Below are 57671 nucleotides of genomic sequence, written 5' to 3' on the forward strand. Positions count from 1 at the left end.
ATAACGGCAATATCCGCCAGGAACTCAACGAACTGGTGGGCAAACTTTCGCCTTCGCTCAATGATTCCCTCCGTTCCTCCGGTAAAGTGGAAGTAGGCGAAAAGCTAAGCGGAATGGGCGTTCACGACCTGAAAAGCGCCATCGGCATCAACGATAAATTCCAGTTTATCCAGGAGCTCTTCCGTGGCGATAAAACCATGTACGAACGCTCCATTAAAACCATCAACGAAAGCACCTCCCTGCAGGAAGCCGAGTACTGGATCGAACGTGAACTGAAAATCAAGCTGGGCTGGAACGAAAACGACCAGCTGGTGAAACACTTCTATTCACTGGTGAGGAAAAGGTTTTCCTGAAAATGCGCTTCTTTAATTTAACCGGGTTGAACGGGCTTATTTGCTCCTAGGAGATTTGTCTGCTGAAACCAATTAAACGGGTTTATCCCGCGGGAAGAACCTGTCTGCCAAAACCAACTGCACCGGTCTGTCTCACTGAGAGCCCCGTCTGCCAGAACCAATTGCACCGATTTACCCCCAGAGGGCAACCAGTCTGCCGGGGCAAATTGCACCGGTTTGCCTCTGAAGGAGCCCCAGTCTAACCGGGCCAATTGAACAGGCCTATCTGAGGTGAGGCAGAAAAAACTAGCCTTTAAACCAGCTCTTCTGCCGGAAACGTCTCAACCGGCTTCACTTGCCGGAAAGAAACCCGTTCTCCCGGATATACCGCAAAATCTTCTCCGTAGCCCCCTGGTGCTCTTCCACAAACCGCCCGGTAATCTCCGTTATCTGCTGGTAATAGTACATGTCATTCAGCGCTGTGATATTCCGGTCGAGCGACGCCACATCGTTCACCACAATAGCAGCACGCAGCTGCACCAGCATCACCGCCTCGTTAAACTGCTGATACACAGGCCCGATGATCACTGGTTTGCCGTAGGTGGCGGGTTCCAGGATATTGTGAATCCCTTCTTTACCGAATCCGCCGCCCACGTACGAGATACTGCTGTACCGGTACAACGCCGAGAGCATGCCCACATTATCGATGATCATCACCCTGCCACCGGCGCTTTCACCGGCCGCGAAGGCGGAATACAGCACCGCATCGGGGAACAGGCGGTGGATATCCCGGATGTGCCCCACGTCCGTTTCATGTGGCGCCAGGATCAGTTGCCGGCCGGCCGCCCCCCCGTTGTGCCACCATTCGGCCAGCAGTTTTTCGTCTTCGGGCCAGGTACTGCCCGCCACCAGCACTTTTGTGCCGGTAATGAACCGTTCGATAGCCGGCAGTGACACCGGCTGCAGGCGGAGCGCCCACACACGGTCGAACCGGGTGTCGCCGGCGATCGTTACCTGTTGAATACCAATGTTATGCAGCAGCGTGAGCGAGGTTTCGTTCTGTACGAACAGGTGGCGCATCTGCCGGAGCAGCTTCCTGAACAGGCCGCCATACCATTTGAAAAACACCTGGTTATCCCTGAAAATGCCGGAAATCAACAATACCGGCACTTTCCGGGCATATAACGCGGTCATATAATGATACCAGAACTCGTATTTGATGAAAATGGCCAGCTGCGGCTTTACCGTCTCCATCCACCGGGCGGCGTTAGCGGCCGTGTCCAGCGGCAGGTAGCACACGTAATCCGCTCCCTTATAGTCTTTTCGCACTTCGTAGCCCGAAGGGGAAAAGAAGGTCAGCACGATGGCGTGGCCGGGATAGTCCTTTCTCAGGGCCTCCAGTACAGGCCTTCCCTGTTCGAACTCTCCCAGGGAAGCCGCATGTACCCAGATGACGGGCCCTTTCCCGCGCAGCGCCGCTTCGAGGCCGGGCCACGGGTTTTCGCGCCCCTTCAGCCACTGCTGCGCCTTTTGGTTCTTTCCCAGGGTTGCGGAAAGGGAAACTGCTGCCTTATAAAGACGGATGCCGGTATTATAAAGGAAAAACGATAAATCCACAGAATTGATACTTAACTCAATAAATCGAATATCTCACAAAGATAGTCCTACTGCCTAACTCAAAATTTGTAAATTTGCGGACTCAAAAAAAGATACCCTTCATGGTTCCTATTCAGATGGTGGATTTGAAACGCCAGTACAGCAAGATTAAACCGCAGGTTGATGCAGCCATCCAGGAAGTGCTGGAAAGTGCCGCCTTTATCAATGGCGCTCCCGTACAGCAGTTTGCCAAAGAGCTGGAGCAGTACCTGGGCAGCAAACATGTGATCAACTGCGCCAACGGCACCGACGCGCTGCAAATTGCCATGATGGCGCTGGGGCTGGAGCCGGGCGATGAAGTGATCACCCCTTCCTTTACTTTTATCGCTACCGCTGAAGTGATCGCGCTGCTCCGCCTGAAACCGGTTTTTGTTGATATTGACCCCCGGACCTACTGTATCGATCCGCAGGCAATCGAAAAGGCCATCACGCCCAAAACCAAAGCCATCGTGCCGGTACACCTGTACGGGCACAGCGCGGATATGGAAGCCATCATGGATATCGCCAATCGCCACAAGCTGTATGTCATCGAAGATAACGCCCAGGCCATCGGCAGTCACTACACGACAAAAAACGGCCTCACCAAAAAAGCCGGCACCTTCGGGCACATCGGCTGCACCTCCTTTTTCCCGTCCAAAAACCTGGGATGCTATGGAGACGGCGGCGCCATTTTTACAGACGACGATGCGATTGCCGCTAAAATCAGGATGGTCGCCAATCACGGTCAATCCCAACGCTATTATCACGATACGGTGGGCGTGAACAGCCGGCTCGACACCATGCAGGCGGTAGTGCTCCGCATCAAACTGCAATTGCTCGATGAATATATCACTGCCCGCCGCGCCGTGGCCCATGCATACACCAGCGCGTTCGCAGGCATCCCGCAGATTATCGCTCCGTACGAAGCGCCCAACCAGCTGCACGTGTATCACCAGTATACCATGCAACTCGATGGTGCCGACCGCAACGAGCTACAGGCATTTCTGCAGGAAAAACAGGTGCCCTCGATGATATACTACCCTGTACCGGCGCACCGCCAGAAAATGTTCGAAGGCATGACGGACCTGAACCAGCACCTGCCCGTAACAGACGCGCTTACCGGGAAAGTGATATCACTGCCTATTCATACCGAAATGGATCAAGACCAACTTTCGCACATTATAACTTCTGTTCAATCATTTTTAAACTAAGCCCCGCATGAAGATTACCGTTGTAGGCACCGGATACGTAGGACTCGTTACCGGTACCTGTTTTGCCGAAACAGGCAATGATGTTACCTGTGTAGACATCGACGTCAATAAAGTAAACAAACTCTCCGCCGGCCAGATTACCATTTATGAGCCTGGCCTGGAAAAGTTATTTGAAAGAAACCTCAAAGAGGGGCGCCTGCACTTTACCACGCAGCTGGCCGAAGGCATCAAAGACGCACAGGTAATATTCCTGGCGCTGCCGACTCCGCCGGGAGAAGACGGCTCCGCCGATCTTTCCTACATTCTGCGGGTGGCCGACCAATTAGGCGGGCTGCTCCAGGATTATAAAGTGATTGTTGATAAAAGTACCGTACCTGTTGGTACCGCTGATAAAGTGCACGCAGCGATTGCGAAAAACGCCAAAGTGGAATTTGATGTGGTATCGAACCCCGAGTTTTTACGGGAAGGAGTAGCCGTGGAAGACTTTATGAAACCGGACAGGGTGGTGATCGGCACACAATCCGAAAGAGCCCGCAAAATAATGGGCGACCTGTATGCCCCGTTCGTACGCCAGGGTAACCCGATTATTTTTATGGACGAAAAATCGGCCGAGCTCACCAAATATGCCGCCAACTCTTTCCTCGCCACCAAAATCTCTTTCATGAACGAGATCGCGATCCTTTGCGAAAAGCTGGGAGCCGATGTAGACATGGTGCGCAGGGGTATCGGCAGCGACGACCGGATTGGCAAACGTTTCCTCTTCCCCGGCATCGGGTATGGCGGAAGCTGCTTCCCGAAAGACGTACAGGCACTCGTTAAATCCTCTCAGGAGGCTGCCTATGACTTCCGAATCCTGGAAGCCGTAATGGACGTGAATGAAAAACAAAAGCTGTTTCTGCTGCCGAAAATCCAGGCTTATTTTGGCAATGACCTGAAAGGCAAACATTTCGCGCTGTGGGGCCTGGCTTTCAAACCTAATACAGACGATATCCGGGAAGCTCCGGCCTTATATATTATCGATGCACTCGTGGGCGCCGGCGCTACCGTGTCGGTATTTGACCCTGAAGCGGCATCGAATGTGCAGCAACTGATCGGCGACAAGGTAACATATGCCGAAAGCCAATACGCAGCCCTTGAAAATGCCGATGCGCTGATCATCGCAACCGAATGGAGCGTATTCCGTACGCCCGACTTCGATAAAATCGGTGCCGTACTCAAACAAAAAGCCATTTTCGACGGGCGTAATCTTTTTGAAGTGCCCCGTATGCAGGAACTTGGATTTTATTACGAAAGTGTGGGCCGCTCCGCTGCAAAACCTTAAACCCTGCCTGACATGACAAAAAAACGCATATTAATCACCGGCGCCGCCGGCTTTCTCGGGTCTCACCTTTGCGACCGGTTCATCAAGGAAGGTTTCCATGTCATCGGCATGGATAACCTGCTGACAGGGAACATCAAAAATATCGAGCACCTTTTCCCGCTGCCGCAGTTTGAATATTACCATCACGACGTCACCAAGTTCGTGCATGTGCCGGGTGAACTGGATTATATCCTCCACTTCGCCTCCCCTGCCAGCCCGATCGACTATCTCAAAATGCCGATCCAGACACTGAAAGTAGGCTCGCTGGGTACGCATAACCTGCTGGGGCTTGCCAAAGATAAAAAGGCGCGCATCCTGGTGGCATCTACCTCTGAAGTATATGGCGATCCGAATATCCACCCGCAGCCGGAAGAATACTGGGGCAATGTAAACCCCGTTGGCCCACGCGGCGTGTACGACGAAGCCAAACGTTTTATGGAGTCCATCACCATGGCCTATCATAATTTCCATGGTGTAGATACCCGCATCATCCGTATCTTCAACACGTACGGTCCCCGTATGCGGCTCGACGATGGCCGCGCCCTGCCGGCATTTATGAGCCAGGCCCTGACCGGGCAGGATCTCACCGTGTTCGGCGACGGCTCCCAGACACGTTCGTTCTGTTATGTGGACGACCTGGTGGAAGGCATCTTCCGCCTGTTGATGAGCGACTATCATCTGCCCGTGAACATCGGCAACCCCGCGGAAATTTCACTGCTGGAGTTTGCGGAAGAAATCATCGCCCTTACCGGTACCAAACAGAAGATTGTTTTCCACGAACTCCCGAAAGACGATCCGAAACAACGCAAGCCGGATATTACCAAGGCGAAACAATTGCTGGGTTGGGAACCGAAGGTTGACCGGAAAGAAGGGCTGAAGATTACGTACGAATATTTTAAACAGGCATTGGGAAAATAATTACAATTTCCCCGACAACTTCGAACCATGAAGAAAAAGCTTTTGATCACAGGGGGAGCCGGCTTCATCGGCTCTCATGTAGTGCGGCTGTTTGTCAATAAATACCCGGAGTATCTTATTGTAAACGGCGACGCGCTCACCTACGCTGGTAATCTTGAAAACCTGGCGGATGTGAAAGGTCAGCCGAATTACGTATTCGAAAAAGTTGACATTACGGATGAAAATGCCGTGAATGCCCTGTTCGAAAAATACGGGTTCGACGGTGTGATCCACCTCGCCGCCGAAAGCCATGTAGATCGTTCGATACTCGACCCGCTGGCTTTCATCAGAACCAACGTGCTGGGTACCGCCGTGCTGCTCAATGCATGCAGGAAATACTGGAAAGACGATATGGAGAATAAACGCTTCTATCATGTTTCCACCGACGAAGTATACGGCTCTTTGGGTGAAGAAGGATTGTTTACCGAGGAAACGCCATATGATCCCCGCAGCCCGTACTCCGCGTCCAAAGCCAGCTCCGACCACTTTGTAAGAGCTTATTATCATACCTACCACCTGCCGGTTGTATTGAGCAATTGTTCGAATAACTATGGTTCGAATCACTTCCCCGAGAAACTGATTCCGCTGGCGATTCACAATATCAGGAACAACAAACCCGTACCGGTGTACGGTAAAGGCGAAAACGTGCGCGACTGGCTGTTTGTGGAAGATCATGCCCGCGCCATCGATACGATCTTCCACCAGGGCCGCATCGGTGAAACGTACAACATCGGCGGGTTCAATGAATGGAAAAATATCGACCTCATCCGCTTGTTGTGTGACGTGATGGACCGTAAACTGGGTCGTCCCGAAGGCACTTCCGCCCAACTCATCACCTTCGTAAAAGACCGTGCGGGGCATGATTTGCGCTACGCCATCGATGCATCGAAGCTGAATAAGGAACTGGGCTGGTCGCCCAGCCTGCAATTCGAGGAAGGGCTTGAGAAAACGGTCGACTGGTACCTGGCCAACGAGGAATGGCTGCAACACGTTACCAGCGGAGCTTATCAACAGTATTACGAAACACAATACCAGCAGCGCTAATGCCATTTATTGAAACCGGCATCCCTGATCTCCTGATTTACGAGCCTAAAGTACACGGAGATCACAGGGGCTATTTTTTTGAAAGCTATAACGCCAACACCTTCCGTGACGAAGGAGTTGACATCGTCTTCGTGCAGGACAACCAGGCCCGATCCACCTACGGTGTTCTACGCGGCCTTCATTTCCAGCTGGCGCCTTATGCACAAACGAAGCTCATCCGGGCCCTCGAAGGGCGTATCCTGGACGTGGTCGTAGACCTCCGCAAGGGGTCGCCCGCCTACGGGAAAATATATACCATCGAACTGTCGGCCGAGAACAAACGCCAGCTGCTGGTGCCGCAAGGCTTTGCCCACGGGTATTCCGTTTTGAGCGAAACCGCGGAAGTCATGTACAAATGCGATAATTTTTATCATAAAGCCAGCGAAGGCGGCATTTTATACAACGACCCGGCACTGGCCATCGACTGGGGCATTCCCCTGGAGGCGGCCAAGGTATCCGACAAAGACCTGGTGCTGCCGTTGCTGGCCGATTGCGAACATAATTTTGAATACAAACCATAGATTCATGAAGAACATCCTGGTAACAGGTGCCAAAGGTCAGTTAGGCCAGGCATTACAATCCATCGCCGCGCAATACCCGGAATTTAACCTGCTGTATACCGACAGGGAGGAACTGGATATTACCGATGAAGCTGCCGTTGACGCATTTTTCGGCAGCACACCCGTGCATGCCGTGGTGAACTGTGCTGCCTATACGGCGGTGGATAAAGCAGAGCAGGATGAGGAAGCCGCTTTCCGCCTGAACTTTCAGGCTCCCCTGATACTGGCGGAGGCTGCGGTGAAGCACAACAGCGGGTTCATCCATATTTCAACCGATTATGTATTCGATGGCCGCGCCAGCCGCCCTTACACGGAAAACGACGAAACGGCGCCGCAGAGCATCTACGGCAGCTCCAAGCTCCGCGGCGAGGCCACAGTGTTGAGCATTCACCCCCAGGCTATCGTATTGCGCACTTCCTGGCTCTACTCCCGATATGGGGTGAATTTCGCGCTGCGCATGCAGCAGCTGATGCGGGAAAAGGAAAGCCTGAACGTGGTGTTCGACCAAACCGGTACCCCCACCTACGCGCCCGACCTGGCAGGGGCCATTTTTGCCATCCTGCAGCACCCGGGAGAAGAAAACGGAGGGGTATATCACTACAGCAACGAAGGAGTGGCCAGCTGGTACGACTTTGCAATCGCGATTAAGGCCCTTACGGGCGCATCCTGCGCCATCAACCCGGTTACGTCGGACCAGTACCCCACCCCGGCAGAACGGCCCGCTTACAGCGTGCTGAACAAGGGAAAAATCAAATCCACTTTCGGGATTACCATACCTTACTGGAAAGACAGTTTGGCAGTTTGCCTGGCAAAATAATCTTAGCTGACTATTTTCCCGTCTTTCATCACTAACTGGCGATCACTCATGGTCGCCAGTTCTTCGTTATGGGTAACGATGATGAAGGTCTGACCGAACTGGTCACGGAGCTGAAGAAAAAGCTGGTGCAGCTCACGGGCGTTGCGGGAATCGAGGTTACCGGTAGGCTCGTCGGCCATGATCACATCCGGCTTGTTGATAAGGGCCCGGGCCACTGCTACCCTTTGCTGCTCCCCGCCCGACAGTTCACCGGGGCGGTGCTCCAGGCGCTCTTTGAGGCCCAGGGTTTCCAGCAAAAAGGTGGCCCGTTCCTTTACCGCGCTTTTTTTGGCGCCGGCGATAAAACCCGGGATACAAACGTTTTCCAGGGCGCTGAACTCGGGCAGCAGGTGATGGAACTGGAAAATGAAGCCAATATGGCGGTTCCGGAAGTCGGCCAGCTTCCTGCCCTGTAAAGTGCTCGTTTGCACGTCGTTAATGAAGATTTGGCCGCCGGAAGGGGCATCCAGCGTACCCAGAATGTGCAGCAGCGTGCTTTTGCCCGCACCGGAAGAGCCCACAATGGTCACTATTTCACCCTTACTGACAGAAATATCCACTCCTTTTAAAACCGGCAGGTTGGAATAATTTTTGGTAACATTGCGAGCAACAAGCATAACCGAACGAAGTAATTAACCGTTAAAATAGTAATAGTTGTTTATTTCAAATTAAATAATACTTTTGCGAAAATTTGGAAAAGTAAAAATTTATATACGATGTACTGGACCTTAGAATTAGCTTCGTACCTGGAGGATGCTCCATGGCCCGCTACCAAAGACGAACTCATAGACTACGCCATCCGTTCCGGTGCACCCATCGAAGTTATCGAAAACTTGCAGGAACTGGAAGATGAAGGAGAAATTTATGAAGGTATTGAGGATATCTGGTCTGATTATCCGTCGCAAGACGATTTCTTCTTCAACGAAGACGAATATTAGTCATTGTCCCCCGTCCCGGGCACCCCTCAGCGTGTTCCTATGCTGAAAAAAACTAAAAGGAAAGTGTAAAAAGTATTTCACTTCTTACGCTTTCCTTTTTTTTATTGCCGTCTGCGGTATTATTTCTCCATCTGCTCCGCCACAGGCAATGAAATGCCGGTGTAGGAGAAACCTCCGTCGTGGAAGAGGTTCTGCATGGTGACCATGCGGGTATAGTCTGAAAACAGCGTTACGGTGTAATCAGCACACTGGTCGGCCGAGGCATTGCCCAGCGGGCTCATTTTCTCGGCATAGGCCATGAAACCGTCGAAGCCTTTTACGCCGCTGCCGGCCGTGGTTTTGGTGGGAGACTGTGAAATGGTGTTGATGCGTACTTTCTTTTTCACGCCGTAATGGTAGCCGAAACTGCGGGAAATGGATTCCAGCATGGATTTGGCATCCGCCATATCGCTGTAATCGGGGAACACCCTTTGCGCGGCGATATAGGTAAGTGCCACCACGGAGCCCCATTCGTTGAGGGCATCCAGTTTATAGGCGGTTTGCAATACGCGGTGGAGCGACATGGCAGAGATGTCGAGCCCTTTGTGAAAAAAGTCGTAATCCAGGTCAGTATAGGGTTTTCCTTTACGAACGTTCACACTCATACCAATCGAGTGCAGCACGAAGTCGATCTTACCGCCGAAGTGCTCCATAGATTTGGTAAACAGGTTATTAAGGTCATCCATGCTGGTAGCGTCCGCGGCGATCACCGGGGCGTTGCAGGCTTCCGCCAGTTTGTTCAGCTCACCCATGCGCAGCGCAATAGGGGCGTTGGTCAGCACGATCTGTGCGCCTTCCTGTACGCAGCGCTCTGCAGTTTTCCACGCAATGGAATTAGAATCCAGTGCTCCAAAGATGATCCCTTTCTTCCCTTGTAATAAGTTATGAGCCATTGATTAAAATTTGGGCAAATTTAGCCGTTTAAACCGAAAATTGAAATGTTATTGCGTAACCATCTCCCGCGCGTTTTCCAAAGCTGCGGCCGTGGGCTTCTCCCCGCTCAGCATTTTGGCAATGGCGGTGATGCGTTCTTCCTGCGTCAGCAGGCGCACATGGGTATGCACCTTCTCCCCTTCCAGCTGCTTGTACACAAAGTAATGCGCGTCTGCTTTTCCGGCCAGCTGCGGCTGGTGGGTGATGCATACCACCTGATGGCCGCGGGCCAGTTCTTTCATGATAATCCCCACCTGGCGCGCCGCTTCCCCTGAAATACCGGTATCGATTTCATCGAATATCAGGGTGGGTAATGCCACCGAACGCGCCACCAGCGATTTGATGCACAGCATCAGCCTGCTCAGCTCCCCACCGGAAGCCACCTTGCGGATGGGACCGAACTGGTTGCCCTTGTTGGCGTCGAACAAAAACTCTATCACGTCCTGGCCGTACAATTGCAGCGGCCCCTGCTGGATATCCACCTTTATGCGCGCATTGGGCATCCCCACCTGTGCCAGCAGGGCGTTCACCTTCTGTTCAAAAGGCTCCACCTTTGCCTTGCGCTCGCGGGTAATGGCGCTGGCGGCCTGTTCCAGCTGCTGCTGCAGCACCGCGATATTTTTCTGCAGCTCCAGGATGCGGTCGTCGAGGTTCAGCATGCCCTGGAGTTTCTGATCGAGATCTGCCTGGATGGCCAGCAATTCGCCTGTATTGTGGGCATTGTGTTTCTTGAGCAGCCGGTTAGCCATGTTGAGCCTTTCCGTCAGCTGCTCCAGCCGCTCTCCGTCAAACTGCACGTGATCATTGAGCTGCTCCACTTCGGCCGCAATGTCCTGTAGCTCGAGATAACTGCTTTGCATCCTCTCGGAGAGCGCGGGGATGTCTTTATGATAAGCGGCCAGCGTTTGCAGAGAGGCCTGTAACTGGCGAAGCTGCTGTAACACCGGCTGCTCGTCTTCACTCAGCTGAAAACAGATGCGGTTCAGCGTGCCCTTGATTTCCTCGGCGTGGCTCAGCATCTGCTGCTCCGCCTCGAGGGCCTCAACTTCACCGTCCTGCAAAGCCGCTTCCAGCAATTCGTCGAGTAAAAATTTATGATAGTCGGATTCTTTATTGGCATGATCGCGCTGCTGCTCCAGTTCTTTGAGTTCTTTTTGCAGGCGGCTGTAGTCCCTGAACTGGCGGGTGTACAGCTGCAGCTGGTCGTGGTGGCCGGCCAGCGCATCGATCACCTGCCGCTGGAAGTCTGATTTTTCCAGCTCAAGGGTATCAAACTGCTGGTGCAGGTCTACCAGCAGGCCGCTCAGTTCGGAGAGCTGCCCGAGGTTGACGGGCGTATCGTTGATAAAGGCCCTGGATTTACCGGCGGCTGAGATCTCGCGGCGGATGATCACCCCTTCCTCGAGGTCGAGCTCATTGGCTTCAAAAAAGGCCTGCACCTGCTCTCTTTTCACTTTAAACTGCCCCTCTATCACACACTTCCTTGTTTTGTCGAACAACACCGAAGGGTCTGCCCGCTCACCCAATATAAGGCTGAGCGCCCCCAGCAGAATGGATTTACCTGCACCTGTTTCGCCGGTAATGACATTGAGGTTGGCGGAAAAATCCACTTCCAGTTGCTCAATGATCGCGTAATTCTGAATAACTAAGCGGAATAACATAATGGTGTTTGCAAGTGTATTGTAAATTAACTACTTCCCGTCCAGCCGCAACAATCCCGCTTTCGCGCGCTGGTCGAGCGAGTTTTTGTAATCGTGGCCCTGCATGTCGAGGCAGGTTTGGAAGCTCTGCCGCGCTTTGCCTTTGTCGCCCATCTTTTCATAAATATAGCCTAATTGCAGGGCAGAGCGTGCAGCAAAATATTCAGGGCGGTTGCTGCCGATCCTGATAGTGGTTTCATAGAGGCGCATGGCGTTGGTATCCAGCCCCATTTCATCGTAAATACGGCCCAGGCGGTAAGCGTATTCAAGTTTTTCGGATACGGTGCTGAAGTCGCCGGCACGTTTGGCCAGCAAAAGGTCGCGGGCGGCTGTGTACTGGCCGCCATCGCTCAGCAGCCGGGCTTTTAACAGCGTAGGATTGGGCCATGCGCCGCTTTTGGCCTCTTTCTGCGCCTGTTTGTCGGCATCCGTTTCCGTGTTCCCACGCGATGCAACCAGCCCCCGGTACTTATTGGCCATGGCCATATTGCCTTTCAGGTAATACGCCCAGCTGAGGCGCTGCAGCGCTTCCTTCACATAAAATTTACCCCGGAAGTTATTCACGAACCTTTCGAGATACGCTATGGCATCCTCATCCTGGCGCTCCAGTTTCATGATGCCCAGCACGTAGTTGTGATAATGAATATCGGCGTATTCGGCGGTATGATTGAACTCCTGGAGCACTTTAATGCCCTGGTCGGCTTTCTGGTTATTCATCGACAGGTTGGCCACCATGAGCGCGAACAGGTAATTATGCTCGGTATCCAGCCGCTTCTGCTGGATGAACTGCCAGAGCTGTTCGGGTTTATTTTCGATGAACAATTTCAGGTAGCAGTAGTAATAATAGCTTTCTTCGCGGAATGCCACCGCAGTGGGATCGTTGCTATTGATGAATCCCTGCAGCAGCGCCATCCCGTCTTTGATACTGCCCCGCAGGCCGAGGATGTTCGTGATCCATTTATAGCCTTCGGGAATGGTGCCGAACACGGTTTGCATGGATCCCACCATCATGTTGTTCGGTAAAAACTGGGGGAACTTACGCTGGTTTTCTTTCAGCGTCAAGTAAGCCTTGCGTATTTCCCAGACGGCGTCCCACTTCTCCCCGAACTTCACTTTTACCATGGCCCACTGGAACTTGATGGCGGCCTGCGTATAGAGGTAATACGGCGAGCCGGACGGGCCTTCACTCATCAGGTCGAGCCGGGTGCCGCGCAGCTTGCGCTGCCGGGCATACACATCGGGATCTTCGTTGAAGAACAGGGTGAAAAAATCGATGTAGTTATCCAGGAAATAAGGAATGAGGTTATCGGGGTTGCTGCGCTTTTCTTCCTCCAGCATGGCCCTGCCGGTATTGAGCCGGAGCTGCATGATGGCATCGTAGGCCTGCTGGCAGCGGGTATTGAACTCATACTTCTTCTCCCGTGCACTTACGTGAACGGATATACTGCAGCAGATCGCGATGATGAAAATAAAACGCATAGGGGCAAAAATAAGGAACTCCGCGCAATGGACATGCGCGGAGTTCCTTTATAATGATAAGTTATCGTACCGGTGCTTAGATGGTAACGGTGGCATCCAGGTCGTTATCCACCACGATGCGGCCGCAATGCTCGCATACGATGATTTTCTTGCGCTGGCGGATTTCAGCCTGGCGCTGGGGCGGAATAGCGTTGAAACAGCCGCCGCAGGAATCACGTACGATGGTCACCACGGCCAGGCCGTTGCGGTAGTTCTTACGGATTTTTTCATACGCCTGCAGCAGACGCGCGTCTACCTTTTCACGGGCGTCTTCGCTCTGTTTTTCGAAAGCCCTTTCCTCTTTATCGGTTTCACTGATGATTTTCTCCAGTTCGCCTTTTTTATGCTTCAGGTTCTGCTCCTTCTCCGATACAGCTTTCTTTGCTACTTCCAGGGTGCGGTTCTTATCCTTGATCTCTTCGTTGGCGTCTTTGATATGTTTCTCTGCCAGCTTGATCTCCAGGTTCTGCATTTCGATCTCTTTGGAGATCGCTTCGAACTCACGGCTGTTCTTCACATTGTCCTGCTGCTTCTCGTATTTCTTCGCCAGGGCTTCCGCTTCTTTAATGGCTGCTTTTTTGGAAGCCACAAAGTCGGTAATGCCTTTGATCTCATCTTCAATATGAGTCTGGCGGTGATTGAGGCCCTCGATTTCGTCTTCCAGGTCACGTACTTCCATCGGCAACTCACCTTTCAGTACCTGGATTTCGTCCAACTTGGAATCGATCTTCTGTAATTTCAGTACAGCGACCAGCTTCTCCTCAACGTTGTATTCTTTAACAGTAGCCATGTATTATAAATAATTTACCGGGTTTGTATTGATGGTAGATTTTAGAGGCGCAAATTTACGGAAATTTTCAGTCAATATATGATAAAATAAGTCCACTGCGAACTGTTCGCTCTCAAAATGTCCCACATCCGCTATAATCAATTGATTTTCAGCATCAAAAAATTCATGGTATTTAAAGTCGGCGGACACGAAGGCGTCTGCCCCGGCCGATTTTGCCTGTTTCAGCAGAAAACTGCCGGCCCCGCCACAGAGGGCCACCTGCCGGACTTTTTTACCGCGCAGGGGGGTATACCGTACACAGGCGGTATTGAACCGCTCCTTCACGAGGTGCAAAAAGTCCATTTCGTCCATTTCCGCCGGTAATGTGCCAATGAGACCGGATCCCACTTCCGCATAGGCATTCTCCAGCTTCACCACGTCGTACGCCACCTCCTCGTAAGGATGATGCTGCAGCAACGCCCGGATCACCCAGTCTTCGAGATGGGCCGGGAAAATCACTTCTATCCTGGTTTCCTCCTCCAGGTGCCTTTCCCCGGGTTTTCCCACATAGGGGTCCGTATCCGGTGCGCCTTTGAAGGTGCCGGTGCCGTTGCTGTAAAAGCTGCATTCCCTGTATTTGCCGATATGGCCGGCCCCGGCGGCAAAAAGGGCGGCCCGCACAATTTCGGCGTCGGCAAGGGGGGCGAAGGTGTATAACTTGCGCAGCAGTTCCCTTTTGGGGGCCAGTACCCGGGTATGTTGCAGGTCCAGCCGCGCCGCCATCATGGCGCTCACCCCTCCCCGCACATTGTCAAGGTTGGTATGGGCGGCATATACGGCGATATCGTTTTTAATGGCTTTGATGGCCACCCGCTCCACGTAATTGCGGCCGGTGATCTTTTTCAGCCCGCCGAACACGATGGGATGATGGGCCACCACCAGGTTGCATCCTTTTTCCTTCGCTTCGTCGAGCACCGCTTCGGTAGCATCCAGCGTGAGCAGCACGCCGGTCACGGGTGTTTCCGGGCTGCCGAAAATAAGGCCGGCGTTGTCATAATGCTCCTGGTAACTCAGCGGGGCAAATGCTTCCAGCACTTGTATTATATCGTGGATGTACATATCTTATCTTGGATTTTATTCCGGCTGCCAGCCCCGGTTTGAGCAGGTTCCTTAGATTTGTAAAATAAAATGGTTTTAATGACAGTACAAAAAACTTCAGCCGACCTTTACCAGGATTATGTTGAAAAGATGCAGAAAATAGCGGATGTCCGGAATGCCATGTCTGTATTGGGTTGGGACCAGGAAACATACCTTCCCCCCGCAGGCGCCACCTTCCGGGGGCGGCAACTGACCACCCTCAGCACCATTGCCCACGAACTCTTTGCCGACGAATCGCTGGGCGGCCTGCTCCGAGAGCTGGGCAACCGCACCGACCTGAGCGCCATCCAGCAAAAGAACGTGGCCCTTTCCCTCGAAGATTACGAAAAGAACCGCAAATACCCGGCGGCTTTTGTTGCCGAAATGTCGTCGGCCACCAACGCCGCATACCACGCCTGGATCAAGGCGCGCAAGGAAAATAACTTTGCCGTTTTTGAACCACTGCTGGCCAAAATGGTGGATCTGAAAAAACGGGAAGCAGATATCCTCGGTTACACCGGGCACCCCTACGATGCGCTGCTGAACGAATATGAAAGAGGCGCCGACGTGCAGATGCTCGATACCATCTTCAGGGACGTGAAAAACTCCCTCCTGCCGCTGTTGCAACAGATCGCGCTGCGCGATGTGCCGGACCGTAAGTTCCTGGCCCGTCACTATCCCAAAGACCAGCAATGGGAATTCGGGCTGGGCATTCTCCGCTCGATGGGCTACGACTTCAATGCGGGCCGGCAGGATGTGTCCGAACACCCCTTCACCACCAGCTTCAACCCGCGCGATGTGCGCGTGACCACCCGCATCGACGAGCAGGACCTGGGCAATATGACCTGGAGCTGCATCCACGAAGGCGGGCATGCGTTGTACGAACAGGGGCTGCCGGCTGAAGAGTACGGCCTGCCATGCGGCGAGGCGGCCAGCCTGGGCATCCACGAGTCGCAATCGCGGTTATGGGAAAACAATGTAGGCCGCAGCCTCATTTTCTGGCAGCATCACTACGGCAACCTGCAGGGCATCTTCCGCAGCAACCTCCTGGCAGTGCCTCTGCAGAATTTCTATAAAGCCATCAACCTCGTGCAGCCCTCGCTCATCCGCACGGAAGCCGATGAACTGACTTATCACTTCCACGTGATGATCCGCTACGAAATCGAAAAAGGCCTGCTCGATGGCAGCCTGCAGACTAAAGACCTGCGCGACATCTGGAACCAGTATTACCTCGATTACCTGCAGGTGAAAGTGCCCGACGACCTGCGGGGCGTGTTGCAGGACATTCACTGGTCGCACGGCAGCTTCGGCTACTTCCCCACCTACTCGCTCGGCAGTTTTTATGCGGCGCAGCTGTACAACACCGCCGTAAAGCAGGTGCCGGGGCTCGAAAACGCCATTGCCTCCGGCAACTACAACACACTGCTGGAATGGCTCCGCAACAACATCCACCGTTACGGGCGCTTCTATACGTCCAATGAATTGTGCGAAAAAGTAACCGGGGAAAAACTCTCGTTCAAACACTTCCTCGCATACGCGGAAAAGAAGTACGGCGGAATCTATGAGTTAAATGAACAATAATGCTGAAAAAGGGCTGTATCAAAAGTGCGATACAGCCCTTTTTATTCGGGTACCTGATGAAGACAGGTAGTCATTCAAGCGATTCCCGAGGTCCCTTTTTTAGTTTTGATACAGTCTCTTCTTTAAAACAGATAGTCACTTAAGCGATTCCCAGGCCCTCTTTTATTTCCGATACGGCCTCTTTTTTAAACCAGATAGTCACCCAAGCGATTCCCGACGCCCTCTTCTGTTCTGATACAGCCTCTCCTTTTCAATTGACTTCCAGCTTCTACAAACGTGTTTGAACCTATTTTGTCCCCCCTCTTTCCCCGCCTGATGGCAAACCGATTGCAAGACGGCCCTGCCGGTCATCCTTCTGTGATCCTTCGTCGATCCTTGGGCGTTTGTTCGGTGATCCAATAGCGGTTCTCCGACGGTGTTCAACACCCGGGCGGATTTGACGGTGTTTCGACGAAGGATCGACGAAGGATCACAGAAGGATGGCTGGTTTCAGCCACCTTGTATGTCATATCTATCTCATTTTCAATAGCTTCCGGGCGAACAGGCAACTCGCTGCATAAAAAAAGGTTGCTCTGAGAGCAACCTTCACTATGACTTCAGCTGTTTTACTTCACAGCGGCGTTCAATTCTTCCAAAGTAGCCACACCTTCTTTCCGCCACACTTCCTTCCCGTCTTTATACAACACAAAAGTGGGCAGTGTTTTCGCGTGGATGCTGTTCATCACATCGATATCCCGGCCTCCGTCCACATTCAGCACTTTCACTTTTTTGGCGGCCTGGAACTGTTTTACGATGGGCTCCATTTTGCGGCAGGGCGGGCACCAGGCGGCGCCAACATCCACCAGTATCCATTTGCCGGCTTTCACGCCTTTCTCAAAAGCGGCGATGCTCATCTGTGGCCCGGCAGCGGCGCCGGTGAGCGCTTTCCCGGCGTTTTTCCACGCCATCACGCCGCCCGTCAGTTCCACTACCTGCTGATACCCGTTGTCGCGCATCCATTTGGCGGCTGCGGTGCTGCGGCCTCCGCTCAGACAATATATGTAGACGGGCTTCGACTTGTCGAGGTGCTGGATGCGCCCGAAAAACTCTTCTTTTTTGGTGAAATCGGCCTGTAATGCATCGGACAGGTGGCCTGTACCGAACTCTTTGGCGGTGCGCACGTCCAGCAGCTGGATGCCGGGCTGTTGCAGCCCTTTTTCAAATACTTCGGGTGATACCGTGTTTTGAGCCTGGCTGGAGAAGGTAGCCAGCAGCAAAGCGGCCATAAGCAAAATCCTGTTCATTATCGGGTCTGTTGGTCAGACCGTAAAGATAAGGCTTTAACGTTTTCTCGAAAGCGGGTCGAGCTTTCGGAAGTTGATAAACACCTCTTTCCCCTGGCGGGCCGGGTGGGAATTATAACAGGGTGCAAAAGTTTTAAAACTGAAATATGGCTCAAACATGCGGCGGTACACCTTGATGCCGCCGCCAAACGGCGGGCCGGGCGCTTCAAACTCGCGGTTGAAGAGCACACCTACCAGCCGCCCTTCTTCCCACAACAGATCGTACATATGCCGGGCGTAAGCCTGGCGCAGGCTGGGATCGAGCGCGCAGAGGAAGGTCTGCTCGATAATCAGGTCGTACTCTGCTTCGTGCTCGAAAAAGTCGCCGGTCTCGAACTTGATGCCCGTCTGTTCATGCTGCCGCTTGAGGCGGTCGATGACCACGGACGATATGTCGAGCACTGTTACATCGTGAAACCCGGCGTCCCACAGGTACTTGGCCTCATAGCTGTTACCGCCCCCCGGGATCAGGATCCGGAGGTTTTTGTTCGGTAGCTGATCGATGTAATCCCTTAAAGGCGGAGATACAGTTCCCATATCCCATTCGGTTTCGCCGCTCTCGTAGCGCGCGTTCCAATAAGCTTTATCTAATGCCTCCATGCCGCTTAACTGTTTGTACTTTTTGCCTGTTCCCCAGGCAGTTCCGTTTTCAGAGATGCGGGGCCATAGCCCCGGCATGCCGGCAAATTGGTGATAAATCAGCTAACTCATTGAAAACATAATGTTAATACAGACAGATAATTGTTTTTTTAATATTATTTTTACAGTGAAACACCTGCGGCAACCGCAGCACCTACTTTATCCGTATATCCATGATCAACCTGCAACGCGTGTCGAAAGGGCTTATATCTATCCTAATGTTCTGTGCGGTGTTTTTTACCGTGCCGGCCGTTTCGTATGCGCAAACCGCGGGTTTCACGGCCAGCAGGGAATCAGGTTGCGCCCCGCTTACCGTCTCCTTCACCAACACTTCAGATAACGGCGCGCTGAGTTATAGCTGGGACTTCGGCAACGGCGGCTCCGGCACCACCACGCGCGATGCGGACAGGCTTTTCCTCGATCCTGGCACATACACGGTGACGCTTACCGTTACCTACCCTTCCGGGCCCAAAACCTTCAGCAAAAACATCGTGGTATACGCCAATCCGGCACCGGCCTTTTCGGTATCCGCCGTGACAGGCTGTACGCCGCTGCAGGTGCAGTTTACAGACCAGTCAACACCCGGCTCAGGCATCATCCGTGATGTGGTATGGGATTTCGGCGACGGTAATACCTCCACCGCCATTAATCCCAGCCATACCTACAATGTCAGCGGCGTCTTTTCTATTTCCACGATCGTCACCAACAGCTTCGGCTGCTCGCAGGGGCTCACCAAAAGCCGGCTGATCACGGTCGGGCAAACGCCTGCCGTCGATTTTACGGCCGATGTCAGCGGCAGCTGTGTAACGCCCCTTCCCGTCAATTTCCGCAGCAGCGGGCCGGCGGGACTGACCTACAGCTGGGATTTCGGCGACCCGGCATCGGGTGCGGCCAACACGTCCACCGACCAGCATCCGGCTCATGAATACCTGCAGGAAGGGCGCTATACCGTTACGCTCACGGCCAGAACAGCGGAAGGCTGCGAAGCGGTGATCACCAAACAGTCGTTCATCGTCATCGAAAAAACACGGGCCGACTTCAGCGTGCAGGGAGCCGCATGCGCCGGTACCAGCATTGTGCTGGCAAACAATACCACGCCCCGGCCCACGCTTTCCACCTGGACGTTGCCCGACGGCAGCACCCAGCAAAGTGAAAACGCCCTGTTTACTTTCAGTACGCCCGGGGATTACCAGGTGACCCTGAACAGCGGCACGCCCGGCTGTATGGAAACCGTCACCAAAACCATCACAGTGCATGAAGCGCCCCGGGCCAGCTTTACCGTATCGCCCGAGATCGGTTGCGCGGTGCCGTTCACCACGCAATTCACCTCTACGTCCACCGGCGCCGCCGCCTGGCAATGGAATTTCGGCGACGGCAATACGTCCGCCGCGGAATCGCCTTCGCACATTTACGGAACATTCGGCAACTACCCCGTGTCTTTACAGATCACCAGCCAGTATGGCTGTACGGCCAATGTAACCGTGCCGGATGCGGTGCGGATACAGGTGCCGCAAATGACCATCAGCGCTTCGGAGCGGCAGGGATGCCTGCCGTTTACCACTACATTCAGGTCCATGCTGGAGTCCGCCGGCGCCATCACGGCCTGGCACTGGGATTTCGGAGACGGCACCACCTCAACCGAAGCGCAGCCGTCGCATACCTACACAACGCAGGGCGTGTTCACCGCGCGCCTCACCGCCACTGTCACCGGCGGATGTACGCTCGTTCGCGAAATCAGCATGCGTGCCGGGGAAATACCGGTAGTGGAATTCGACGCCAATCCGAAAGCGCCCTGCGCAATCGAGCCGGTGCGGTTTACCAATCTCAGCCAGCCCCGCGGTACGGAGTGGCGCTGGATCTTCCACAATGACAACAGCGGCTCCACCGAGGAAAATCCCACCCATTACTTCCAGACGGAAGGCCTTCATACCATCACACTGGAAGTGAACAACTACGGTTGCCAGCGCACGCTCACCAAAAATAATTTCATCACCATCCTGCCGCCCGTAGCCGATTTTGAATTCACGCAGGTGTGCAGCGACCGTTATTCGGTAACGTTCGATGATGCGTCGGACTTTGGCTCCGTTGCGGGCATGCCGCAATCCTGGAAATGGGAATTCGGCGACGGTACCACTTCCACAGACCAAAATCCCGTGCATGTATTTCCGGCGCCGGGTGAATATCGTGTACGCCTGCTCGTTAGCAACGGCAATTGTGAGGACGATGTGTTCCGCGTGGTGCGCATCATCGATGAAAAACCCGTCATACAGGCAGACAAAGCGGCCGTGTGCGCCGGCAGCCCCGTGGTATTCAGCCGCAATGCGCTGACCGACGCCAATATCCAGGTGTGGCACTGGAGCTGGGGCGACGGAACCACCACCATCAGCTCGGATAACAACATCTCAAAAACCTATCCCAGTGCAGGCACTTACCAGGTCGTGCTGCGGGTGAGGGACCTGAATAACTGCGATACTTATTCCAACACGATATCCGTGCAGGTGAACGAGCCAAGGGCCGACTTCACCTTCGCAGGACGCAATTGCGAAAACGACGAAATCACGTTTACCGATGCCTCCACGGCTACCCATAGCAACAGCATCGTGTCGTGGACCTGGAATTTCAACGACGGCTCCCCCGAGGAAACCCTCACGGCACAACCGCTGGCGCATAAACACGCTTTTGCGAACACGGGTACATACGACGTGCGGCTGCGGGTGACCGATAACGCAGGCTGCCAGCACAGCGTCACCAAAGCAGTGCCGGTAACCGGCGTTACGGCCGACTTCCGCACGGCGAGCAACATCGCCTGCCTCAACCAGGAGAAGCTGTTCAGCAATTTGTCGACCGGCTCCAACCTGCAATACGAATGGAATTTCGGTGATAATACCACCAGCACCGCTGCGCATCCGCTCAAGACCTATACACAGCCGGGCTTATATACCGTTACGCTGAAAGTGACCGGCGGACCGGGTTGTACCGAAACGGTCGTGAAAAAGGATTTCATCAAAGTGCCCGATCCCAAAGCGAAGTTCAGCGTGCCCGGCACCCTCGCCGAATGCCCGCCGGTGCTCGTACAAACCACCAACGAAAGCTCGGACTTCCTCCGTTCTATGTGGGACTTCGGCGACGGCAGCCGCTCCAACCTGCCATCGCCCTCGCACGTGTACAACCTTCCCGGCACCTACACCGTGCAGCTGACCGTATATTCGGAAGGGAACTGCGAAAGCACCACCACCAAACAGATCAAGATAGACGGGCCCATCGGCACCCGCAGCTGGACGCCCAATACAGGCTGCGTACCTTTACAGGCTACCTTCTCGGCCAGTTCGCCGAATGCCGTGAAATATATCTGGGATTTCGACAACGGTACCGTGCTCACCACCACCACCAATACCATCCAGTATAATTATGAACAGCAGGGCGTTTACAGCCCGCGCGTCATCCTCGAAGATGCGAAAGGCTGCCAGGTGCCCGCACAGGGGCCGCGGCAGGATATTATCGCAGACCAGGTGAAGGCCGCATTCGTGGTCGACGACAGCCGCGCCTGCGATGCCGGGGACGTATTTTTCACCGACCGGAGCACCGGCCTGTCGAAAGACCGGCTCGGGCAGGCGCACCAGTTCGCGTGGAACTTCGGTTACGACAACCGCACGGACGATGTGAGCACCCTGCAGCACCCGAGCTTCCTGTATAGCGGCCCCGGTACGTATACCGCACAGGTGGAGGTAACGAGCGTGTATGGCTGTAAAGACATCGCCACCGGTGCGGTAAAAGTAGAGACCCTGCCGCAGGCGCATATCAATCCCATCAGCCCGGTTTGTGCCGGCGATTCCATCCGCCTGTCCGGCCGTGATTTGAAAAACCTGCCCGGCACGCAATGGTCGTGGATAGTGGACGGGCAGCTGTATACCGCCACCAGCGGAGCGCCGAGGCTCGCCTTTAACGATGCGGGACTCCATACGGTGCAGCTGGTCATCCGCAACGAAAACAATAAATGTCCCAATACCGCCACGCTCAGCATTCCCGTGAATCCCGTGCCTTCGCTTGACGTAACGCCGAAGCTGGCCAATATCTGCCTGGGGCAATCACAGCAGCTACAGTCCAACGCGGGCAACGCGCAACTTGTGTGGACGAACTACAACATTTCCAGCAGCACGGCCACCAATCCCATCGTGAGCCCCGCCCGCGATACCGTGTACCGGGCGCACGCCACCAACAGCTTCGGCTGTACCCGCCGCGATTCCATGCGCATCTTGGTTTCGCAGCCGTTTGACGTACGCGCTTCCAACGCCGTGATGTGCAGCGGCAAACAAACGCAGCTGCATGCCACCGGCGCGTTGAGTTACAAGTGGCTGCCGGCAACCGGGTTGAACCGCGCCGATGTGGCCAGCCCGCTGGCCAACCCTGCCGCCACCACCCAGTACCGGGTGATCGGCTACGGCAGGGACAACTGTTTTACCGATACCGCCGATGTGCTGCTCACCGTGCACCCCAGCCCGGAAATCCGCGTCAGCGGCGGGCTGCAGATTGCCGCGGGCACTTCGCAAACGCTCAACGTACAGGGCAGCAGCGATATCACGCAATGGAACTGGTATCCCAACAAATGGATATCCTGCGCCGATTGCCCGGCACCGGTGATCACCCCCAAAGGCGATGTAACGTACAACATCACTGCCACCAACCGGTTCGGTTGCCAGACCATCGCGCTGCTGCTGGTGAAGCTCCTTTGCGACGGCAGCACCGCCTTCATTCCCAACAGCTTCAGCCCGAACGGTGACGGTCAGAATGATGTGTTTTATGTGCGGGGAGGCGGCATCCGTGCGGTGCGGTCGTTCAAAATATTCAACCGCTGGGGACAACTGGTGTTCGAAAGAAACAATTGCAATACCGACGATCCGTCGTGCGGATGGGACGGCCGCTTCAACGGCAAAACCGTCAACCCGGACGTATATATCTATTTCGCCGAACTGACCTGCGACACCGGGGAACCGCTGCTGCTGAAAGGAAATGTGACGGTGCTGCGTTAATATCAGATTAATATTATAAATTTGTATAATTCATAATTATCCCATATCCTGTGATGACACCTACGAAAAACCAAATTTACCGGCTATGGCTGATAGGGTGCCTTTCAATAACGCCGGGGGTCATAAAGGCCCAGCAAGCGGCATTTACGTACACAGCGACGCCCGTATCGTTTTGTGCGCCGGCTACCTTTACGTTCCAGCATACCAGCGGGGGCAATCCCCTGGCGGTGGTGTGGGACTTCGGGAACGGCCGCACTTCCCGGGAGCAGCGGCCGGTGATCACATTTACGGAACCAGGGCCGGTATCGGTCACCCTCACCGCCTTTTACAACAGCGGGAACAGCAGCACCACACAGAGTTTTACGATATATGGCGGGCCAGCGGTGGATTTTTCGGCCGACAAACAGGTGGCCTGCGGCCCGTACACAGCTGTATTTACCGACCTGACCCCCGGCGCGCAGCAGCGCACCTGGGATTTCGGCGACGGCACGGCCCCGGTTACCACCAACCAGGCAAACATCTCCCATCAGTTTACACGGACAGATACGTTTGATGTGAAATTAACTGTCACCAACACCAATGGTTGTACGAAAACGGTGGTAAAAAAAGAATTCATTACCATCGCCGCGCCGGTTGTCACCGTTGCCAATACGGGGCTGGAAGGCTGCGCGCCGTTCCAGGCCAGCCTCAACGCACAGGCAGCTACCATCAACAACGACCCTGTGGCAACCTGGGCCTGGGTGTTCGGCGACGGGCAGAACCAGAGCACAGCGGCGCCGGGCATACAACATACCTATACGGCGGCCGGCACGTATAATGTCAGCCTTACCGTCACAACGCAGCAGGGCTGCACGGCGGTAAAAAACTTTCCCCAGCTGGTGCGCACGGGCAATGCGCCGCAAAATGTGAGTTTTACCGCTACCCGGCCGAACAGCTGCGCCGGCACCAGCACCCGCCTGCTGGCCACCGCCACGAACGCAACCCGCTATCGCTGGGATTTTGGCGACGGTACGCGCTATGAAGGGCCGGAGAATGATGTGAACCATGTATTTCGTGCGGCCGGCAGCGTTACCGTTCTGATGAGCGCCGGCTCTAACGGATGTTATACGCCCGCGGCGCCGGTTACACTGGGTACCGCCGGACCGGTGGCGGATTTCGGGTTTTCCCGGCACTGCGACAACAAAAACGCCTACACATTTACCAATACTTCCACCGGCGCTCCCGGCGATACCTACGAATGGTATTTCGACGATAATACGCCGGTGGATAACAGCATGCACCCGGTGCATGTTTTTTCGCAGCCAGGCACCTACAACGTACGCCTGGTGGCCCGCAATGCGGCACAAACCTGCATGAGCACCACTTTCAGGACCGTGCAGGTATTCAGTGCCGATTTCCATACCGGCGTAGGCACCATCTGCCGCAACAGCGAAGTGGCCTACGGGGTGGTGCACGTGCCGCACACGCTCGTGGATTATTATAGCTGGCGCTTCGGTGACGGTACCGTATTGAATACAACGGACGTGGACATACGAAAAACGATGGCCGTGAAAGGGGTGTTCAGCGATATGCTGGTGATTTTTTACAAAGACCCTTCCTATTGCAGCGACACCGTCGTGAAACAGCAGCACCTTAACGTAATTGCGCCGGAAGCCTCGTTTACCGTGGCCGCACCGGCCTGTGAAGGCCGCCCGGTGAAATTCCAGGATGCCTCCACCCCTTCCCCGAACATCCCGCTCACGAACTGGACATGGGACTTCGGGAATGGCGTGACCGCCGCTGTCCAGCACCCGCCAGCCACCCAGTTTAGGAACAGCGGCAGCTATCCGGTGAAACTGGTGATCAAGGATGCGCGCAACTGTATGGACTCCATCACACTGCCCGTGCCGATCCATGCCACACCGGTAGTGCATGCGCTCAGTCCCCAGGCCAAACTCTGCGAAGGCGCGGGGGTAACCCTGCATGGCATCAGCAATGCCCCGGTGCAGTGGCAACCGGCCTACCAGCTCAGTTGTTCGGGCTGCACCAACCCCACCGTCACCCCGCTGAAAGACACCTCCTACATTGCTGTGGCCACCACGGCAAACGGCTGCACCGCCAGCGATACCGTTTCCCTGAAAGTGGTGCCGGCGGTAACGCTGGCCGTTAGTGCGGACACTGCCATTTGCCGGGGGATGAGCGCGCAGCTGCGTGCCGACGGAGCAGCGTTTTACAGCTGGTCGCCCGCCACCGCCATTACCGGCGCCAATACCTCCCGCCCTGTGGTGGCGCCCACGCAGGATCTCAGGTACACCGTTACGGCGGGCAACGACCCCGCCTGCCCGTCTGCCACGGCGCAGATCAGCATCACCGTGAAACCGGTGCCTACCGTCAATGCCGGGGCCGATCAGACCATCACGGCGGGCAACGTGCTGTTCCTCAAAGGCAGTCATAGCAACGACGTTACCACGAAAGAATGGAAACCCAATACCTACCTCGACTGCCCCGGCTGCCTCGAAACGGTTGCCGCGGTGCGGGAATCTATGGATTATGCGCTGGAAGTGACCAACACCGCCGGCTGCAAAGCCTCGGACGTGATGCATGTGCAGCTGGTATGCGACCAGAGCCGGGTGTTTCTGCCGGGCGGCTTTTCACCCAACGGCGACGGGGAGAACGATATCTTTTACCCGCGGGGCAAAGGGGTACGGCAGGTACTGTCGCTCCGCATTTTCAACCGGCTGGGGCAGGAAGTGTTCCGCCGGGAAAACTTTAACATCGACGACGTGAGCCAGGGCTGGAACGGTTCCCGCAACGGCAGGGACCTCGGCACCGATGTATACGTATGGCTGTTCGAGGCCATCTGCGACACCGGTGAGCGTTTCCGGCTGAAGGGAAATGTAACCTTATTACGATAACAACATGAAAACTCTTGCAACATGAAAAGGCTGTGGAAAAGTGCCGTGCTGCTGCTGATAGGCCTCAATGCCGGCGCACAGGACATTCACCTGTCCCAGTTCGCGGAAACGCCTATTCTCCGTAACCCTGCCCTGATCGGCATTTACAAGGGTGACGTGCGGCTGCAGGCGGTATACCGCAACCAGTGGAACAGCGTCACCATCCCTTACCAGACCGGCACGATGAGCGGGGAGATGAAGTTCCCCATCGGGAACTACAACGACCATATTACCGCGGGCCTGCAGCTGTCGTACGACAAAGCGGGCACCTCCGCTCTCCAGTCCGTACAGATTCTGCCCGCCATCAACTATCACAAATCGCTGAACGGGGACAAGAACAGCTTTTTATCGATCGGGTTTACGGGCGGCATGGTGCAGCGCCAGTTCGACCCCACCCACCTGACCTTCAACAACCAGTACACAGGCGGCCGTTTCGACCCTTCCGCCCCTACCGGTGAAGAAGGCCGCATGTCCAAAATCGGTTATACTTACTGGGACGTGGGCGCCGGCATCAGTTATAACGGGGTGTTCGGGGAAGCCGCCAACTATTTCATCGGGGCCGCCTATTACCATTTTAACCGGCCGAATGTGTCGTTCTACGAAAACGCGAAAGTCACCCTCGACCCTAAAATGAGCTTTAACTTCGGAATTACCGTGCCCGTTTCGGAGCGGGTGAAGGTAGTGGCGCACTACAACCAGATGCACCAGGGCGCCTATACGGAGTTTATCGGCGGGGCTTTGATCGGTTACGGACTGATGGACCAGGGCCTGGAATCGGACCGGGGGGTATACGGGGGGCTGTTTTACCGCCTCAACGACGCTTTGGTGCCCGTTGTGCGGCTGGATATGGGCACTTATGAAATCGGGCTGAGCTACGATATTAACATGTCAAAACTGCGGACGGCCAGTCAGAATATGGGCGGTTTCGAGATTTCGATGGTGTTCAAGAATTTCCTGAACAGCCGCAATACGACGCTTAACAGCGTCACATGCCCCTCATTCTGATTGTAAATAGTTAACAAGCGTTAAAGTTTTCAAAAAAAGGCCTTTCTAAATTCACTTTTTGGCGTACCGTTTGTTATATTTACAATGAACTAAATCAGGAAAGATTTGAGTAATATTTAAAAAAATTGTTATCTTTGATTACTATGTTGAAAAACTCTACTCTCTTATTAATCTTATTGCTCTGTACCTTCGCCGCTCCGGCAATGTCACAAAGCAAACCTACTTCTACCGGGCAGGAGAGTGTGGTCAAAGTAGTGAAAGCTTACCCCAACCCGGCCTCTTCAAAAATTTATTTCGAAATTCAGCGTAATAACGACAAGGTTTACGAGATTATTGTTTTTAATTTTCTCGGTAAGAAAATCGATCATCTGAAAAACGTGAGCGGCAGAAGGGAATTGAATCTTGAAAATTATTACAGCGGCCTTTATATCTTTCAGTTGAGGGAAGTGGGCGGCAGCGAAGTAATTGAATCCGGAAAATTTAACGTCGTGAAATAAGAACTTCTACATATAAACGAAAGGGGCGGCTCGATGGAGCCGCCCCTTTTTATTTGCCTATCCTTTAAAACGATCAGTATGTGCAAAACCCGATCGTCTCGTATCTGCGAATATTTTGCGCTCAGATGTTTACAGGCATAAACTAAAATCTTGATAACACCTGCCGTAACACCCTATTGATACACTTTAAAAGCCATTGATACACAATCTTTTACCGAAGCTTCTCCATAGCCTCCCCGGGGATGCGCCGTAGCTGAAGCATAGATGAAGCATAGATGAAGCGTAGATACCCTTAGTTTACAAAAAAACTCGCCTACTGCACCTCCACGATCAGGAACTTCAGGTAAGTGGTGTTTTCGATGTTCCAGAGGATCGGATGGTCCTGCGCCTGTGTCAGGAAAGTCACCTGCCGCAATTTTTTGCGGGCGTCTTTGGCGGCCATGTCGATGATCTCCAGGAACAGTGAGGGGTTCACGAGGTTGGTGCAACTTGCTGTTACAAGGAAACCGCCCGGCTTCAGCAATTTCATGCCCCGCAGGTTGATTTCTTTATACCCCGTAATGGCCTTCTGGATGTTTTCGCGGCTTTTGGTAAAAGCGGGCGGGTCGAGGATCACCACATCGAATTTCTTTTCTTCCCTGGTCCACTGCTTCAGCTGGTCGAACGCATTCACGGCCTGGAAGCTGCAGATATCCTGCAGGTTGTTCAGTTCCGCATTGCGGCGGGCGGTAGCCACGGCATGCTCGGAGATATCGAGCCCGAGTACGCTTTTGGCGCCGTAATGACCGGCATGGCAGGAGAACGTACCGGTGTAGCAGAATGCCTCGAGTACATCGGCCCCTTTTACGATATGCTGGATGGCGCGGCGGTTGTCCTGCTGGTCGAGGAAATAGCCGGTTTTCTGGCCGTTCTCGATATCTACATGGAAACGGAGGCCGTTTTCATGCAGGATGATATTGGTATCGAAAGGCGCGCTCAAAAAACCCTTCTGCTGCGGCAGGCCTTCCAGTTCACGCACCGGAACATCGTTCCGCTCGTATATGCCTTTGGGTTTGAAAATCTTTTCCAGCGCGTCCACGATGGCGGGCTTCCACCGGTCGATTCCCAATGCCAGGGTCTGGATCACCAGGTAGTCGTTGAATTTATCGATGACGAGCGCCGGCAGTTCATCGGCCTCACCGAACACGAGGCGGCAGTTTTCCACATAGCCGATCTTTTTCCGGTACTCCCAGGCCTTTTGCAGGCGGTTGAAGAAAAAAGCATCGTTCACCTGCTCCTGCTTGTTGCGGGTCAGCAGGCGCACCAGTATCTGCGACTGCGGGTTGATATATCCCCGGCCCACAAATACACCGTTGTGCGTGAAAACGTCCACAATATCCCCGGGGCTCACTTCCCCCTCTATCTGGCCAACTTCATTCCCGAATATCCAGGGGTGGCCCAGTAACACCCTGTTCTGTATTTTTTTCTTGAGAAAAACCTTTGTCATGCCCCGCAAAGATAAATTACTCCGTCCGGATTTCGGGCCGGGAGCAAAGGCTTTTCAAATTTATGGCTCCGTTATGTTATGCAAAAACACCATGCGTGAAGTGAAAATCCTGCCAAATTGTCCCGGCAGCCCCGATTGGCAAAATAATTGTCCGTTGTACTTTTGCAGATAATTATACCATCATGACAGAAAAAGACAAAGAAATGCAGGCAAATGGGCAGCCGGACCCCAACGAGATTGACATTAATTCAGATGAGAACCAGAGCGGCTCCACCCATTTGAACGATGCCGTGCAGGAAGAGGCTGAACTGGAGAAGGCAAAGTCCGACCTGGAGGAACTGAAGAAAAAGTACCTGCTGCTCAGCGCCGATTTTGACAATTACAAAAAACGCAATGCCAAGGAGCGGATCGAATTGATCAGCACCGCTAATAGAGAAGTGATCACCGCCCTGCTGGACGTGCTCGACGATACGGACCGCGCTTCCCAACAGCTGGAAACGGCGGGCAGCGAAGCCGTAAAAGACGGCGTATCCCTGGTTTTCAATAAACTGCGCAATATTTTATCCAATAAAGGCCTGAAGCCCATGGAAAGTCTTCATCAGGAATTTGATGCCGACCTGCATGAAGCCATTACAGAAATTCCCGCTCCTACCCCTGACCTGGTGGGCAAGGTGGTGGATGAACTGCAAAAAGGCTACTATCTGAACGACAAGATTATTCGCCATGCCCGCGTTGTGGTGGGTAAATAACCATGGCACTATAAATATGTGATAACCGGCCCACTTCATTGGAGTGGGCTATTCAAGTGTATAAACATGTCCACCAAACGAGATTTTTATGAAATTCTGGGAGTCGGTAAATCAGCCTCGCAGGACGAAATCAAAAAGGCTTACCGCAAGGTAGCCATGCAGCATCACCCCGACCGTAACCCCGGCAACAAGGAAGCGGAGGAAAAATTCAAGGAGGCTGCAGAGGCGTACGAGGTATTGAGCGACCCGGATAAACGCGGGCAATACGACCGATTCGGGCATGCCGGCATGGGCAACCGCGGTTACGGCGGCACCGGCCATATGAACATGGATGATATCTTCTCCAACTTCGGCGACATTTTCGGCGAAGACATCTTCGGCAGCTTTTTCGGTGGTGGCGGCCGTGGCGGCGGCGGCGGCGCACGCCGGGGAAGAGGTTCCCGCGGCAGCAACCTGCGCGTAAAAATCAAACTCAACTTTGAAGAAATAGCCAAAGGCGCGAATAAAAAAATCAAGGTCAAAAAACACGTGACCTGCAACACCTGTAACGGGCTGGGCGCCAAAGACAAAAACGCGTTCCAGACCTGTACCACCTGCCAGGGCTCCGGCCAGGTGCGCAAGGTAACGCAGACCTTCCTCGGCCAGATGCAAACGGTGACCACCTGCCCCACCTGTAACGGCGAGGGACAGATCATTACCAACAAATGCACCAGCTGTAAAGGCGAAGGCCGTCAGTACGGCGAAGAAACCGTTTCGATCGACATTCCGGCTGGTGTAATGGAAGGCATGCAGCTGAGCATGAGCGGAAAAGGCAACGCCGGCGAAAGAGGCGGCGCTCCCGGCGACCTGCTGATACTCATCGAGGAAGAGCCGCATCCGGAACTGCAGCGCGACGGCCTCAACGTGGCGTACGATCTGCACATCTCCTTCCCCGACGCCGCATTCGGTGTACAGCTCGAAGTACCTACCATCGACGGTAAAGCGAAAATCAAAGTACCCCCCGGCACACAAAGCGGCAAAATATTCCGCCTCAAAGGCAAAGGATTCCCCTCCGTTAACAGCTACGAAAAAGGCGACCAGCTGATTCACGTCAACGTATGGACGCCGCAGACATTGACTTCCGAAGAAAAGAGCATGCTCGAAAAAATGCAGGAGTCCGGCAACTTCAAGCCCAATCCTGAAAAGAGCGAAAAGGGCTTCTTCGAAAAGGTGAAGGACATTTTCAGCTGAGCCGGAAATTCTCTATAGCATAACTTCTTTACAAGACCGTTTCACCTCCGTGGAACGGTCTTTTTTATCCCCCCTTTATTCCGCATCTTTGCACCCATGTCAGACAAATTCCAGATGTTCGAAAACCGCCTGTCCAAAGTGTACAGGCACCTGCGGAAAACCGCCAGGCGCCAGGGCATTACGTGTTTCAGGATTTACGACAGGGATTTGCCGGAGTTTCCGCTCATCATAGAACTGTACGAAGAAAAGGTGTACGTGGCTGAGTACCAGAGCCAGCACGGCATGGACGATGACGCGTACGACGAGTGGTTGCGGGACAGCATGAACGTGGTGGCCAAAGTGCTGGAAGTGCCGGCGGACGACCTTTTCCTCCGCACCCGCCAACGCAAGCAGAACCGGCAGAGCCAGTATGAAAAACTCGACTTCAGTAAAGAAGAACTGGTGGTACAGGAAGACGGGCTGAAATTCAAAGTCAATCTTTCCGACTACCTCGACAGCGGCCTGTTCCTCGATCACCGCATTACCCGGCACATGGTGCGCGAAGAAGCCGCCGGCAAAAAAGTACTGAACCTGTTTTGTTACACCGGTTCTTTCTCCGTATATGCAGCTGCGGGAGGCGCCGCTTCCGTTACTTCCATCGACCTTTCCAAAACCTACCTGCAATGGGCCGAAGACAACATGCGGCTGAACGGGCTCTTTGATCCTGCCAAACATCAATACATCCATGCAGACGTGCTGCAACACCTTGACGAGCTGAAGCTCAATACGTACGACCTCGTGGTGCTCGACCCGCCGACCTTCTCGAATAGCAAGCGCATGAAGGATTTCCTCGATATCCAGCGCGATCATGTGACGCTCGTCAACAAAGTACTGCTGACGATGAAAAAAGACGGCGTGCTGTATTTCAGCAACAACCTGCGCCGCTTCGAACTCGACGAGCCCGCCATCGAAGCCGCCTCCATCAAAAACATCACCAAACAGACCGAGCCTTTCGACTTCCAGGGGAAGCTGCTGCGGCATTGTTTCCGGATCATAAAATAGTAACGCACCGGTAAAATCCCCCCGGATTTTCCTATTTTTCGCCTATGCTGGCAGCATTTGTACTCCTGTATTTACTGATCACCATCCTGGTAGGGCGCTGGGCCGCACGGAAGGTAAAAACCGCCAACGACTTTGTGGTGGCCGGCCGCAGCCTGCCGCTGGGCATCAGCACCTGTGTGATTTTCGCCACCTGGTTCGGCTCCGAAACCATGCTGGGCGCTACCAGCGAATTTGCGCAGCATGGGCTGCTCGGCGTGATGGAAGATCCCTTCGGTGCATCGCTCTGCCTGTTGCTGGTGGGGTTGTTTTACGCGCGCAAACTTTACCGCAGCAACCTCCTCACCTTCTGTGATTTTTTCAAAGTGCGGTACGGCAAAAAGGCCGAACTGATCTCCGCCCTGCTGATGATACCTTCCTATTTCGGATGGATAGCCGCGCAGATAGTGGCCATGGGCATTGTGGTGAACACCGTGATGGGCATCGATACCCATATCGCCATGGTGGCCAGCGGGATCATCGTGATGGCGTATACCTATATGGGCGGCATGTGGTCCGTGTCTGTCACCGATTTCATACAAACCATCATGATCATCATCGGCATCGTGGTGATTACATTCATTGTGGTGGATAAAGCGGGCGGGCTCTCCACCGTGGTGGCCAACGCCCCCGCAGGCACATTCCGCTTTTTCCCCGAAGCCGGCTGGAACAACTGGCTGCAATACCTCGCCGCCTGGTTCACCATCGGGCTCGGCTCCATTCCCCAGCAGGACGTATTTCAGCGGCTGATGAGCAGCAAAAGCGAAAGCGTGGCGCAGCATTCTTCCTATCTCGGCGCCCTCATGTACCTCGTTATCGGCAGCCTGCCACTGCTGATCGTGCTGTGCGCGCAACAGCTCTATCCCGGCCTGGCCGCGCAGGGCACGGAAAAAATCCTGCCGAACATGGTATTGCAGCACGGCGGCCTCTTTATCCAAATCCTGTTTTTCGGGGCGTTGCTCTCCGCCGTGATGAGCACCACCAGCGGCGCCATCCTCGCACCGGCTACGGTGTTAGGTGAAAATATCGTGCGCCCGTTTTTCAAAGACATCAGCGATAAAAAATTCCTGCGCGTCATCCGTTTATCGGTAGTGGCGGTATCCGCCATCTCGCTGGTGATGGCGATGGGGAGCCAGGATATTTACGAACTGGTGGCCTCCTCTTCAGTGCTTAGTCTCGTTTCGCTGTTCGTGCCGCTCACAGCCGGGCTGTACTGGAAACGGAGCAATGAAGCCGGGGCCATCCTGTCAATTATATTGGGCACGGCGGGGTATATTTATGCGGAATGGGCAGGTACCGAAACACCGTCGTTGTTTGTGGGACTATTGAGCAGCATCGGGGGCATGCTGCTGGGCACGTTTGCCGTCCGGCAAAAGCAGCCGGCGTAATTACTTCAGCCAGTTTGATCAGCTTCAGGAACTCTCCGCGGTAGCAGCCGGCATAATTACTTCAGCCAGGCGTTATTCTTCCTGACCAGTTTGATCAGCTTCAGGAACTCTCCGCGGTAACCGCCGGCATCCCGTCCTAAAGACCGTTTAGCCATCTCCGTTACCATGCCGATATTACCGGAACCTTTGTAATTCGATTTACGGAGCAGCATGCCGAAAAGGGCTACAGAAGCGGCGAAGCGGCAATCGTCAGACGCTTCGCTGAAACGCTGCCGGCGAGGCGCCAGGGTCCTGGTCTGAAAGAGCATCGAGGTATCCGGCGGAACGCGGTACCATATTTTCACATCGGCCAGCACGGCTTCCGGATCCGGATCGGCCGGCTCGATTTCGTACAGTGCCACCACGCAATGCCCCGAACCGACAATCCCTCCTTCCACCCGCTCGCCGTTGCTGTTATCTTCCTTCAGTATTTTGTTTTCGTAGCCAATGAGGCGGTGCGACCTCACCCTGGCCGGGTTGAAATTCACCTGCGCGCGCACATCCTTGGCAATGGTAAAAAGCGTGCTGCCGAATTCACGGGCAAAAACCTTGTTGGCTTCTTCCAGGTCGTCGATGTAGGCGAAGTTCCCGTTGCCTTTGCTGGCAAGGGTTTCCAGCTTCGAGTCTTTGTAATCCTTCATCCCGAAACCCAGGCAGGTGAGCAATACGCCGCTTTCCTTTTTTTGCATGATCAGGTCTTCCATGTCCTGATCGCTGGTCTGGCCCACGTTAAAATCGCCGTCCGTGGCCATGATGACGCGGTTGTTGCCGTTGGGGATATAGTTTTCCTCCGCCAGCTGGTAAGCCATGTTGATGGCCGCTTCCCCGGCGGTGGCCCCGCCGGCGCTGAGGTAGTCGATGGCGTTGAGTATTTTTTCTTTCTGGGTGCCGGGCGTGCAGGGCAGCACGATACCGGGCGCACCGGCATAGGCTACGATGGACACGCGGTCTTTCGGGCGCAGATTGTTCACCAGTATCCTGAATGCGGCCTGCAGTAAGGGGAGTTTATTGGGAGTGCCCATCGACCCGGAAATATCGATGAGGAATACGAGGTTGCTGGCAGGCAGGCTGTCGACATCCACCTGCCGGGCCCGCACCGCGATCTGCAACAGGTTGTGCGCTTCGTTCCAGGGGCAGTCCGTATAATGGGCATAGATGGCAAAAACGCTGTCGTTGCGGGGCAGCGGGTAACTGTAATGGAAATAGTTCACCAGTTCCTCGATGCGCACCGCATCTGTCGGTATCGGCTCGCGGAGTTTCACAAAACGCCGCATATTGCTGTACGCCGCCCGGTCCACGTCCATCGCGAAAGAGGATACGCTGCTCTTTCTGCTGTCTACAAACTTGTTCTCGAAAATTTTCCCATACGTTTCGTCGAAGAAGGAAGCAAAACCGGTGCCCATGCCTACATTGCCATAATTGGGATTAGTGCTATGCGACATTCTTGCCTTTGCCTTGGCGTGGGCAATATCATTTTTTTGTACCGTTTCCCCCGTGGGAGCCAGCTCAACAAGCATGCGGTTATGATGGAGAAGGGCAATGATCTTCCTGCTGTAACCGGGGTGTTCGAATATCAGGTGCGTGCTGCCAACGGGCAGATCTATACGAAATAGGCCATACTGGTTCGTCATTACATACCCGGTATCACCCAGGATACTGATCCGGACGCCCTGTACAGGCTGACGGCTCACACTATCCTGTACTGCGCCGGTAACCCAGCTTCGCTGTTGTGCCCCTGCCATCATGCTACATCCCATGCAAATGAGCAGCATGAATAGCTTATGCATCGTAATTCATTAACATGCAACGATACATAAAATTAAGAAAATATTTAATTAATTGATAATCCGGGGGTATTTATTCTTCCAGCTGGTAAATCTCCGGCAGGTTGCGGCCAAGCCCGTCATAATCAAGCCCGTACCCGAGCAGGAACTTATTGGGCACGCTGAAACCCAGGTAATCGATGGGCACATGGTGGGTGGTGGCCTCCGGCTTGTGCAGCAGGGAGGCAATGAGCAGTTTTTTGGGCTGCTGGTGCTCCAGCTGCGGGAGGAACTGGCTGAGGGTTTTGCCGGTGTCCACAATATCTTCCAGGATCACCACGGTACGGCCATACAGGTCGTCTTCCAGCCCGATGGCGGTAATCACGTTGCCGGTCGATTTCGTGCCCTTGTAAGAAGCAAGTTTGATAAAGGAGATCTCAGCTTCGATGGTCAGGTTTTTAAACACATCGGCCGCGAACATGAACGAACCGTTCAGGATGGCCACGAACAGGGGGCGCGTACCCTCCAGGTCGTGGCTGATTTGCTGTGCCAGTTCCTTAATGCGTTGCTGCAATTGTGCTTCAGCGATATAGGGAACGAATTTTTTATCGTGCACTTGTATCTTCATATGCGCTCGGTTATTTTCGAACAATCAGTTGCTGGCCGATTTTGATGCCATTGTCCTGCAGGTTATTCCATTGCTGCAGCTGCGCTACCGTGATGCTGTAGCGGCGTGAAATGCTGTATAAAGTTTCTTTTTCAGTAACGGTATGATACTGGTTGCCTGCCGGCGTAACGGAGCCTCCGGCTTTTTTCAGGTCTTCCATCATGGCGGGGGGAATGCCGGACGGCGGCGGACTGGTACGCGCGGGCGGCGTAGTACGGGCCGGGGGCACACTCTCCCCTGCCGCAGGGCCCTGCGCGGTCTCGGCGGCGGTATTCCTGGCTTTTTCTATTTCGGTTTTAATGTCCTGCACAATCTTGCGCGGCTCCAGGTCTTTGTGCTCATCTACTTTGACGATGGTATTGCTGCCCAGTTTCGGTTTGGCGGAAGCATACCCGTCGAGCGCGATTCTTTCACCGGCGGCCGGCTGTTCGCCTTCCTGCATCTTGTTGCGTTTCCGCAGCCAGCGCATCTGCACGCCTTCAGCCTGTGCAATGTCGTGGAGGCTCTCGCCCGGCGCAACGGTATGATAATCGTTCTGGCCGCGTTTGCTTTTGCTTTGCAGGAAAATGAGCATGTCTTTTTCCAGCGGTACATCGGCGGCGAGGTCGTTGTACTTCAGCAGGCTGCTGAGACGGATGTCGCGGTCGTTGGCGATCTGGATCAGCGCGGTGCCTTCTTCCACATAAATTACCTTGCGGCCGTTGATTTTAAATACGGGCCCTTTCGGGTAACTCGGCTTCGGCGCCTCGGCATACACCACCGGGGCGGCCTTCTGCCCCTGCTGCTGCGGCGCGCCGGGCTCATATCCTTCGTTCTGCACAAACACGGGCCCGGTGGGAATGGGCGCCTTGCTCATGGCGAGTGCGTTATACTGTTGGAGGTTGTAGCGTTCAATGATCTGTATCAGCTGCTGCGGGTAGGTTCTGCTGGTGGCATATCCTGCCGTTTTAAGCCCGTAGGCCCAGGCTTTGTAGTCTTCCGGGTTCAGGTCGAAGAGAAATCTGTAACGGGGATTGTTCCGGAGAAACTCCGAATGGTCGCGCCACGACTCCGTAGCGGAGCCGTATTTGCGGAAACACTCCTGCTTCTCGTCATCGTCGTAGTTAACGGATTGCCCGGCCCAGTTGTTTTTGCACTTGATGCCGAAGTGGTTGTTGGAATTAAGCACCAGCCAGCCGTTGCCGGACTGTGTTTCCAGGATGCCCTGCGCCAGTTTGATGGCGGCGGGCACACCGGAACGGCGCATCTCTTCCATTGCAATGTTTTTGTAACTGTCGATGTACTGATCGGTGCTGATGCTTTGGGCGTTTGTTGTAAACACTCCGCATATCACCAGGCAGACCGCCAGGCAGTATGACTTTACTTGCATGAATATGTTGAATTTAATGGGTCTTATTTCTTCCTGATCAGCAAAACCCCGTCCCGAAGGCTCAACAGGAGGGTTTCCGCGCGATCGTCTGCCACTGCCTTTTCCGCAAAACGGACCATGGCCCTGGCGTTGTTGCTTTGTTCCGGTTCCGGCAAAATTACTTCACCGTGATATAAAATATTGTCTGCTAAAATAAATCCCCCAGGCCGCAGCTTCTCCCACACCAGATCGTAATACGCGCCGTAACCGGCTTTGTCTGCGTCTATAAATACCAGGTCGAACACTTCATCGAGCTGCGGGATGATCTGCGCGGCTTTGCCGATGTGCTGCACCACTTTGCCGGTCAGCCCGGCTTCAGCCACATAACGGGCGCACATATCTTCCAGCTCCTCGTTCACGTCGATGGTGTGCAGCACCCCATCCGCCGCCAGTCCCTGCGCGAGGCATATCGCGGAATAGCCGGTGTAAGTACCCAGCTCCAGGATGCGCGACGGCCGCAGCATCTGGCTCACCATCGTGAGAAACCGGCCCTGCACATGGCCACTGAGCATATGCGGCTGGTCCACCTTCAGATAGGTTTCGCGGTGTAAACGGTACAACAAATCCGTTTCCGGCGTAGTGTACTTCTCTGCAAACGCCTGTATCTCCGGTGGTATTACCTCCATGCTCCAGTTTTTTTTTGCAAACCTAAGGAAAATGCGGCAACGGCAGCATAGTTTAATGCGGTGGGAAGACTGATTAACATCATCGTACGGATATAAAAAAATTGAGCCCGACAGAATAATCAGGCTCTTTTACCCCATGTTAACCATTAATAGACACAGCTGTCAACCTGCTTGAAACAGGCCGATGCTATAGGCTGTGACCTACATAAATATATTCAATTTCCACACACTGGATAAATATATCACATATGTATATATCTTAACCGTAATACTAGAAGTTGGGGCGCAGTTTGTTGGTGGTGTAAAATATCCGGAAGTACTCCACCACTTCATCGGCGGTATCGAACACCTTCAGCAGGTTCAGATCTTCGGGGTGGATGTTGCTTTCCTTTTTCATCATCACCTCGTCGATCCAGTCGAGCAGGCCGCTCCAGTATTGCCGGCCCACCAGTACCAGCGGGGTTTCCGTCATCTTTTTGGTCTGGATGAGCGTGGCTACTTCAAAAAACTCGTCCATGGTGCCGAAGCCGCCGGGCATCATCACAAAACCCTGCGAGTATTTGGCGAACATCACCTTACGTACGAAGAAATAGTCGAAGTTGAGGTTTTTGTCGTAGTCGATGAAAGTGTTGGCGAACTGTTCGTGGGGCAGGGTGATGTTGAGGCCCACGCTTTTACCGTTGGCCTTCTGGGCGCCTTTGTTGGCCGCTTCCATGATGCCGGGGCCGCCGCCGGAAATAATGCCGAAACCGTCTTCCGCCAAACGTTTGGCTATCTCGCAGGCCAGGTCGTAATAAGGGTTTCCTTCCCGGGTACGGGCAGAGCCGAATATGGAAATACAGGGACCGATTTTTGCCAGCGCTTCAAATCCATCTACGAATTCCGCCATAATTTTAAAGATCTGCCAGCTGGAATGAGCTTTGGTTTCCGTCCAGTCGCGATTGTTCAGGTTCTTTAAAGAATCGTTCATCTCCTCTTCTGTTTTAGTTTATAACTGCGGGTTGACCGCCTTGCGGGAAATCAACCATAATCCAATATACGTAAACAGGCCGTTTACTATCAATAATTCGTTCCCGAATTTATAACCGTTCATCCATTGTGCCGAATATTGTTTTAAGAAAAAACATAGCACAGGGGCCGCCAGACATACTGCAATGGCCCCGCGGTCGATGATGGCTCGTTTGTTAAATATACCGAAAGCAAACAAACCGAGCATGGGCCCGTAGGTCAGCGCAGCCAGGAACAGCAGTGTGTCGATCATCGCGCTCTGGTTGAAAGCTTTGAACAGCAGGATGGTGAGCAGCAGCGCCACGGCGCAGCCTATATGTATCATGTTTTTGAGCCGTTTGCGGGCGGCCGTCATACCATCCGTGGAATAGCCCAGGATGTCGATGTAGAAAGATGTGGTGAGCGTGGTGAGCACACTGTCCGCACTCGAAAAAGTAGACGCAGTAAGCCCCACCACGAAAAATACCGCCGCCAGGGCGCCGAGATGATGCAATGCCAGCATGGGAAACACCTGGTCTGTGGCCGGCGCGCCGGTTGCATTGAGCGGCGCATGCAGGCCATGAGCCTTCATGTATTCGTAGAATAAAATACCAAGGCTCATCAGCAGCACATGCGCCACCAGCTGCATGATGCTGAAGGAATAAATGTTCTTTTTGGCATCGCCCAGCGAGCGGCAGCTGAGGTTTTTCTGCATCATATTCTGATCGAGCCCCGTCATCGTCACGGCAATCATCATCCCGCCGAAAAAGTCTTTGGGAAAAAAATTCACCGCCCGCCAGTCCCAGAAAAAGGTAACGGACTTTTCGTTATGCACGATGTTGGTCACCAGGTCTGCCGGCCCCCATTGCAGGTCCTGGCAGATCACGACGACCACGATCACGATGGCGAGCACCTGCAATATGGATTGCAGCGCATCCGTCCACACCAGCGTTTTGATCCCGCCCCGGTAAGTGTATAGCAGCATCAATCCGATCATGATAAAAACAGAAACGGCGAAGGGCACCTGGTAGTAGTCAAACACAAACAACTGCAGCACCCCGGCGATCACAAACAGCCGTGCCGCCGAACCGGTGAGGCGCGACAGGATAAAAAACACGGCGCCCGTTTTCTGGCTTGCCGGGCCGAACCGCTGCCGCAGGTAAGAGTAGATCGATGTGAGGTTCCGGTTGTAGTAAAGGGGCAGCAACACCGCCGCGATCACCACATACCCGAGCACGTAGCCCAGCACTGTTTGCAGGTAAGAAAAAGAAGCCGTCTGCACTTTGCCGGGCACGGAAATGAAGGTGACGCCGGACAGTGAGTCGCTGATCATGCCGATGGCCACCACATACCAGATGGAGTTGCGGTTGCCGATGAAATAAGCCTGGGTATCGGCTTTGCGGGAGGTGAAATACGAAACGAGCAGCAGCAGAAAAAAATAGCTGGCGATGAAAAGTAAAAATATCCCGGGCGACATGCTTGGCTTTTAAGGAAACGCTGGTTATAAAAATTAAAAATAGCGATTCCTGCGGTTTTTACACCGGCGGCACGTTAGTATTGATGGGCCGTGAGGCTTTATCGGGCGCATTTAATATGCCCGCTGGCGTTCCCGTATAAGCCGATTGCGTATAATACCGGTCGTAATACCCATCAAAGCTTCGCCACAATGTCCCTTGCCAGCCCGAAAGAAAGCGTCATCCCCGCCCCGCCCATCCCGTTAACGATGGTCACGCCCTTCTCCGGCTGCAGCACCAGTTCCGTGGCGCCGTTGGTGAGTTTGGGATACACGCCATGCCAGCGCTCCTGGATGTCGAGCGTAGGCACTTGCAGGAAATTCGGCAGGTATTGCAGGATCAACTGGTTGATAAGCTCTTTATCGAAAGGATCCACCTCATCGCCATACTCATGGGAATCCCCGATAGACAGCTCCCCTGCCCCGTTCTGCGACACGAGCAGGTGGATGCCGTATTGGACGTATTCCGGCAATGTATCGTGCATGCGGTTCCGTAATGCTTCGAGGCTTTTGCAGTGTGCAAAGGAAGCATAATGGATGAGCGAGAGCCCGGTACTCAGGGCAGGCCCCAGCTCCCAGCCGGCAGGCTGCGGAATGGTGCGCATCATTTGCAGTTTGCATTTGGTGATCGGCGCGGCTGCGAATGAAGCAGGATAAAGCGTTTCAAAATCAGAACCTGAGCAGACGTATACCTGCTCCACTTTCCATTGTTCATTTTTTGTTTCGATGAACGGCATGGCGATGTGGTTCACCGCCGTCTGGAACCGGAACTGTACAGCGTGTCTGGCCTGAAGGAACTCCGCGATAACGGCCGCCGCTTCCCTGGGGTTGACGGACATTTCCATCGGGCTCCATAAAGCCGCCTTTAACCCTTCTTTTTTGAAGGCCCCGCTTTTTCCCGCTGCCGCATCCGGCGTCAACAGGCTGCTGTGAATGCCCGGGGTTTGTACGAACTCTTCCAGCACGTCCACCTCGTCGCGGTGATACGCGAGGTGGAGGGAGCCTGTTTCCTTACAACTGAGGCCGGTTTGTGCCGCCAGCTCTTTCCAGACTTCGCGGCCATACAAGGCGCGCTCGTACACCTGGCCAGCCTGCTGCCCGATTACCCAAACCAGCCCGAAGTTGCGGACCGTGGCGCCCAGCGCCCTGGGCGACCGTTCGAATACAACAACGCTTTTGCCCTGTAAAGCCAGGTGGTAAGCCATGGCGAGGCCCAGGATGCCCGCGCCCACTACGGCGACGTCTGCTTGTTTTTGTGGAAGCATATCAGAAAAGAAGGTTTATCTCTTCCTACAAATATAGCAGTATTTGTAAATTATTATTTAGTATTTATAAACTAGTAACAATTTAATAAAGAGAGCGAATGAGTGGCCCGATGTTTTAGGAATCTAGGTGGAATTGGTTAAAACACCCGCCCTACAGCCCGATGTTCACACCGCCGGAGATAATCGGCCGGTTGAGGTAAGGCGTGTTTTTGTCCTGCAGTACATCGTAGAGGATCATCAGGGTGATGGCGGAATTACCGCCTACGGGCTGGGAGTAGCCGCCGCCCAGCAAGAGGCTCGGCGCGCCGTAACGTTCTTTGTATTCCCTGCGCGGTTCATACTCCGTTATTTTCGCAGAAATGGCGTTGTACTCCGGCTGGGCATGAATGAAGAATTGTTCGAAGGGATAAAACCGGCCCCACAGACCGCCGCCGAACATCGTGTAATTATTGCGGGCGATGACATTATTGTTATAACCATAGCTTTTCCCGGAAGAGTACTGGGCATTGATATTCACACCGGCCGCGATTTTCGGGGAAAAGCGGTACCCGATCATAGGGGAAATGTTCACAAACGTATAGTCTCCGAAAGCCACGCCCAACGCTCCACCCACGATGATATTCCGGGGATTGAAACCTTTCTCGGGTTCCTGGTACGTTTGCGCTTCATTCATTTCCTGCGCAAATGCGGATTGTGCGAGAACAAGCAATATAACTGCAGAGAATATACGTTTCATGGGCATAACTGAACTGGTTAGCAGCGAAATTATCTGATTTTTGCCGTTCCACCGCGCATATTAACGTTTCTTTAAGGTGCTTAGAAAGATGGGCAGAGCGTGTGTTTCCTGGCATTGCCGAAGCTGCGGTTCGGGTACAGCCCGACATATAGCAGACTCAGTTCGTACGCACCCTGCCGGCTGTTGGAAATGGCCAGCGAGCTGGAGGTCACGTCGTAGTTAAACATCAGCCTGAAGTTATTCATCTGGTACCCCACCAGGAAAGCGAACGCGTCGTTGATGCGATAGTAGGCGCCGCCAAACACCTGCTTGGCCCCGTGGTCCGCGAGGTTGTAAGCCGCGTAAGCGCCCACCATGGTTTCTGTGGCGGAGGCCTGCCGGGCGTAATACGCGCCGGGGTTGACGATCACATTATCCGAAACCTTCAGGCTGGCATTGAGGAAACCGATGTACCGGCGCTCTACCTGGTTGTTGCCGGAATAAAATGTTTCGCGGGGCTCATTGACGTGGTGCACGGAAAAACCACCATTGATGTATATTTCTTCCGTCGGGAAATAAGCATAGTTCATGCCCACCTGCATATCGAGATAACCCACGGACGCCTGCGTGATCGGCTCGCCGGAAAACATCTGCGAGTCGAAAAACTGGCCGTTCCATTGCGTGCCGAAAGTAAGCTTGTTCAGGTCCACCCTTTTATCTGCATACCCGACATTGAAGCCGGCCGATAACAGGCTGCTCTGCCCCAGCAGCTGGTGATAGGCCACGGAACCGTAAGCCTTGGTAGAGGTAAGGTTGCCGCTGCCGGCCACATCCCGCAACAGCATACCGCCTACGCCCACCCAACCATAGGTGAGCCGCTCGCGGAACAGCTGGAAGTCGCCGAAGGCCGACATCGTTTTATACGGTACCGGTATCGTTGCCCACTGGTTGCGGTAATTGATGCCGATGCGATAGTTGCCGTCCGGAATAAACCCGGTGTTGGCGGGGTTGGTCGACAACGGGGAGTTGAAGAACTGCGAAAAATGCAGGTCCTGCGCGGCGGCCGGAACAGCCGCTGCCATGCAACATAAAATGGTGATCTGTTTCAATGTCTTTCTCATAATCCCTCCATGCTTATCTTAACAATGTTACATTCCCCGTTTTCTGCACCCGGTTGCCGTCCGAAAACTCGATATTGAGGACAAAGGCGTATGCATCCATGGGTTGAACGGTGCCGTTAAAACGCCCGTCCCATCCAAGTTTCTGGTCGTTCGACTGGAACATCAGCTGTCCCCAGCGGTTGAACACTTTCATATCGTACTTGACGATACCGAAACCTTTGATTTCCCATTTATCATTGATGCCGTCTCCATTCGGAGAGAAGGCGGTAGGCACATCAAACAGCGGGTTTACAATGGCGCTCACGGTCTGGCAAACAGTGTCCTGGCAGCCGAACCGGGTAGAAGCGATCAGGCACACCTCGTAGGTGCCTGTTTTGAAATACTGGTAAGTGGGGTTCACTTCGGTGGACGTATTGCCGTCGCCAAAGTCCCACCAGTACGAAACGGCGCCGGTGGATTCGTTGGTAAACGTGGTGGGTGTATTTTCCACGGGCTTCATGGGCTGGTAAGAAAATGCGGCCACCGGCGGCGGTAGTATCACGATCTGCATCGTGGTATCGTGCACCCGGTTACAGGTGTTCGGATCATCGGCATGCAGCGTCACCGTCCAGGTGCCGGGCTGTGTAAAGGTATGCACCGGGTAAATATCGGTGGAAGTGGAGCCGTCGTCGCCAAATGTCCAAAGGAAGGTGACGCCGCCGCGGGAAGTATTGTTGATGTGTGCGGTAAAAGGCGCACAGGCACTGTCCGGCAGCTCAAACTGCGCCACCACGTTTTCTGCAACACGCAGCTGGCGGGTAACGGTTTCCGGTGCGTTACAGTAGTTGGTATCGATGAGCGTCAGCGACACGTTGTAAACGCCTTCATTGGCAAACTGGTGCCGCATCGTTCGGTCGTCGGTCGTATCCACGGGTGTGCCGTCTCCAAAATCCCACACGAAAGATTTGCCGGTGAAAGGCTTGCCGGCCGGCGCTACGGAGGTGTTGTCGAATTCGTACAACAGGTCTTCGCAGGGCTGCAGGCGCAGATCGGTATACCCTACCGTGGCCCGGTCGTCTCGGACGCGGATGGGCACAATGGCGGTATCGTAAACGTTACAGCTGGCAGGGTCGAATTTAATGAGGCGTACATTGTAATTGCCGATGTTCGGGTAGGAGTGGCTCACGGTAGGCACCGTAGTGGTCACTTCCGCGGATCCGTCCCCGAAATCCCAGCGCCAGCTTTGTGCGGTTACGTTGGTGGTATCGATAAAGGTGATATCGGCGGGACGGCAATAGTTGCGCCGTCTTTCCTGCGTCGTAAACCCGGCCCGCACCCCGTCGAGGTTGAAAGCTATCTTCAGCGCGCCGAGGTTACAGCCGCGGGGAATGCCGCCGTTGTAAGCGCCGGGCGTTGTGGGGAAGCGCAGCCGTGGCTGGTCAGGGTTCGGACAGGCGGCGCAGATAGCCTGGTAAATCACCCCGTTCTGATCGAAGCGGCTGGTACCGCCGTCCACATGTTCGGCCAGACCGTTGCCGCCGTAGAATGTGCCGTACAGTATGCCCAGCGCGTCGCGCTTCATGACGAAGAAATAAAAATCGCTGCCGTCGGAAGTGGGTTTGCGCGCGTCCGGCGTTACCCGCAGTCCGCCGGTGCCGGAATTACTGAAATCGGTGTTCAGTACGCCACCCCAGCCGGATACATACACGTTCTGGCAACGGTCTACCAGGAATGCCACCGGCGACAGGCTCGGCTGTGCGGCCGATTTGCCGAAGGTGGTGGAGTAGATGAACGAAGTGAGGTCCGGCCTCAGCTTGGATATGAACTGTTTGGAATTGTCGTTGTAAAAAGTGGCGGTGCCGGCCGGCTGCATAATAGGCCAGGTGCCTTCGGTGGTGCCCATCACGTACACGTCGCCGTTGCGGTCGAGCTGGATGCCGTATACCTGGTCGGCCCGCCCGTTGTCCGACCCGATGAAGGTCGATTGCAGGATGGCGGTGCCGTCGGTTGAGATATGCGTGATATACCCGTCGCAGGCGCCTCCCCGGTAACCGGGATAAAGCACGCCGCCCGTGGTGGGGAAATTGGCGCTGGCGGTGCCACCGGCTACATATACGCTGTTCCCGCCGTTGAGGGCGAGCACATAAGCCGCGTCGGAATCGGAGCCGCCCAGGAAACTGGCCCACAGCACGGCGCTGACGTTGGGGTTGACTTTGATCACCACCCCATCTTGCCGGCCGCCGCCAAACGTAGGCTGAAATACGCCGGCGGTAACGGGAAAATTGGCGGATTGGGTGGAGCTCGCGATATAAATATTGCCGGCGCCGTCGATCACCACCTCGCTACGGGCATCGTCGCCGTAGTTCCGGAGCAACTGATCGATACCGCCGCCTTTCTCGCTTCTCATATTGCAGCCGTCGTTATTCGTACCGCCGATGCGCATGGAGCCGATAATGGCCGAGCCGGCGGCGTTGAGTTTGGTGATGGTGATGTCGTACCCGCCCATCGGGGGCACCGGCGCCGTTACGGGGAAATTGCCGGAGTTGGTTCTGCCGGAAATCACCAGGTTGCCCTGCCCGTCTACGAACAGGCTGTGCGGTTGCTCCTCTCCCTGCCCCCCGATATAGGTGGAATAAATGATACGGGTACCGGACGCGTTGAACTTGGTGATGGCCATATCATACGTCCTGCCGTTGAAAGTCTGGTCGTAAGCCCCGGCGGAAGTAGGATAACCGGCGTCGAACGCGATGCCGCCCGCATAAAAATTGCCGTCGCCGTCGTAGGTGGCGGTAAAGCCCCAGTTATCGGCGCGGGAGCCCGTGAGGGTGGCAAACACCACCGTCGGGTCTATCACCAGCGGGTACTGGCTGTCGTATTTCCCGGACACTTTGAAAGATACCGTATTGCCCTCCAGCTGGTACCGCACCGTTACCTCTTTCCGCACACTGTTAATGTACTGGTAGGCAAACGGCATCAGCTCTATGGCTTCGCCCACGGAGGTCTGTATATGCAGGTTCCCTTTTACGTTTTTAACGGAAGTGGCGCCGGTGTACTTGAACCGGATCTGCGAAGGGTCGCCGCCGGGATGCACGATCAGGTCGTACTTCATCTGCCCGGTTTCGGAATACACCTGCATGTCCACCTTGTTGTACAGGTTGCTGTACAGCACGTTCGTATACGCACCGATATTGGCTTTCCAGCGGGAAGGGTCGTTACCGATAAAGTAGGAGATATTTTCCTGGCTGGGCTTGGATGCCGTGATGGCGGGACTGGGCAGGGTATTGAGAAACTCGAGATCGTAGGCATGGCCCCTCACCTTTTCCGGGGCGGCACCGGTACCCGTACCAGGTTTGGGCAGCACGGGCTTGCCGGCCTGGGGGTTGTACACCGTATCGGCGATCCTGGCGTGGCCATGGCGGAAGGCGTCCATCTGCTGCATATCCTCCTTGTTCAGCAGGAGGAAGCGGAAACCGTTCTTTTTGAGGTAGATGTTGGCCCCGCCCAAAACCGCGCGGTATTGAAAGTCGCCGGCCCATTGCCCTTTATTTTCCACGTACTCCAATGGAGCATAATTGCCTCCAGCTTCCTGTGCTGCCACGGGGAAACTGATCAGCATTATTATCCATACTTGCAATGCACTTAAAAGACTGACAGGGCGTGTAGATTTCAAAACAGTTCTGATTTTTAAGATTGTCCCAGTAAACTAATATACTCTATTTAACGGTTTCGCGTGTCAATTTGTTACGGAGGAAAAGGATTGGTTGGCGACTGGCAGGAGGCGGTCCACGAAGGTATGGGCAAGCAACAGGTTCAGGATCAACCACCCCTGCCAGTCATTCCAGAATTATCAACGTAAAAGCGGTCAGGATATTTTACTCCACGCAGATTTTGACCGTTGTGTAGCCAAAAAATCATGAAGGGGTTTATTCTCAGGAAGTTCGAGATCCGGGTCGGCTTCGAGGATGGTTTCGGCGCTGTCGCGGGCGGCCTGGAGCATGGCCCGGTCCTGCACGATGTCGGCCAGTTTCAGATCGAGCAGGCCGCTCTGGCGGGTGCCTTCGATGTCGCCGGGGCCCCTCAGTTCCATGTCTTTTTCGGAAATCACAAAACCGTTATTGGTCTGCACCATCACCTTCACCCTTTCCTGGGAGTCTTTCCCGATCTTGTTGCCCGTCATCAGGATGCAGTAACTCTGCTCGGCGCCCCTGCCCACCCGGCCGCGCAGCTGGTGCAACTGGGACAGGCCGAAACGCTCGGTGCTTTCGATCACCATCACAGAGGCATTGGGCACATTCACCCCCACTTCGATCACCGTGGTGGCCACCATGATCTGGGTGTCGTTGGTGATGAAACGCTGCATGTTGACCTCGCGCTGCTCGGACGGCTGGCGGCCATGCACCATGCTGATCCAGTACTTCGGCTCGGGGAAGAATGCCTTCACTTCCTCGTACCCTTTCGTAAGGTTTTCATAATCCATGTTCGCCGACTCCTCGATCAGCGGGTATACGATATAGGCCTGGCGGCCTTTGCGGATTTCTTCCTTGATAAAGTCCATCACCTGCGGGCGCTGGTATTCCGTGCGGTGCACGGTGGTGATGGGTTTACGGCCGGGCGGCATTTCATCGATCACGGACACGTCGAGGTCGCCGTACACGGTCATGGCCAGTGTGCGCGGGATGGGCGTGGCCGTCATTACCAGGATGTGCGGCGGGGTGCTGTTCTTTTCCCAGAGGCGCGCGCGCTGCGCCACCCCGAACCGGTGCTGCTCATCCACAATGGCCATCCCCAGGTGGTGAAACTGCACTTCTTTTTCCAGCAGGGCGTGCGTGCCGATGAGGATGTGAATGCTTCCATCAGCCGTGCCCGTTAGTATTTCCTTTCTTGCCTTCCCTTTGATGTTGCCTGTCAGCAGCGCCACCTTCACCGGCATGTCTTTCAGCAACTCGGAAATGCCCTTGAAGTGCTGCTGCGCCAGTATTTCGGTGGGCGCCATCAGGCATCCCTGGAAACCGTTGTCGATCGCCATCAGCAGCGTGAGCAGGGCCACCATGGTTTTACCGCTGCCTACGTCGCCCTGCAACAGCCGGTTCATCTGGCGGCCGGTGGTGGTATCTTTCCTGATTTCTTTCAGTACCCTTTTCTGCGCGCCGGTTAAGGGGAAAGGAAGATGATCGTTGTAAAACGAATTGAACACGTTGCCCACGGCGTTAAACACAAAACCGTGGCTGGCCTTGTGCCGCCTGATCTTCAGCCGGCAGATGCGTATCTGTGCCAGGAAGAGCTCTTCGAATTTGAGGCGGCGCTGGGCCTGTTTGGCCTCTTCTTCGGTGGCGGGCAGGTGTATTTTGAAGAACGCCTGCGCGCGCGGCATCAGCCTGAACTGCTGCAGCACCGGCGCGGGAATGTTTTCCCTGATTTCCGCCAGCTGCAATTGCTCGAGCAGGTTGCGGGTCAGCTTTCCGATAGCCTTCGCCGTTAGACCGCGGGCCTTCAGTTTTTCGGTCGTGTAATACACCGGCTCGAGGTGTTGTTTGCCGGTGGCGGTTTCTCCGGTGAGCAGGTCCATTTCGGGGTGGGCCATCTGCAGGATGCCGTTAAACTGCGAGAGGCGGCCGAACACGAGGTAGCCGGTATTTTCGCGCAGCGATTTCTGCATCCACTGCCAGCCCTGGAACCAGACGAGGTCTATCTTGCCCGTTTCGTCCTGCAGGGTGGCCACCAGCCGCTTGCCGCGCTTTTCACCCACTACTTCCATGTGCACGATGCGGCCGCGTATCTGCACAAAATCCTCCATGCCGCTGAGATGGCGGATTTTGTCCACCTTCGTACGGTCTACGTACCTGAACGGGTAATATTCCAGCAAATCCCGGAAGGAATGCAGGTTGATCTCCTTGCGCAGCAGTTCGCCGCGCTGAGGGCCTACCCCTTTCAGGTATTCGATCGGGTTGGATAATATGGAGGAAATCAGCGACAAACGTCTTTAAATTTTCAATGCACGAAGTACGGCAATTTCATAAAAAAAGGCAAACGGCACATGCGCCGTCTGCCCTTTTATCAATATGCTGATAACGATTATTCTGCGATGGCTTCCACCTTGCCTTCCACAAACAGTTTCATCCATTCGGAGGTCACTGATTTGGGGCGCTCGAGGGAAAGGCTCAGGGCGCGGTCCCAGCAGAGGGAAGCCAGTACGCCCAGTGCGCGTGAAACGCCGAAGAGCACGGTATAGAATTCATATTCCACGAGGCCGTAATGCACCAGCAGTGCGCCGGAATGCGCGTCTACGTTCGGCCAGGGGTTTTTCACCTTGCCGAGGTCCTGCAGGATCGGGGGAACGGTTTCGTATACGGTCCACACAATACGCACCAGCTCATCTTCGGGCAGGTGTTTTTTGGCGAACTCCATCTGCGCGGTGAAGCGGGGGTCTGTTTTACGCAGTACGGCGTGGCCGTAGCCGGGCACCACTTTGCCTTCAGACAGCGTCTTTTTCACATACGCAGCGATTTGTTCTTTGGTGGGGATGCCGCCGCCCAGTTCTTCGCGCATGCTCAGGATCCATTTGATCACTTCCTGGTTGGCCAGGCCGTGGAGGGGACCGGCTAAACCGTTCATACCGGCTGCGAAAGACAGGTAAGCGTCGCTCAGGGCGGAACCTACCAGGTGGGTGGTATGGGCGCTCACGTTACCACCTTCGTGGTCCGCGTGAATCACCATGTACAGGCGCATCAGCTCCTTGAAGCCTTCATCGTCGTAACCCAGCATGTGGGCGAAGTTGCCGGCCCAGTCGAGCATGCCGTCCGGCTGGATGTGCTGGCCGTTTTTGTATTTGCGGCGGTAGATGTAAGCTGCAACACGGGGCAGGCGGGCGATGAGGTTGAGGGTATCCTCATACATGTAGCTCCAGTAATCTTTTTTGCTCATCCCGTCCGCATAAGCCTTGGCGAATACAGATTCGGTTTGCAGCGCCATCACGGCCACGGTGAACATGGTCATGGGGTGAGTGGAAACCGGCAGGGCTTCGATGGCGTCGAACACATGGTTCGGCACATGGGAGCGGCGGCCCAGTACGCTGCTCAGGTTCTGAACATCCGCTTCTGTCGGCAGTTCGCCGATCAGCATCAGGTAAAACAAACCTTCCGGCAGCGGTTCAGCGCCACCCGGGGCTTTTGGCAGGTGTTCCCGTAACTCGGGGATGGAATACCCCCTGAAACGGATACCTTCATTTGCATCCAGCAGGGAGGTTTCCGTAACCAGCCCGGTGATGCCGCGCATACCCTGGTATACCTGGGCAATGGTAACGTCATCTACTTTCTTTGTACCATGATTTTTGAGCAGGTCCTTTACTTCCGCACTCAGCTCATCTGCCTTAGCCTTGAATTTCTCTTTTATATAACTCATTTTCCCGCAATGATTTAGAAAAATTAACGAATTCGATCAATGAACAAAAGTAACGATTAATCGCAAAAACACTAAGCCCAAAAGCAGATTTAACGTATTATTTCAACATATTATTTTTAAGCCTTATTTAGGCGCGCGGAAGTAGAGCCAGAAGGCCAGGGCGGCAAATACGAAGTTGGGTATCCAGGCCGCCAGCAGGGGATCCAGGTTGGCTTTGGTGGCGAATACGGTGGAAAACTGCATGAACAGGATGTAAGTGGCGCTGATCACGATCCCGATGGCGAGGTGCAGGCCGCTCCCGCCCCTTACCTTCTTGCTGGAGATGATGGCGCCGATCAGCACCAGTATCACCACCGCCACGGCGGCGGACGTACGACGGTACTTTTCTACATAATACACATTCAGCCCCTCGGCCCCTCTCAGCTCCTCTCTTTCGAGGTAACGGGTGAGCTCGGGGGTGGTCATGGCTTCCTGTTTATTTTTCTCCTCTACCAGCTCGGAGGGGTGCAGGGGGATTTTGATGGTCGTATCGTTATGGACGGTGAGCGTTTCCTTGAGCCCGTTGATAGTCCGTTCGCTGGCAAACTCCAGCTTCCATTTGCGGCTGGTGGAATCCCACGAAACCCTTTCTGCGCGCATATTGTAGATCACCTGCTGGCCCTTCACCCGTTTCATCACAAAATCAGACCCGTTTTTGAAATTGGGATCGTAATACCCGAAAGTGATGTAGGTAAAACTGTCTACCCGCATGGTTTTATCTTTCAGCGCCGCGGCTTCTTTGGGCGCGCTCACGTATTTATTCTCGAAAGAGGTGCGGATGCGGTTGGCGTTGGGCACTACCCACTGGTTGGCGGCCCACAGGATGCCCCCGAACAGGAAAGCTCCTACCCAGTAGGGCCGCAGAAACCGCCGGAAACTCACGCCGGAGCTGAGGATGGCGATGATCTCGGTTTTATAGGCCAGCTTGGAGGTGAAGAAGATAACGGAAATAAAGATGAACAAAGGGAACAGCAGCGCCGCGATGTGGGGGATAAAGCCAATGTAATAATTCATGAACACGAACCCGAAAGAGAGGTTGTGGTTCATGAAGTCGTCAATTTTCTCCGTGATGTCTATTACTACCGATATCACCAGTAATATCATCAGGGAATAAATGAAAGTACCGATGAACTTGCGTAATATATACCAGTCGATCTTCTTCATATGATTTGGCGGCAGGGCTTTAAAGTTCCAAAGCTAGCAATACATATGCAAATAAAACAATGTTATTACAGGCGTGTCTGCAGCTGCGGCACCACCTGTTTTTTCCAGGCGCCGAAGGTTCCCTGCAAAATTTGTACCCTTGCTGCTTTCACCAGTTCGAGGTAAAAGCAGAGGTTATGGATGCTGGCCAGCGTCATGCCCAGTATTTCCCCGGCCACGAAGAGGTGGCGCAGGTAGGCACGGCTATATTGCTGGCTGGCGGCGCAGGGATTCTCGGGGTCTACCGGCGAAAAGTCGGTGGCCCATTTTTTATTCCGGATGTTGACCACACCCTGCCAGGTAAACAGCATGCCGTTGCGACCGTTACGGGTCGGCATCACGCAATCGAACATATCGATGCCCAGCTCGATGTTGTTGAGGATGTTCCAGGGGGTGCCCACGCCCATCAGGTAGCGGGGCTTTTCTTTGGGCAGCACTTCCGTCACCAGCCCGCACATCTCGTACATCTCGGCTTCGGGCTCCCCTACGCTGAGGCCGCCAATGGCGTTGCCGGCGCAGTTCCGGGAGGCGATGGCCTCGGCGGAGATCTTACGGAGGTCTTTATAGGTACTGCCCTGTACGATGGGGAACAGCGTTTGTTCGTGCCCGTATTCGGGACTGGTTTCACCCAGCCGCCGGATACACCGGTCGAGCCAGCGGTGCGTCAGCTCCATGCTGCGCTTGGCGTAGCTGTACTCGCTCGGGTAAGGGGGGCATTCGTCGAAGGCCATGATGATATCGGCCCCGATGGTGCGCTGTATGTCCATCACGTTCTCGGGCGTAAAAAGATGGCGGCTGCCGTCGATGTGGCTCTGGAATACCACCCCTTCTTCCTTGATCTTCCGGTTGGCGGCCAGGGAAAACACCTGGTAGCCACCGCTATCGGTCAGGATCGGGCGCTCCCAGCCGTTGAATTGATGGAGCCCCCCGGCCTGGCGCAACACGTCGGTGCCGGGGCGGAGGTACAGGTGATAGGTATTGCCGAGTATGATCTGGGCGTTGATGTCGCCCCGCAGCTGCTCCTGGGTAACGGCCTTCACGGAGCCCACCGTGCCCACGGGCATGAAAATAGGCGTTTCGATACTGCCGTGGTCGGTCGTAATGAGGCCGGCCCTCGCGCCGGAGCTGTCTGTGGTGATTAAATCGAATTGCAAAGCCGCTGTATTTTTTTCAGGACGCAAAGGTATTGAATATTGCCCACCCCGCACGCCGATCATTATTTTTTCCACAACCTTACATAGCTAAATAAAAACATATATTTTTGCCCCCTATGTCGGACCAATTGGGGATTATCATATTTTATTGTTTTGCCGCTGCGGCGGGTGTGCAGGTATTATATTACCTGGTCTTTTTTTCGAGGGTAGCCTTCTACAAACGCCGGTTTGACGAAGACTATGCGCCGCAGGAGGAACTATCGGTGATCATCTGCGCCAAGAACGAGGAGCGGAGCCTGCCCAAAAACCTTCCCACCGTGCTGCAGCAGCGGTATCACATCCACCAGGAGCCGAATTACGAGGTGATCGTGGTGAACGATAACTCGGAAGACGATTCCAAATATTACCTGGCCTCCATCGAAAACGGTTATTCACATTACCGCCACATCGAAATCAAACAGGCCGCGCAGTTCATCCCGGGAAAAAAGTACCCGCTGTCGATCGGCATCAAGGGGGCCAAACACGACACCCTGGTACTGACGGACGCCGACTGCAAACCGGGCAGCACCTACTGGCTGTCGATGATAGCGCAGGGTTTTGAAGGGGGAAAGGAGATCGTGCTGGGGTACGGGCCGTACTATAAAAAACCGGGCTTCCTCAATAAAGTCATCCGCTACGAAACTTATTTCAGCGCCCTGCAGTACCTGGGTTACGCCCTGGCTGGCATACCTTACATGGGTGTGGGCCGCAACCTGGCGTATAAAAAGGAGCTGTTTTTCAAACACAAAGGTTTCACTGCCCATCAGCACCTGGCTTCGGGCGACGATGACCTGTTCATCAACCGCGCCGCCACCAGCCGCAATACCGCGGTGGTGATCGATAAACACGCCTTTGCCTATTCAGAGCCCAAAACCAAATGGAAACACTGGTTCGGGCAGAAAACCCGGCACATGTCTACCGGCAAGCATTACCGCTTCGGCCACAAGCTGCTGCTGGGCCTGTTTTCCCTCTCCCACTTTGTTTTTTACCCGGCCATGGTGCTGGCATTGTTTTACCCGCCCATGCTGTACATCACCCTGTACATCCTCGGGGGCAAAATCCTGGTACAGTCCGTCATTACTTTCCTGGCCCTGAAGAAGCTCGACGAGCGGGATCTCTTCTGGTACAGCTGGCTGATGGACATTCTCATGTTCTTATATTATGTTATCTTCACGCCCGCATTGTTCTTCAAAAAAGGAAGAAGCAAGTGGAAATAGCATGGAGATCGTTTTAAAATATTTCGCTGACTTTACGCCCCGGCAGCTCGACCAGTTCCGGACCCTGGCGCCGCTTTACAAGGACTGGAATGAAAAGATCAACGTCATATCCCGCAAGGATATTGACGCGTTGTACGAGAAACACGTACTGCATTCCCTGGCCATTGCAGCGGTAGCGGACCTTACACCCGGCATGCAGGTGATCGACCTGGGCACCGGCGGCGGTTTTCCCGGCATTCCCCTGGCGATCTTTTTCCCTGAAGTGCAATTCCATCTGGTAGATTCCATCGGCAAAAAAATCAAGGTGGTGGAAGCGGTGGCGGAAGGCCTTAACCTAACGAACGTGACCACGGCGCATTCCCGCGTGGAAGACGTCAAAAACCGGAAGTTCGACCTCGTGGTGTCCCGCGCGGTGGCGCCTTTGAAAGACCTGTGGAGCTGGAGCAAACCCCTGCTCAGAAAGAATCCGCCGGCAGACCGGCCTTCCGGGCTGATTTGCCTCAAGGGTGGCGACCTGGCCCAGGAGATTTCCGAAAGCGGCTGCAGGCCCCGCCTCGTCAATATCTATAAACTGTTCCCTGAAGAGTTTTTCCAGGAGAAATTTGTGGTAGCGGTGCAATAAACCCCTCCGCCCGGAACGTTTCACTACAATTCGTCGAAGTTCGATAAACGGTACGATGCCGCTTCTCAATACGCAACTTTTCAAGAGCGCCATCGTGGGTGATTGACGCGATTCGCCGAAACGGTGCAGCGCCTTTTATGGCGGGTATTGCATCCGGTACAGGCGGAAGAAGTGGACGCCACATTCCTCTTCCGGCCTCGAATCGCCTGAATGCGGTGAGCGGCCGAGAATTTTGAGAACCCTGTTGTCCCTTGTGCAGCACTTCCTCCCCAATACATTATTGAATATCAATAAGTGACAGGTTGCCGGGGCGGGTCCGTAAAAAAAAGTTCAATTTTACAAAATATGCCCCTACTTCGTTCGTCTACCTATGTAAGATGAACGAGTGGCTTTCCATAAAAAAACCCATGGCAGCGGAACAAAACGAGCGCATACAACGCACGGTAGAAAAAGAACGCAAGCGGTTACTGAACTTTATCCGTAAACGGGTAGACAATGTGGCCGATGCGGAAGACATTCTGCAGGATGTGTTTGTGCAGTTCACCCAATACCTGCGCGTGGGTTCGGATATCGACTCCCTGACCGGCTGGCTGTTTGCCGTTGCGCGTAACCGCATAACAGACTGGTTCCGGAAAAAGAAGGAAGACAGGTTTTCGGATACAGCCCTGACTTCCGCCGAAGGCGACGGGCCGCTCTATCTCTCAGATATATTGCCAGACGCCGGTTCCCAAACGGACGAGCCCATGCTCCGCAAGGTGATGCTCGAAACGATCATGGAAGCGGTAGACGAACTGCCGGAGGAACAACGGTTCGTGTTTTTGCAACACGAGGTGGAAGGCCGTTCTTTCAAGGAGTTAGCTGCTGCCACGGGCGTGCCGGTGAACACATTGCTTTCCCGCAAACGCTATGCTGTATTGGCTTTGCGAGAAAGCCTGGCAAGTCTGTACAAAGAATTAATGAACGATTAAAAGTATGAAAATGAAAAAGGTTTGGAAAATACTGTGCATCGTAGTGATGGTACCCGCTTTTATCGCGCTGGTGGGTTTTGTGACCATGTCCCTGTGGAACTGGCTGGTACCCTCACTGTTCGCAGGCCCCCTCATCACATTCTGGCAGGCCCTCGGGTTGCTGGTGCTTTCAAGGATACTGATCGGTTTCCCGAAAGGCGGCGGCGAACGCGGCTGGTCCCGCAAAAAACGGATGTGGAAAGAAAAGATGCAAGCCAAAATGGAACACCTGTCCCCGGAAGAAAAAGAAAAAATGAAAGACGCCTTCAGCCGCTGCATGTCGGGCCCCTGGGGCCGCAAGGCGCAGAAGGACGAACAGGAATAGAGGAATAACGCTCACATTTTTAACCTGACTGTATGCAACCCTCCTTCAACACCAGTGCTGTTATGATCGGTATCTTCAAAACCAATATCAGCACCTACCGCGAGCGGAAGCTCATTATTGACGCAATTTGTAATAACTTTGAGGTGACGTCCTGCCATGTTGATATTGAAGATTGTGATAAAGTGTTACGCATCGTAGACCTGAAAGTAGATGAACGCTCCATTATCAGCTTCGTCAAACAACAGGGCTTCCACTGCGAAGTACTGGAATGATTTTTAACGGAGATTAACCATGACCATATGAACAAGCAAGCTATAAAGACCCTGTTGGAGACCAGTTTCACGGAATTTTCCGCTTTTACGGATACTTTATCCGATCACCGGTTTGTTGTTTCGCCCGAAGGAAAATGGTCGGCGGGGCAGCAGATGGACCATCTCATCCGCAGCGCCAAACCCGTCAATACCGCCCTGGGCATGCCCAAACTGTTTCTCCGCTTTTTCGGCCGCTCTGTGGGTCGCTCCCGGAGTTACGACCAAATCCGCGATACTTACCGCGCCGTGCTGACGAAAGGCGGTGTGGCCACCCGGCCCTATATTCCGCCGGTAACGGAAGCGGAAGAAAG

The 57671-nt window shown here is 54.2% G+C and carries 47 protein-coding genes (2 of these 47 cut by a window edge); 23 read left to right on the forward strand and 24 right to left on the reverse strand.

The annotated features are described in order from the left end of the window. Window positions 1–353 carry the end of a hypothetical protein gene (locus tag EGT74_RS22410; RefSeq protein WP_123848762.1) on the forward strand. It extends 373 nt beyond the left edge of the window, so the window shows 353 of its 726 coding nt (coding positions 374–726); the start codon falls outside the window, past its left edge; the stop codon is at window positions 351–353. 330 nt (window positions 354–683) lie between these two features. On the opposite strand, the gene EGT74_RS22415 is transcribed toward EGT74_RS22410, so the two are convergent. Then, window positions 684–1949, reverse strand: coding sequence for a 3-deoxy-D-manno-octulosonic acid transferase (locus EGT74_RS22415; protein ID WP_158618267.1), 1266 nt, complete (start codon window positions 1947–1949; stop codon window positions 684–686). Between the two features lie 101 nt (window positions 1950–2050). On the opposite strand from EGT74_RS22415, the gene EGT74_RS22420 reads away from it, so the two are divergent. The 6 genes from EGT74_RS22420 to rfbD are packed head-to-tail and all read left to right on the forward strand — an operon-like array spanning window position 2051 to window position 7955. After that, window positions 2051–3178, forward strand: coding sequence for a DegT/DnrJ/EryC1/StrS family aminotransferase (locus tag EGT74_RS22420; RefSeq protein WP_123848764.1), 1128 nt, complete (start codon window positions 2051–2053; stop codon window positions 3176–3178). Window positions 3179–3185: 7 nt separating this feature from the next. After that, on the forward strand, window positions 3186–4499 hold the full coding sequence (locus tag EGT74_RS22425; protein WP_123848765.1) for a UDP-glucose dehydrogenase family protein: 1314 nt from the start codon (window positions 3186–3188) through the stop codon (window positions 4497–4499). A gap of 12 nt (window positions 4500–4511) precedes the next feature. After that, window positions 4512–5456, forward strand: coding sequence for a UDP-glucuronic acid decarboxylase family protein (locus tag EGT74_RS22430; RefSeq protein ID WP_123848766.1), 945 nt, complete (start codon window positions 4512–4514; stop codon window positions 5454–5456). A 27-nt stretch (window positions 5457–5483) separates the two neighbouring features. Next, the gene (gene rfbB, locus EGT74_RS22435) at window positions 5484–6539 is read left to right on the forward strand and encodes a dTDP-glucose 4,6-dehydratase (RefSeq protein ID WP_123848767.1); all 1056 of its coding nucleotides are present in this window, start codon (window positions 5484–5486) and stop codon (window positions 6537–6539) included. Continuing rightward, window positions 6539–7099, forward strand: coding sequence for a dTDP-4-dehydrorhamnose 3,5-epimerase (gene rfbC / locus EGT74_RS22440; protein ID WP_123848768.1), 561 nt, complete (start codon window positions 6539–6541; stop codon window positions 7097–7099). The genes rfbB and rfbC overlap by 1 nt, the downstream gene beginning before the upstream one ends. A gap of 4 nt (window positions 7100–7103) precedes the next feature. Next, window positions 7104–7955, forward strand: coding sequence for a dTDP-4-dehydrorhamnose reductase (gene rfbD / locus EGT74_RS22445; protein ID WP_123848769.1), 852 nt, complete (start codon window positions 7104–7106; stop codon window positions 7953–7955). 2 nt (window positions 7956–7957) lie between these two features. Here the strand turns inward: rfbD and EGT74_RS22450 are convergent, their stop codons facing one another. Then, window positions 7958–8611 carry an ABC transporter ATP-binding protein gene (locus EGT74_RS22450; RefSeq protein WP_123848770.1) on the reverse strand — a complete coding sequence of 218 codons (654 nt, stop codon included), beginning with the start codon at window positions 8609–8611 and terminating at the stop codon, window positions 7958–7960. A 99-nt stretch (window positions 8612–8710) separates the two neighbouring features. Between EGT74_RS22450 and EGT74_RS22455 the strand changes: the two genes are divergently transcribed. Next, the gene (locus EGT74_RS22455) at window positions 8711–8932 is read left to right on the forward strand and encodes a DUF2795 domain-containing protein (protein WP_012794455.1); all 222 of its coding nucleotides are present in this window, start codon (window positions 8711–8713) and stop codon (window positions 8930–8932) included. A gap of 119 nt (window positions 8933–9051) precedes the next feature. Here the strand turns inward: EGT74_RS22455 and EGT74_RS22460 are convergent, their stop codons facing one another. From EGT74_RS22460 to EGT74_RS22480, 5 genes are all read right to left on the reverse strand, one after another. Continuing rightward, entirely contained in the window at window positions 9052–9864 is an 813-nt protein-coding gene (locus EGT74_RS22460; protein ID WP_123848771.1) for an enoyl-ACP reductase FabI, read from the reverse strand. 48 nt (window positions 9865–9912) lie between these two features. Further along, a complete protein-coding gene (recN, locus tag EGT74_RS22465; RefSeq protein ID WP_123848772.1) occupies window positions 9913–11565 on the reverse strand; it encodes a DNA repair protein RecN in 1653 nt (550 codons plus the stop codon). A 30-nt stretch (window positions 11566–11595) separates the two neighbouring features. Then, window positions 11596–13083, reverse strand: coding sequence for a tetratricopeptide repeat protein (locus EGT74_RS22470; RefSeq protein WP_123848773.1), 1488 nt, complete (start codon window positions 13081–13083; stop codon window positions 11596–11598). Window positions 13084–13159: 76 nt separating this feature from the next. Further along, window positions 13160–13912 (reverse strand): zinc ribbon domain-containing protein, encoded by a 753-nt coding sequence (locus EGT74_RS22475; protein ID WP_123848774.1) that lies wholly within the window; start codon window positions 13910–13912, stop codon window positions 13160–13162. Window positions 13913–13915: 3 nt separating this feature from the next. Continuing rightward, window positions 13916–15010: a Nif3-like dinuclear metal center hexameric protein gene (locus EGT74_RS22480; RefSeq protein ID WP_123848775.1), complete on the reverse strand. Its 1095-nt coding sequence runs from the start codon at window positions 15008–15010 to the stop codon at window positions 13916–13918. A gap of 78 nt (window positions 15011–15088) precedes the next feature. Here EGT74_RS22480 and EGT74_RS22485 point away from each other — a divergent pair, with 78 nt between their 5' ends. After that, window positions 15089–16609 (forward strand): carboxypeptidase M32, encoded by a 1521-nt coding sequence (locus tag EGT74_RS22485; RefSeq protein ID WP_123848776.1) that lies wholly within the window; start codon window positions 15089–15091, stop codon window positions 16607–16609. A gap of 605 nt (window positions 16610–17214) precedes the next feature. Here the strand turns inward: EGT74_RS22485 and EGT74_RS22490 are convergent. Further along, window positions 17215–17892: a rhodanese-like domain-containing protein gene (locus EGT74_RS22490; protein ID WP_123848777.1), complete on the reverse strand. Its 678-nt coding sequence runs from the start codon at window positions 17890–17892 to the stop codon at window positions 17215–17217. A 36-nt stretch (window positions 17893–17928) separates the two neighbouring features. Next, window positions 17929–18531, reverse strand: coding sequence for a methyltransferase domain-containing protein (locus EGT74_RS22495; protein ID WP_123848778.1), 603 nt, complete (start codon window positions 18529–18531; stop codon window positions 17929–17931). 212 nt (window positions 18532–18743) lie between these two features. Between EGT74_RS22495 and EGT74_RS22500 the strand changes: the two genes are divergently transcribed. The 4 genes from EGT74_RS22500 (at window position 18744) to EGT74_RS22515 (ending at window position 28032) form a co-directional block, all read left to right on the forward strand. Beyond that, window positions 18744–23597, forward strand: a complete 4854-nt coding sequence (locus EGT74_RS22500) for a PKD domain-containing protein (RefSeq protein ID WP_123848779.1) — start codon at window positions 18744–18746, stop codon at window positions 23595–23597. Between the two features lie 53 nt (window positions 23598–23650). After that, window positions 23651–26491: a PKD domain-containing protein gene (locus EGT74_RS22505; protein ID WP_123848780.1), complete on the forward strand. Its 2841-nt coding sequence runs from the start codon at window positions 23651–23653 to the stop codon at window positions 26489–26491. Window positions 26492–26512: 21 nt separating this feature from the next. Next, the gene (locus EGT74_RS22510) at window positions 26513–27535 is read left to right on the forward strand and encodes a PorP/SprF family type IX secretion system membrane protein (RefSeq protein WP_123848781.1); all 1023 of its coding nucleotides are present in this window, start codon (window positions 26513–26515) and stop codon (window positions 27533–27535) included. Window positions 27536–27678: 143 nt separating this feature from the next. After that, window positions 27679–28032 (forward strand): T9SS type A sorting domain-containing protein, encoded by a 354-nt coding sequence (locus tag EGT74_RS22515; RefSeq protein ID WP_123848782.1) that lies wholly within the window; start codon window positions 27679–27681, stop codon window positions 28030–28032. Window positions 28033–28345: 313 nt separating this feature from the next. On the opposite strand, the gene EGT74_RS22520 is transcribed toward EGT74_RS22515, so the two are convergent. Then, the gene (locus EGT74_RS22520; RefSeq protein WP_123848783.1) at window positions 28346–29518 is read right to left on the reverse strand and encodes a class I SAM-dependent rRNA methyltransferase; all 1173 of its coding nucleotides are present in this window, start codon (window positions 29516–29518) and stop codon (window positions 28346–28348) included. Window positions 29519–29700: 182 nt separating this feature from the next. Between EGT74_RS22520 and EGT74_RS22525 the strand changes: the two genes are divergently transcribed. From EGT74_RS22525 to EGT74_RS22540, 4 genes are all read left to right on the forward strand, one after another. Next, the gene (locus tag EGT74_RS22525) at window positions 29701–30267 is read left to right on the forward strand and encodes a nucleotide exchange factor GrpE (RefSeq protein WP_181954768.1); all 567 of its coding nucleotides are present in this window, start codon (window positions 29701–29703) and stop codon (window positions 30265–30267) included. A 66-nt stretch (window positions 30268–30333) separates the two neighbouring features. Continuing rightward, complete coding sequence (dnaJ, locus tag EGT74_RS22530) at window positions 30334–31497, forward strand: molecular chaperone DnaJ (RefSeq protein ID WP_123848784.1); 1164 nt, start codon at window positions 30334–30336, stop codon at window positions 31495–31497. 96 nt (window positions 31498–31593) lie between these two features. Next, window positions 31594–32538, forward strand: coding sequence for a class I SAM-dependent methyltransferase (locus EGT74_RS22535; RefSeq protein WP_123848785.1), 945 nt, complete (start codon window positions 31594–31596; stop codon window positions 32536–32538). Between the two features lie 44 nt (window positions 32539–32582). Then, on the forward strand, window positions 32583–33962 hold the full coding sequence (locus EGT74_RS22540) for a sodium:solute symporter family protein (protein ID WP_123848786.1): 1380 nt from the start codon (window positions 32583–32585) through the stop codon (window positions 33960–33962). A gap of 56 nt (window positions 33963–34018) precedes the next feature. Here the strand turns inward: EGT74_RS22540 and EGT74_RS22545 are convergent, their stop codons facing one another. The 14 genes from EGT74_RS22545 to tgt form a co-directional block, all read right to left on the reverse strand. Beyond that, the gene (locus tag EGT74_RS22545; protein WP_123848787.1) at window positions 34019–35788 is read right to left on the reverse strand and encodes a YfbK domain-containing protein; all 1770 of its coding nucleotides are present in this window, start codon (window positions 35786–35788) and stop codon (window positions 34019–34021) included. 70 nt (window positions 35789–35858) lie between these two features. After that, a complete protein-coding gene (hpt, locus tag EGT74_RS22550) occupies window positions 35859–36392 on the reverse strand; it encodes a hypoxanthine phosphoribosyltransferase (protein WP_123848788.1) in 534 nt (177 codons plus the stop codon). A 10-nt stretch (window positions 36393–36402) separates the two neighbouring features. Beyond that, window positions 36403–37800 carry a glucosaminidase domain-containing protein gene (locus tag EGT74_RS22555; RefSeq protein ID WP_123848789.1) on the reverse strand — a complete coding sequence of 466 codons (1398 nt, stop codon included), beginning with the start codon at window positions 37798–37800 and terminating at the stop codon, window positions 36403–36405. Between the two features lie 23 nt (window positions 37801–37823). Further along, window positions 37824–38465: an O-methyltransferase gene (locus EGT74_RS22560; protein ID WP_123848790.1), complete on the reverse strand. Its 642-nt coding sequence runs from the start codon at window positions 38463–38465 to the stop codon at window positions 37824–37826. A 271-nt stretch (window positions 38466–38736) separates the two neighbouring features. Continuing rightward, window positions 38737–39435, reverse strand: coding sequence for an LOG family protein (locus EGT74_RS22565; RefSeq protein WP_123848791.1), 699 nt, complete (start codon window positions 39433–39435; stop codon window positions 38737–38739). Between the two features lie 18 nt (window positions 39436–39453). Next, window positions 39454–40929 carry a sodium:solute symporter gene (locus EGT74_RS22570; RefSeq protein WP_123848792.1) on the reverse strand — a complete coding sequence of 492 codons (1476 nt, stop codon included), beginning with the start codon at window positions 40927–40929 and terminating at the stop codon, window positions 39454–39456. Window positions 40930–41102: 173 nt separating this feature from the next. Continuing rightward, window positions 41103–42230: a TIGR03364 family FAD-dependent oxidoreductase gene (locus EGT74_RS22575; protein WP_123848793.1), complete on the reverse strand. Its 1128-nt coding sequence runs from the start codon at window positions 42228–42230 to the stop codon at window positions 41103–41105. 151 nt (window positions 42231–42381) lie between these two features. Beyond that, a complete protein-coding gene (locus EGT74_RS22580) occupies window positions 42382–42966 on the reverse strand; it encodes a hypothetical protein (protein ID WP_123848794.1) in 585 nt (194 codons plus the stop codon). 80 nt (window positions 42967–43046) lie between these two features. Beyond that, window positions 43047–44066 (reverse strand): PorP/SprF family type IX secretion system membrane protein, encoded by a 1020-nt coding sequence (locus EGT74_RS22585; protein ID WP_123848795.1) that lies wholly within the window; start codon window positions 44064–44066, stop codon window positions 43047–43049. Window positions 44067–44079: 13 nt separating this feature from the next. Continuing rightward, window positions 44080–47661, reverse strand: coding sequence for a DUF7948 domain-containing protein (locus EGT74_RS22590; RefSeq protein ID WP_123848796.1), 3582 nt, complete (start codon window positions 47659–47661; stop codon window positions 44080–44082). Between the two features lie 246 nt (window positions 47662–47907). Further along, window positions 47908–50019 (reverse strand): ATP-dependent DNA helicase RecG, encoded by a 2112-nt coding sequence (gene recG, locus EGT74_RS22595; RefSeq protein ID WP_123848797.1) that lies wholly within the window; start codon window positions 50017–50019, stop codon window positions 47908–47910. 98 nt (window positions 50020–50117) lie between these two features. After that, complete coding sequence (locus tag EGT74_RS22600; protein WP_123848798.1) at window positions 50118–51443, reverse strand: citrate (Si)-synthase, eukaryotic; 1326 nt, start codon at window positions 51441–51443, stop codon at window positions 50118–50120. A 123-nt stretch (window positions 51444–51566) separates the two neighbouring features. Continuing rightward, window positions 51567–52646 carry an LptF/LptG family permease gene (locus EGT74_RS22605; RefSeq protein WP_123848799.1) on the reverse strand — a complete coding sequence of 360 codons (1080 nt, stop codon included), beginning with the start codon at window positions 52644–52646 and terminating at the stop codon, window positions 51567–51569. A gap of 65 nt (window positions 52647–52711) precedes the next feature. Next, window positions 52712–53839: a tRNA guanosine(34) transglycosylase Tgt gene (tgt, locus tag EGT74_RS22610; protein ID WP_123848800.1), complete on the reverse strand. Its 1128-nt coding sequence runs from the start codon at window positions 53837–53839 to the stop codon at window positions 52712–52714. 116 nt (window positions 53840–53955) lie between these two features. Here tgt and EGT74_RS22615 point away from each other — a divergent pair, with 116 nt between their 5' ends. From EGT74_RS22615 to EGT74_RS22640, 6 genes are all read left to right on the forward strand, one after another. Beyond that, window positions 53956–55095, forward strand: coding sequence for a glycosyltransferase (locus EGT74_RS22615; protein ID WP_123848801.1), 1140 nt, complete (start codon window positions 53956–53958; stop codon window positions 55093–55095). A gap of 1 nt (window position 55096) precedes the next feature. Beyond that, window positions 55097–55717 carry a 16S rRNA (guanine(527)-N(7))-methyltransferase RsmG gene (gene rsmG / locus EGT74_RS22620; protein ID WP_220392930.1) on the forward strand — a complete coding sequence of 207 codons (621 nt, stop codon included), beginning with the start codon at window positions 55097–55099 and terminating at the stop codon, window positions 55715–55717. A 407-nt stretch (window positions 55718–56124) separates the two neighbouring features. Further along, window positions 56125–56685 (forward strand): RNA polymerase sigma factor, encoded by a 561-nt coding sequence (locus tag EGT74_RS22625; RefSeq protein WP_123848803.1) that lies wholly within the window; start codon window positions 56125–56127, stop codon window positions 56683–56685. Between the two features lie 10 nt (window positions 56686–56695). Then, window positions 56696–57049 carry a hypothetical protein gene (locus EGT74_RS22630; protein ID WP_181954769.1) on the forward strand — a complete coding sequence of 118 codons (354 nt, stop codon included), beginning with the start codon at window positions 56696–56698 and terminating at the stop codon, window positions 57047–57049. A 32-nt stretch (window positions 57050–57081) separates the two neighbouring features. Beyond that, entirely contained in the window at window positions 57082–57321 is a 240-nt protein-coding gene (locus EGT74_RS22635; protein ID WP_246008279.1) for a hypothetical protein, read from the forward strand. A gap of 27 nt (window positions 57322–57348) precedes the next feature. Then, window positions 57349–57671 carry the 5' portion of a DinB family protein gene (locus EGT74_RS22640; protein ID WP_123848804.1) on the forward strand. It continues 238 nt past the right edge of the window, so the window shows 323 of its 561 coding nt (coding positions 1–323); it begins with the start codon at window positions 57349–57351; its stop codon lies beyond the right edge, outside the window.

The organism is Chitinophaga lutea, assembly GCF_003813775.1.
Taxonomy (GTDB): domain Bacteria; phylum Bacteroidota; class Bacteroidia; order Chitinophagales; family Chitinophagaceae; genus Chitinophaga; species Chitinophaga lutea.

Excerpts from the sequence above, each read along its gene's own strand:
- EGT74_RS22420 (WP_123848764.1), top strand. The coding sequence starts at position 2,051 with ATGGTTCCTATTCAGATGGTGGATTTGAAACGCCAGTACAGCAAGATT.
- EGT74_RS22425 (WP_123848765.1), top strand. The coding sequence starts at position 3,186 with ATGAAGATTACCGTTGTAGGCACCGGATACGTAGGACTCGTTACCGGT.
- EGT74_RS22430 (WP_123848766.1), top strand. The coding sequence starts at position 4,512 with ATGACAAAAAAACGCATATTAATCACCGGCGCCGCCGGCTTTCTCGGG.
- rfbB (WP_123848767.1), top strand. The coding sequence starts at position 5,484 with ATGAAGAAAAAGCTTTTGATCACAGGGGGAGCCGGCTTCATCGGCTCT.
- rfbC (WP_123848768.1), top strand. The coding sequence starts at position 6,539 with ATGCCATTTATTGAAACCGGCATCCCTGATCTCCTGATTTACGAGCCT.
- rfbD (WP_123848769.1), top strand. The coding sequence starts at position 7,104 with ATGAAGAACATCCTGGTAACAGGTGCCAAAGGTCAGTTAGGCCAGGCA.
- EGT74_RS22450 (WP_123848770.1), bottom strand. The coding sequence starts at position 8,611 with ATGCTTGTTGCTCGCAATGTTACCAAAAATTATTCCAACCTGCCGGTT.
- EGT74_RS22455 (WP_012794455.1), top strand. The coding sequence starts at position 8,711 with ATGTACTGGACCTTAGAATTAGCTTCGTACCTGGAGGATGCTCCATGG.
- EGT74_RS22460 (WP_123848771.1), bottom strand. The coding sequence starts at position 9,864 with ATGGCTCATAACTTATTACAAGGGAAGAAAGGGATCATCTTTGGAGCA.
- recN (WP_123848772.1), bottom strand. The coding sequence starts at position 11,565 with ATGTTATTCCGCTTAGTTATTCAGAATTACGCGATCATTGAGCAACTG.
- EGT74_RS22470 (WP_123848773.1), bottom strand. The coding sequence starts at position 13,083 with ATGCGTTTTATTTTCATCATCGCGATCTGCTGCAGTATATCCGTTCAC.
- EGT74_RS22475 (WP_123848774.1), bottom strand. The coding sequence starts at position 13,912 with ATGGCTACTGTTAAAGAATACAACGTTGAGGAGAAGCTGGTCGCTGTA.
- EGT74_RS22480 (WP_123848775.1), bottom strand. The coding sequence starts at position 15,010 with ATGTACATCCACGATATAATACAAGTGCTGGAAGCATTTGCCCCGCTG.
- EGT74_RS22485 (WP_123848776.1), top strand. The coding sequence starts at position 15,089 with ATGACAGTACAAAAAACTTCAGCCGACCTTTACCAGGATTATGTTGAA.
- EGT74_RS22490 (WP_123848777.1), bottom strand. The coding sequence starts at position 17,892 with ATGAACAGGATTTTGCTTATGGCCGCTTTGCTGCTGGCTACCTTCTCC.
- EGT74_RS22495 (WP_123848778.1), bottom strand. The coding sequence starts at position 18,531 with ATGGAGGCATTAGATAAAGCTTATTGGAACGCGCGCTACGAGAGCGGC.
- EGT74_RS22500 (WP_123848779.1), top strand. The coding sequence starts at position 18,744 with ATGATCAACCTGCAACGCGTGTCGAAAGGGCTTATATCTATCCTAATG.
- EGT74_RS22505 (WP_123848780.1), top strand. The coding sequence starts at position 23,651 with ATGACACCTACGAAAAACCAAATTTACCGGCTATGGCTGATAGGGTGC.
- EGT74_RS22510 (WP_123848781.1), top strand. The coding sequence starts at position 26,513 with ATGAAAAGGCTGTGGAAAAGTGCCGTGCTGCTGCTGATAGGCCTCAAT.
- EGT74_RS22515 (WP_123848782.1), top strand. The coding sequence starts at position 27,679 with ATGTTGAAAAACTCTACTCTCTTATTAATCTTATTGCTCTGTACCTTC.
- EGT74_RS22520 (WP_123848783.1), bottom strand. The coding sequence starts at position 29,518 with ATGACAAAGGTTTTTCTCAAGAAAAAAATACAGAACAGGGTGTTACTG.
- EGT74_RS22525 (WP_181954768.1), top strand. The coding sequence starts at position 29,701 with ATGACAGAAAAAGACAAAGAAATGCAGGCAAATGGGCAGCCGGACCCC.
- dnaJ (WP_123848784.1), top strand. The coding sequence starts at position 30,334 with ATGTCCACCAAACGAGATTTTTATGAAATTCTGGGAGTCGGTAAATCA.
- EGT74_RS22535 (WP_123848785.1), top strand. The coding sequence starts at position 31,594 with ATGTCAGACAAATTCCAGATGTTCGAAAACCGCCTGTCCAAAGTGTAC.
- EGT74_RS22540 (WP_123848786.1), top strand. The coding sequence starts at position 32,583 with ATGCTGGCAGCATTTGTACTCCTGTATTTACTGATCACCATCCTGGTA.
- EGT74_RS22545 (WP_123848787.1), bottom strand. The coding sequence starts at position 35,788 with ATGCATAAGCTATTCATGCTGCTCATTTGCATGGGATGTAGCATGATG.
- hpt (WP_123848788.1), bottom strand. The coding sequence starts at position 36,392 with ATGAAGATACAAGTGCACGATAAAAAATTCGTTCCCTATATCGCTGAA.
- EGT74_RS22555 (WP_123848789.1), bottom strand. The coding sequence starts at position 37,800 with ATGCAAGTAAAGTCATACTGCCTGGCGGTCTGCCTGGTGATATGCGGA.
- EGT74_RS22560 (WP_123848790.1), bottom strand. The coding sequence starts at position 38,465 with ATGGAGGTAATACCACCGGAGATACAGGCGTTTGCAGAGAAGTACACT.
- EGT74_RS22565 (WP_123848791.1), bottom strand. The coding sequence starts at position 39,435 with ATGAACGATTCTTTAAAGAACCTGAACAATCGCGACTGGACGGAAACC.
- EGT74_RS22570 (WP_123848792.1), bottom strand. The coding sequence starts at position 40,929 with ATGTCGCCCGGGATATTTTTACTTTTCATCGCCAGCTATTTTTTTCTG.
- EGT74_RS22575 (WP_123848793.1), bottom strand. The coding sequence starts at position 42,230 with ATGCTTCCACAAAAACAAGCAGACGTCGCCGTAGTGGGCGCGGGCATC.
- EGT74_RS22580 (WP_123848794.1), bottom strand. The coding sequence starts at position 42,966 with ATGAAACGTATATTCTCTGCAGTTATATTGCTTGTTCTCGCACAATCC.
- EGT74_RS22585 (WP_123848795.1), bottom strand. The coding sequence starts at position 44,066 with ATGAGAAAGACATTGAAACAGATCACCATTTTATGTTGCATGGCAGCG.
- EGT74_RS22590 (WP_123848796.1), bottom strand. The coding sequence starts at position 47,661 with ATGCTGATCAGTTTCCCCGTGGCAGCACAGGAAGCTGGAGGCAATTAT.
- EGT74_RS22600 (WP_123848798.1), bottom strand. The coding sequence starts at position 51,443 with ATGAGTTATATAAAAGAGAAATTCAAGGCTAAGGCAGATGAGCTGAGT.
- EGT74_RS22605 (WP_123848799.1), bottom strand. The coding sequence starts at position 52,646 with ATGAAGAAGATCGACTGGTATATATTACGCAAGTTCATCGGTACTTTC.
- EGT74_RS22615 (WP_123848801.1), top strand. The coding sequence starts at position 53,956 with ATGTCGGACCAATTGGGGATTATCATATTTTATTGTTTTGCCGCTGCG.
- rsmG (WP_220392930.1), top strand. The coding sequence starts at position 55,097 with ATGGAGATCGTTTTAAAATATTTCGCTGACTTTACGCCCCGGCAGCTC.
- EGT74_RS22625 (WP_123848803.1), top strand. The coding sequence starts at position 56,125 with ATGGCAGCGGAACAAAACGAGCGCATACAACGCACGGTAGAAAAAGAA.
- EGT74_RS22630 (WP_181954769.1), top strand. The coding sequence starts at position 56,696 with ATGAAAAAGGTTTGGAAAATACTGTGCATCGTAGTGATGGTACCCGCT.
- EGT74_RS22635 (WP_246008279.1), top strand. The coding sequence starts at position 57,082 with ATGCAACCCTCCTTCAACACCAGTGCTGTTATGATCGGTATCTTCAAA.